Genomic DNA, 41,531 nt, shown 5'->3' on the forward strand with positions numbered 1-41,531 from the left:
ACACTCTATATCATACTTATCAGAAACAAACCAATACATGGGCAGCGACCTTGAACTCAAGCGTAAAGTCCGACGTTTTCTTTGCCAAAGCACGACATTATTCTTCGGCATTAGAGGCTTCTCTTGATGATGATCGTGTACCTTTGCGGGTCTATGATTCTCTAATTGAAACGGTTCACGAATTTTTACCCCAAATGCATCGCTATATTCAGCTGCGCAAAAAGGCTCTAAAGCTTGACGAATTACATATGTACGATATATATGTCCCTATTGTTCCTGAAACAACAATGACGATCACGTACGAGGAAGCAAAAAATATGGTCATTGAAGGACTACGACCTTTGGGACAAGACTATATTAACCTTTTGCAAGAAGGGTTCACAAAGAGCTGGATAGATGTCTATGAAAACGAAGGAAAGACAAGTGGCGCTTACTCATGGGGAACCTATCGTTCTCATCCGTATGTCTTGTTAAACCATCAAGATACGTTGGATGCCATGTTTACATTGGCTCATGAGATGGGGCATTCTTTGCACACTTATTTTTCTAATCGCTCACAACCGCATCTTTATGCAGGATACAAAATTTTTGTGGCTGAAGTAGCGTCAACCTTAAATGAAGCTTTGGTCATGGAGCACCTGCTTGAAACGACAAAAGACGCTAAACTATTAGCGTATCTGATTAATCATTACCTTGAACAATTCCGAGGAACAATTTTTAGACAAACTATGTTTGCTGAATTTGAGAAGAAAATCCATTTGGTAGTAGAGGAAGGTGGCGCTTTGACGGCGGAGGCGCTTTCCCAGATTTATCGTGACCTTAATGCAAAATATTATGGCTCTGAAGTGGTCCTTGATCCGGAAATAGAGTTAGAATGGGCACGTATTCCACATTTTTATAATGCATTTTATGTATATAAATATGCGACAGGTTTCTCGGCAGCAACGGCTTTTGCACGCTCGATTCTTGATGAAGGGGAACCAGCAGTTAATCGTTACTTAGAATTTCTAAGTGGTGGAAGCTCAGATTATCCGATTGAATTGTTGAGAAAAGCAGGGGTTGATATGGAAACTCCTGTTCCTGTCAGAAATGCCCTTCAGGTCTTTGCAGAGCTTGTAGACCGCCTAGAAAAACTTCTCGTGTAAATCAGGGTTTAACAAGTGCTTGGAAACGAGGATCTTCACGAACTGAAAGAAAATCATGTTCGTCACGTGCTACTTCCTTAACCTCAGGATCGAGACTAATCGCCGGTTGAAGATACTCTAGGACTTTCTCCATCTTTCCCTGACGTCCGTATACGCTGGCGATGCCATAATAGCTCCAGGTATCTCGATTGTCGAGCTCTAAAGCCTTTTGATATGATGAAATTGCTTGGTCCCACCGCCCTGCTAGTTCATAGGCTAACCCTTGGTTGAAATTAGCATAGACAAAGGCTGGATTAAGATCAAGGGCTTGCTGAATGAGGGCTAGCCCTTGATCATACTTTCCCTGAAAGGCGAATGTCGCCCCTTTAGCATTTAGAGCTTCATAACAGAGGGTGTCTATAGCTAATGCTTGATTAAACAGCTCGATTGCTTCTGGGAATTGACGTTGATAATAAAGCTTGAGCCCTTGGTTATAGCATGCAAGTGCCTGAGAATCGGAGATATGGATGGGTTTGGAGGAAGGTTGAGAAAGGGAAACTTGTGGAAGAGGGTGAGAGGAAGCAAGGTCTAGGTTTGCGTCTGGTGGGCTAATCTGAGCTCTTGTGACAGTGAAGTAGGTGAGGTACTTTGGAGAATTATATAGAACAATTATTATTACGATCATCAAAAAGCTACATGTAATCAGAATGATCTTAATAGGTTTAATTGAAAAGCATCTCCTTTTTTAAATTATCTAAGATATGCAAACGGAATATTGTCAAGTTATTGATCAACCTCGTTTAAAGGAAGAGATTTCTTGGGTTATTATAGCACTTTAACGTTCAATTATGAGTCGTTTAAACCTAGAAACAATAAATTTATTAATAAATATGAATACATTATCCAAAGCTTGTAAAACTTGACAAAGCAAGAATTTGAGAAGTAAGATTAATTTAGGATTAGGAACTTACTTAGGACGTAGGTTAATGACTTTCCGATGGAGGTTAAATATGGAAAAAGTATCAACCCAAGATCCCTTACATTCGATTATTTTGGTTGCTAAGGGTTTTTACGCTCGGAAAGACCGTGCCCATGATTTAGAACACGCATTGAGAGTTAGGGAGTGGGGAAATAAATTAGCACAAGAAGAAGGAGCGGATGTTTCGATCATTGAGCTAGCGGCACTCCTCCATGATATTGGGCGTTCCGGAGCAGTTGAGAAAACCCATGCGGAAAGTAGTGCCGGACTTGCGGTGAATATTCTGCAGAAGAACGGTTATTCACAAGAAGTTATTGGGAGAGTTAAAGAAGCGATTATCTCCCATTCTCGCGAGGCAGGGCACGAGCCAACTACGATAGAAGCAAAAATATTATATGATGCGGACAAATTGGATTTTGTGGGAGCTATCGGGTTGGGGCGTTTGTTTACAATGGGCGGGGTACAAGGTTGGCCATTAGTCGGAGAAAACTCTTGTGAAACATTTTATCAAGAAAGGATCCAAGGCTATAAAGAACATCTGTTCACGAAAACAGCGATAAAGTATTTTGAGCCATTGCTACAATACATGGAAAGCTTTTGGCGGGAATTGCAGACTGAACGACTCAATATATCACTTTCTGGATATGCTAAATCTGTGTAAAGGATTATTCAGAAAGGATGAATCTAAAAATGCATTGGCTTTGGCGTTTATTTATACTCTCTGTTTTTCTAGTGCTCATTCGGATGTTGTTTGTACCACAACCCAAGGTTTTTATTTCGTTGCCAGAAGAACAAAACTGGGGACAAATAATACAGGGCGAAATGAGACAATGGCAAAAATTATCTCAAGATCTTCCCGCTAGCATCGAAGTAGAAGTCCGTCGTCTGTGGAAAGATTTTAAACCAAATGGGCAAGGAAAAGAAGTATAATGGATCAAAAGAGATGTATTTCTTTAAAATTATCTTGAAATAAGCCAAAAGTATGGTATATTAAGATTTAAAGGTGCAAAAAGGAGTGAAGATTGAATGGTAGGAATAACTGAAATAGCCGCCGAAAAAGTTAAAGAAGTACTTAAGAATCAAAATAAAGAAAATGCTTTTTTACGTCTTTACCTTGCAGGCGTTGGCTGAGGTGGGCCGAATTTCGGCATGACTCTGGATGAGTCAAAAACAGAAGAAGATATTCTGGATGTGCAATATGGTGTCTCTATGATAACGGATAAAAAGCTGACTTCTTATCTTGAGGGAGCGACCGTCGATTTTGTAGAATCCAAACATGGTGGCGGATTTGAAATACGTACGCAGAATTCCGGTGGCGGCTGCGGCGATTCATGTGGTGGAAGCTGTTCCTAAGCTACTTAAAAAGAGAGCTCAAATCGAGCTCTCTTTTTTAATAGTACGCCCAGCATGGCGATTAATCAAAATGTATAAATTATTCATGGTCAGCGCATAAGAACTTAAGTATAAAGAACTTGAGTATACTGCATATATATGTTAGTCTAGGCCCAAACTAAAAATAGCTAGTTTAAAAAAGGGAGGAACAACCATGACTTCACCAAGTGAAGAATCTAACCGTGCAATTATTACTGTTTTAGGACGAGATCAAATAGGTATTATCGCTTGGGTCTCAGGGCGACTTGCGGAATACCATGTCAACATATTAGATATCAGCCAAACTATCGTGAAGGATTTTTTCACGATGATCATGGTAGTGGATCTGGAACCAGCCACTTTAGAACTTATCGAACTAGCACGTACTTTAGATCAAGAGGGAAACGATAAAGGACTGCAGGTAAAAGTCCAACATGAGGATATTTTTACGTTCATGCATCGTATTTAGATAAATCTAGTAATCTTAGATCTGGGATAGTGGAGGGAAATCATGACAATCACATTTGCGCGCGAGGAAATCCAGCAAACCCTTAAAATGATCCATGAGGAGAATCTCGATATTCGAACCATTACGATGGGAATTAGTCTTCTTGATTGTTGTTCCGAAGAAATTAGTCGGATGGAAATGAAGGTATATGACAAAATTACAAAATATGCTGGAAAACTAGTGTCAGTAGGGGAGCAAATTTCAGCGCGTTACGGAATTCCTATTATTAATAAGCGAGTATCTGTCACTCCGATAGCGATTGCTGCCGCCCACTTAAATACCGAAGAGATGGTAAGGATCGCCAAGGTATTAGACCGAGCCGCCCGAGAGTCAGGTATTAATTTTATAGGAGGTTTTTCTGCGTTAGTTCAGAAAGGCTTTACAACGGGAGATCTAGCGTTGATTGATGCCATTCCGCAAGCACTAAGTGAGACAGAATTTGTATGCTCCTCCGTCAATATTGGAACTACAAAAGCGGGGATTAATATGGACGCGGTGCTAAAAATGGGTGAGGTAATTTTAAAATGTGCTCAACTTACGGCGGACAAAGATGGTATAGCAGCCGCTAAATTAGTGGTATTTTGCAATGCTCCTGAAGATAATCCCTTCATGGCAGGGGCTTTTCATGGAGTCGGAGAACCAGAGAGTGTCATTAATGTTGGGGTAAGTGGCCCTGGGGTTGTGGCCAAGGTAGTCAAACAATTCCCAGAAGCAGATTTTAGTGAATTATCTAATTTAATAAAACAAACTGCGTTTAAAATTACCCGTATGGGCGAGTTAATAGGACGCGCTGCTTCGAAGAGTTTAAATGTGCCGTTTGGAATTGTCGATCTTTCCCTAGCACCGACTCCAGCTATTGGAGACAGTGTGGCAGAAATTCTTGAAAACATGGGCCTTGAACGCTGTGGAACTCATGGAACCACGGCAGCCTTGGCTTTGCTTAATGATGCTGTTAAAAAAGGTGGAGCCATGGCTTCATCCCATGTTGGGGGGCTAAGTGGAGCGTTCATTCCTGTCTCAGAGGATGCAGGAATGGTCGAAGCTGTTGAAGTAGGAGCCTTGACGCTTGATAAATTAGAGGCGATGACTTGTGTTTGTTCAGTGGGGCTAGATATGATTGCCTTGCCAGGAGATGTAACTGCAGAAACGCTTGCTGCCATCATAGCAGATGAGGCGGCAATCGGGATGATCAATAAAAAAACAACAGCCGTTCGTCTGATTCCTGCAATCGGAAAAAAGGCAGGAGAGCGAGTGGAGTTTGGAGGATTGCTTGGTGGGGCACCAGTTATGGCTATTCATCCTTTTGCTTCAAACATGTTTGTAAAGCGTGGAGGTCGTATTCCTGCACCGATCATAAGCCTTACCAATTAAGACTATGCAATAAACAGACAGAGCTTCTCAATCGAGAGCCCTGCCTGTGTTTGTAAGGAAAATATTGGCTGGAATGACTAATCGTAGTTTGGATAGACTTTTGAAAAGAAAACAACGGTAAAAATTTCCTTTGGAATCGTGCAGGAAACTTTATGTTTGTCTCGAATATTATAGTTTATAGTAAAAGCTGAGTCCAAGTGTATGACCTTGGAGCGGGGGATTATTATGGGGTGAATCACGTGACTCTTTCACGTGTAGGGCTTACACCTACTGCCCGAATCCGTCAACTAACCTCGTAAGCTAAGAAAGGTGGATATATTCTTGGTGTTTTCCTCATCTACGTTAAGGTGGTTGGGAAGCGCTACTTTGGCTGGTTTGCTATTAGCAAGTACAGTTCCTGTATTGGCTAACCCTCAAATCAAAACGACAGACATTAAGCCTTCTAAGCCTCTGCTAGTGGCTTCTGCTGCATTTACTTTAGTGCCGACAGGGACCTTTACTCAAGCTGTTCGTAAGCAGATGCAATGGAGCCCTCTAAAAGATGTCGGCGAGGGAGTAGTTACCGCTGTTCCAGCTCCTAGTGTTTCGGTCACAGTCGCCCAAAAATCTGTTCAGCCTGCAACAGCAGTACAAGCCCCGAAAACCTCAATTGAAAACAGTAAACCCGTCAAGGTTGCAGCAACTCCAAAACAACAGGTTTCACGATCTGAGAGTTCCTCATTAGTGAATAATGCCCTAAGCTTACAAGGAGTTCCCTACGTTTTTGGAGGTTCAAGCACTAACGGATTTGATTGTTCTGGGTATACTCAATATGTTTTTAAGGGTTCAGGCAGTTCATTGCCCAGAAGTTCCTATGATCAATTTAAGTCTGGGTCAACCGTGACACGTGAGAATCTTCAACCGGGCGATTTGGTGTTTTTCACCACTTACGCTAAGGGACCGTCTCATGTTGGTATTTATATCGGTGGTGGAAGTTTCATTCATGCGTCAAATAGTGGGGTGCGTACGACTAGCCTAAGTGATAGTTACTATGATGGTCGATACGTTGGGGCACGTCGTGTGGAATAGTAGAGGCAATTCATGAATTGTCCCTACATAAAAAAACAACAGGAAATTAAATCCTGTTGTTTTTTTGTTCACTGAATTAAAGTTGTGGTAACCAAGGAATGGGCTGATATTTCGCACACTCTCCACCTGGTTTAATATGAGAAAACGAAGGATTTTGAATAAACGAGTCTGTGGCTGAGCATTGGTGAGTTCTTTTATAGTAACATTTTCGACATATTTCAACTCGATAATTTAGAATCATATTAGGATTCTTCCTTTCTAAAATAGTTATAGATCTGTATTGCAGCATTGAGTGGTAGCCCTGCTCCTTTAAGCTCTTCGATACTTGCATGCTGAATACCGTCAAGCGAAGGAAAGTGGCGCAACAAACCTTGTTTGCGTTTTGGGCCGATGCTAGGAATGTTATCTAGGATTGAAAGTGTCATATTCTTAGCGCGTTGTTGACGATGAAATGTAATGGCAAAGCGATGGACCTCATCTTGAATGCGAGTGAGTAAATGGAAGGTTGGGTGGTTTTTAGGTAGAGGAATCGCAGTTCCAGTACAATCTAGGAGTCCGTGAGTTTGATGTCGTTCGTTTTTAACCATTCCTGCGACGGGGATGGTTAGGTTTAATCCCTTCAGAACGTTTATTGCTGCATTTATTTGTCCCTTCCCCCCATCGACTAAGACTAAATCTGGAAATGGTCCATTTTCCGCTACTAATCTCGTATATCGGCGCAGAATGACTTGTCCCATAGCAGCTGTATCATCCGAAGTTTCCATGGGGTGAATTTTAAATTTTCGGTACCCTCTGCGTAGAGGTTTTCCCTCATTAAATTGAACCATACCGGCAACGGTCTGTGTGCCAGAGGTGTTTGAAATATCAAACGCTTCAATTCGGTTTGGTTTTGGAATGCTTAAGATTTCTCCAAGTGAAGTCAAAGCTAATTGAGTTTCAGATTGTTGCTTCACTTCAAGTGTGATTTGATCGTGAAGAGTGGTCTGAGCATTTTCCATGGCCATCAGTATTAGGTCATGTTTCTTTCCTTTTTGGGGGATGGTAATCGGAAAAAGTTTACTTAAGACCATAGATGTAATAGAGGGTAGTAAGATCTCTTGAGGCCAGATAGCGCGCTCAATATAAAATTGGGCGACAAAAGAGACAAAAGCCTCTTCTGGATCTTCATAATAGGGGAAGGTATAACTGTCTCGAGCTAATAGTTTTCCTTGTCGTAAATAGAATATTTGAACGCACATCTGATCCGTAGTATGGGCGTATCCTAAAACGTCGCGATCAATAAAGTCATTGAGCGTGATGTTTTGTTTTTCCCCGAGTTGTTTCAAGTCTGTCATAAGATCTCGATATTCTTGGGCACGTTCAAAATGAAGTGCTTCAGCAGCCGTTTGCATTTTAGTTTGTAAAAGTTCAAGTATCCCGCTTTGTTCTCCCTTGAGAAAGGAAGAAACCTCTTTACGCATTCCTAAATATATATGAGCAGGAACTTCTTCAACACAAGGGGCAAGGCATTGTTCTAAATGATAGTATAAACAAGGCCGAGTGGGGATTTGGCGACATTTTCGAAAAGGAAAAAGACGATTGAGTAAGCGTGCTGCCTCTTTAGCAGCGGAAGAATTAGGATAAGGCCCGAAATACTTTCCGGTGCCCTTTTTAATTTTTCTGGTGACGAGGATCCTAGGGTGACTTTCTTCAGTAATCACTAAATAGGGATAGGTTTTATCATCCCGCAACAAGATATTGTATTTAGGATTGTGCTTTTTGATTAAATTACATTCCAAAACAAGTGCTTCAACCTCTGACTCTGTCATGATATATTCAAAGTCCACGATTTGGCTCACTAATCGTCCAGTCTTTCCTTCATGTATGCCTGTAAAATAAGATTTTACCCGGTTTTTAAGTATTTTAGCCTTACCGACATAAATTATCTGTCCCTGATTATCTTTCATTAGATAGACGCCTGGTCTTTCCGGCAGCAAGGTCAGTTTTTGTCGAAGCAGATCCATATTCCCCACCTCAATTATCATTCTAAAGTGTGGAATAGAGAGATGCAAGTTTTAGATACATATCTTTGCTAAAACAAACGTATACATGGTATAGGGAGCTTTGTCTTGAAGAACAGCAGACAAGTAATAGAGAGGGTGAGGGCATGGCAAATACGTGGGGACGACCACCTCGCAATGAGCTTTGGCAAGATTTACAGGCTTTAGCCCTTTGGATTCTAATAATTGGGGTTGTCGGATATGTTCTGTTTCCAAATTTCTTTAAAAATATCTATTCACATCTTTCTGATCCTGTCACTCAGACAACGTCCCTTATTGATCAGTATACACTCAATAATTCGGGCAATTTGAACACAGGTTTGCCTGATAATCAGTCTGTTTTCGGGCAAGACTTTTCAAGTGTTTCCAATGCATTGTACTATAACGGAAATAACGAAGTCTCATCAGGATATTGGGTTATCTTTGTCGCCGATGGTGAGTTTAAGCAGCTCGCGGTTAGTAGCGATGCATATGCATTTTTGCAACGATTAATTGAGAGCGACCAAAAAACTACGGGCAAAAGTACTATTATTTTATCGGCTAATGGTCAAATACGTAAATTTATAGTCAGCGACGAAATTTATTCGATCATCACAAATATGGCCCTGATTGTTGGAAGGGTTAATAGTTGACAAGTAACTATTTGATTAACGAAAGAGAAGTTTGGCCCCTGCTGCAAAAAAACCGATCCCAATAAACTGCCATGGGCTCCAAGGCAATCGACTTACGCCAAGCCAACCAAAATGATCAATGATCACAGCCATACTGACTTGACCAATAATAATTGCGGTGGTGGCATTACATACGCCAATTTTTGGGATGCTCACTGCAACAAGACCAACAATGATAACACTCAGAACACCACCGAGATAAAAATACCATGGAATAGAACTCCAAGGGTGTTTTAAAAGGGGACTGCGCCCCGCTAATACAGCGATTAAGGCGACAATTGTACCGATGATGTGGACAACTAACGTCGCAGAAAGTAAGGATGATTTCTGACTTAATGATGAATTAATAGAGCCTTGGATTGCCATAGCGATCCCCGAAATTGTAGCAACTAAAAAAGGTAAGGAAAGAAACTTTGCCATTTTAAGCCTCCTGATTATATTTTTTACATTTGGGAAATGATATCCAGTTCCGCTAAGAAGTATCAGTATTCATTAGTCAGCTTAAGGGGAAAATGTGATTGTAGAAAAAAATGAAAGAGGTGGCGTCATGGACATCGATTACAATTTAGTGCAACGCGCCCAGATGCTACTTACACTTGATCATCCACTCACTCAGGTACGAGAAATTCTCTTAAGGGAAGGATATCAACAAGAACAAGTAGTTGAGCTAATGGATGCAACGGAAGAGGTATTAAACTACATTGTTCCCCCTCAATATGATGAAAATAAAATAGGGATTGATATTTTACACCCAGGAGAGAAATCCAAGGGTAGAAAACCAACGGTTGACATATTAATTGATAAACGATCTGGGAAATTAGAATTAATAACTCCCCATCAACCTGAGACTTGGAGAGTTGCCAATGAAGTGAGAAAAGCGATCAAGCGACAACGTCAATCCATGAAATATTATCACTAACAATAGGAGGGACTGTAGGCAATTTTTGCCAGCAGTCCTTTCTGGTACTATGGCTTTATCATTTCTCGAATTTTTAATAATTATGTTATAATAGAATACGTAACAATTTCGGAAAGAAGGGTCCAAATGGAATTAGAATCCATATTCAAAGGAATAGTTGATGTCCATGAAAAAATAGTTAATAATGAACGCTTAAACCGTATAGACGGTCTCAAACTTATACAAACCACAAATTTGCTTGGCCTAGGTTATCTAGCCAATGAACGGCGACGTGCAATGACTGGTGATCAAGTGTTCTTTAATAATAATGCGCACATTAACTATAGCAATGTATGTAAAGTTCGATGTGGTCTTTGCGCCTTCGGAAAAGACCCTGGGGAAAAGGGATCTTATACAATGTCAATCGAAGAAGTGGTCGATAAAGCGGGACATTTTGCGGATCTTGGAGTAACCGAATTACATATTGTAGGTGGAATTCATCCGGATCTCCCTTTTTCATATTATCTAGATATGGTCCATAAAGTTAAAGATCGCGCTCCCAATGTAAGCATTAAGGCTTTTACGGCGGCAGAATATGATTATTTTGCACAGATTGAGAATGTGCCTGTTTTGGAAATTTTAAAAACCTTTAAACAGGCTGGTCTAAGCTTTATACCTGGAGGGGGAGCGGAAAACTTCAGCCCGAGAGTGCGGGAAATTATTTGCCCAGGAAAACTGAGCGGTGAACGATGGTTAGAAATCCATCGTCTGGCGCATCAATTAAACATTCCGACCAATGCTAACTTACTTTATGGTATTATTGAGACCGATGAAGAGTTAATTGATCATCTTTTGGCTTTACGTGCTCTGCAAGATGAAACTCAGGGTTTCTACGCCCTAATTCCTACGGCATTTCACCCTAAGAATACAAAATTTGAAAATCTCCCTCAAGCAAGTGCCATTCGCACCTTAAAAGTAATAGCCGTTTCGCGCTTGATATTAGATAACTTTCGATTTATTAAGGCCTACTGGGTATCGTCTAGTCCTCAAGTGGCACAAATGGCGCTTTCGTTCGGAGCAAACGATCTGGATGGGGTAGTACGAGAAGAAAAAATCTACCATACTGCGGGTGCTTCTAGCCCGCAAATGCAAACAGAATTACAGCTTATCGGCATGATTCATGAATTAGGGTTAGAGGCTGTCGAAAGGGATACCTATTATAACGTCATTAAAAGATTAAGGCTCCGCTAGTTAGGTAAGTAGAATAAACAATAAGTAAGTTTGTTTTCCAAGAGGTGAATTGAAATGGAAATCGCGGTACTGTCAGATACTCATTTACGAGCTGGCAAAACTCTTCCCCGTTTTGTCTGGGAACATTTGACTGATATCGATATGATCATTCATGCAGGTGATTTAACCAACATGGGTTTAATAGAAGAGTTAGCTTGTATTGCCCCAGTTCGTGCTGTATGTGGGAATTGTGATGACTGGGACGTTGCTTTGCCGGATCGAGATATCGTTGAATGTGAGTCTTTAAGAATCGGGATTATCCATGGGAATGTAGGGAGAGGAAAAAGCACACCGGAACGTGCCTTTAATGCCTTTGAGGATTCCCCGGTCGATCTCATTGTCTTCGGACACTCTCATGTCCCTTTTATGGAATGGAGAAATGGTATTCTTTTGTTCAATCCAGGTTCTCCAACCGATAAACGACGTGAGCGTCATTATTCATTGGGGCTATTAAACATACAGCAAGGGCAGGTTAACGCTAAACACCTTTATTTTAACTAATTTCAAATCTCCCTGTTTGATCATGGCTAGCAAGCTTGGTGCCAGGTAAATTTCTTTAAAAAGTCCGGAGGAAATCATGAAACATCGTAGGAATAAGGTCAAACGGGAACATGGCATTATCCAAAATGCGTTGCCCTGGCTTGAAAATTTGAGTCGTCTTTCGGAAGTAAGTGACATCATTCCGGGTGTTATAGACGTTAACCATTCTTCAGAGCGAGGAATTGTCTATAAATATAAGACACAAACAGGCTGTAAGCTTTTGCTTAAAAGTAATGGTTCGATACAAGAAGCCTTTATAGTTACCAAAAACCCAGAGCGTGTCCAGGAATGGGTAGAACAGGAATTTCCCCCGGACTCCCCAGTGATGCCTTCTAAAATATCTCCCAATAACCTATTTGAAACACCTAAAAAGAAGGGGAATAAGGTCTCCTCTAAATTAGAAGATCTCTCAAGTCATAATGCTTTAGCACCCCGTAGGAAACAATCCTCAAAAAAATATTCTCGTAAAAACGTTAAGTCGATTTTTAAAGAGATAGAGGAACCGAATCTAGCTGACCACTTAGACGTTACAATGGTAAAGGCTTTACAAGAACTTAAACAATCTCTTGAAACTGCAAAATTTCAAACCAAAAAATCTTGGGACGGTAAATTTCCACGCAAATAACAGCTTAAGACAAACGTCCTAAGCTGTTTTTACAAGCCGGATTATTCAATAACGGTTCTCTTAGTAAGGAGTTGTTGTTGTATGGAGTTAGGTAGCATATTAGCGCCAGGTACGATGAATAAGATCGGACTTAACCAATGGCAACCTGGGGTGAGACTCCTAGTAGAAGTAGTTCAGAAAATAGGGGATAAGGAAGGTATTATTCGAGTTAAAGGGCAGGATATTTTTGCGATCCTAGAAACATCGGCCAAATCAGGCGACAAGTTTTGGGTCAAGGTTGGGGATATCAAAGAGGGCAACTTACTGTTGATCCGTGAACCTTTGCTATTGAAACAAGGGGATGCTCCCATCGCTCCGCAACAGCTTCCACAGTTTGCAGAGAGAGGGTTACCCAATAATATGGATATAGTTACCCTCTTAAAAACATTTCTGACCGCAAATACTAGTTTATTAGGCTCAATTATGGGAACCCTTCCAGGGCCAACCAACGAAGAAATAATGCTAAGTATAAAAAAATCCTTGCCCAAGTGGGCGGACCTATCCGAAGAGAACGGTTCGGAAGAGCTGGTGGAATGTCTGCGCAAAATTGGTCTCAACTATGAACAACGAATCCAGATCATGCTTAAGTCCGATTCTCAAACCAAGGAAGTGGAGAAAAACAGTCTTAAAGAAACGTTAAAATATACCCTCCTTCAAGCACTTAGTACGTCAGAGGGACAGAATTTTGACGATCCAGAGGGTGTTTTAGCTCAATTGCTCCAAAAAATTACGGGTCAACAATTGTGGTTTAAAACGGGAGCTATGGACAATGCTTATATGTTGCTTCATCTTCCTTTGCTCAATCGAGAAACGATTGTCCCTGTAAAAGTAGCCATTGAAAGCGCACGAAAAGGACCTAAAATGGACGAAAAACATTGTCGAATCGCAATACAAATTGAAACTCAAGTTCTCGGGGATCTAGGTATTGACGCCTTTTTTAATCAAGATACGCTTTCTTTCCGAGTACTCACACGTGACTTAGAGTTTTTCCCCCAGTTGCTGGAGGAAGTAATGCCAGAAACAAGAGCTAGATTTGCCAAGCTTGGGTTTATTATTGACAAGGTTGAAATAGGAGAGTTAGATAAGAATCTTGAATTTCAGAGCTTTTTACAAGGCTCGCGGCGAAGTGGAGTGGATATTCAAAGATGACTGAGAAGAGGGAAAAGGGCGATAAGAAAGAAAAGGCGGCAGCCCTAGTGTATGACCAAACTGGAGCACCTAGGATTGTAGCAAAAGGAGTTGGCGAAGTTGCTCGAAAAATGATTCAAGCTGCAGAAGCAGAGGGTATTCCTATCCAAAAGAATGAAATACTTGTTGAAGCTCTGATGCAAGTAGAACTAACAAAAGAAATACCACCCCAGCTCTATCGCGCGGTAGCAGAGCTATTAGCCTTCATTTATCGGTTAGAAAAAGCAAAATCTCAAACAAGTTCAGTGACTCATACATAATTCGTGGAATGCTTCGCAAACTATTCTAAGTTGGAAAATTTGGAAGGGCAGGAGATCTCTATGAAGACATCATTTGAGGTGCTGAACAAGATTCTCCAAGGGGAGCACATAGCGATTGAACAATATCAGGCATGTATTGACGCGCTTCAGGACAGTTCTCTACGTAATCATCTCACGGCGATTCTTACGGATCACAAAAATCATGCAACTCGGCTATCCTATTACATTCAAACGAATGGAGGTAATGTCGAAGAAAGTACTGGAATTGCCGGATTGATGGCTGATTGGAAAACACGTTTAATGAATTTAAAGGAAAAATCTCCTGAAGAAATGATTGAGCGTCTTTATTCAGGGGAGGATAAGGGCTTAGCCCGAGCAGTTCAATATTCTGAACACTATTTAAATAGTGCGGAAAAAGAGGTTTTGGGACCAATTTTTGCAGAAGAACATGATCATCTTAAACAATTACAAGGTTTAAGAGACGGAACTTACCTTCATCATTAATTTTACCGAAAATGAAAACATAATAAAAAGCGGCATTGCCGCTTTTATTATGATCATTACATATCATTTGGGAGGACTTTTTCTAATTGAGATCATTCTATTACGCATCTTTTTCCTGATGTTTTCTTGAGAGGTGCCTTTTAGCTAACATTTGAGCAACCTTTCCATTGTCTCCCAAAATTATTCCCTGTAATCTCCACTCGCGAAAGGTCTGCCAAAATTGTTGTTCAGATATTCTTCGAGTATAACCTTCAGACTCTTCATCATAGGGCCAAAAAACATCAACCCATAAGGTTCCTCTGTTGCTTAATACCTGTACAAAATGAACCAGCTCTGGGTTTGTAGATTCGGAATCACGCATTAATATGTGTGAACGGCCATTAGGGAAATCTGTACGTATATAATTAATCTTCATCAATAATCCCCCTCTGTGTAATTCTAGAGATTCATGACGTGTCAAATTTAGTATAGCACGAAATCATGAATAAAACGATGGGCTTTTTGGTCACGTCACTCGACTTACGGAGTTGAATGTCAATATTATAACCCTTATCTAGAGTATGCTGTACGTTGATTGAAAGTTCGCTTAGTGAAGGTATGTAGTGAATGAGTCGAGGATAAACTAGTGATGAAAAACAAGGATTAATGGGAGGTAAAATCATGCTTACAGTCATTCATACGTTCAACGGTCCGGATGCTGATCGGATTTTAGGAGAAGTTCGAGCTGGGATCCAGTCAGTCGAGGGGATAAATGGTTTTAAATTTGCTTCAGTTAATAAGCAAGAAAATTCGTCAGATATTATGCTCTTTTCGAAGTGGGAAAATCATTCGGCTTATGAAAATTGGGCAGATACTGTAGGGGAGAATAATGCCTTTAAGCAAGCTACCCCTCAGATGTTTGAGGTTCTCGAAGAAAAATATTAGTTTAATAGAAGTAGGGATCATAGAATCGGATAAAGGAGTTGCCCATTGAAGGCAGCTCCTTTAATATTTATGTTAGAATTTGTTACACTTTATCTATTAAATCATAATAACCTACTTCAAGTTGCCTTAGACTGGAGGTTGTCGAATCAACCGAACCAAAGGAAAAAGAAAAATCATCGATTTGACGTACGGGCATTATGCCCATGAGGGCATTAGTCATGAAAATTTCATCAGCAAGTAATAGTTCTGATAATGGATACAAGCCTTCCTCAGTTCTAATCTGAAGAGAACGTGCTACCTTAAGAATGAGCTGACGACGTGTACCAGGTAAACATCCACTGGACAGGGATGGGGTAAAAAGTGTACCATTCTTGATAAAAAAAAGGTTGCTCATCGTGCCTTCAGAAATATATCCTTGGCTGTTGAGCCATAAGCCCTCTTCAGCACCATGGCGGGCAGCCGTTTCTTTTGCCAAAATATTCTCCAGATAATTGGTGGATTTAATGGCGGTTAAGGGGGAGCGTTCGTTACGTGGGGTAGGCAGAAGGTGAAGGCGTATTCCCATAGTATATTGTGCTGGGGTATAGGGAATTATCCGTGCGTGGAACAAGAGTTGAGAAGGTAGGTGGGCTTGAGGTGCTCCGCCACTAAGGGTGACACGTAGGGCATAAGGAACTTGGTTGGGAGCTTGAACAATAAATTTCTGTACTTGTGCTAACCAGTTGGTTTCTATTGGGAGCGTTAGGCCGAGAAAATCAGCCCCCTTTTTCATCCTCTGCCAGTGAAGGTCCGGAAAAAGTGGCCCATGCTCAGTTATGAGTAGAGTTTCAAAAAGCCCATACCCAAATAACGCTAGTCGGTCTTGAGAAAATATCGTTTCACTGAGATTCATCTAAGCGTCCTTTCAAAACCCTAAACAAGGCTTTTGCTTTATGAAGGGTCTCATCGTATTCATTTTCAGGAACCGAGTCTGCAACAATCCCTCCACCAACATTCACATATGCTATCCCGTCTTTCATGACAATAGTGCGAATCACAATATTTAAGTCCCAGGCTCCGTCAAACCCCATATAACCGATGCTGCCAGTATAGGGCCCACGCCTGTAAAGCTCCAACTCTTCGATAATTTCAAGAGCTCGGATCTTGGGGGCACCTGTGATCGACCCGCCTGGAAAAATGGCCCTTATTAGTTCACTCGGTTTTAGATCTTTTATTAGCTGTCCCGTGATCGTTGAGGCAAGATGCCAGACTGTGGGGTATTTTTCAAGTTGGATTAAGTCTGGAACTTTTACAGTTCCAAATTGGCAAATTCGCCCGAGGTCGTTACGTTCTAAATCAATAATCATCGTTAATTCGGCACGATCCTTAGGGCTATTTAACAATTCATCTGCTTGAATCTCATCATCTATTAAGGAATCTCCGCGGGGCCGAGTTCCCTTAATTGGTCTGGTTTCGATCTGGCCCGATGGTTGAATGCGAACAAACCGCTCAGGAGAACTACACAGAATTTGAAAATCAGGGTAGGGTAAAAAAGCAGCAAAGGGAGAGGGATTTTGACGATGGAGTTGGGTATAAAGATTCCAAACATCCCCTTGCCAAGGCATCGAAAAGCGTTGGGTGAGATTGGCTTGGTAAATGTCCCCGGCATAAATGTAGTCAATAACACGTTCTAGATCCTTTAAATATTGGGGTTTGGAAACGCTAGGCTCGATGGTCGAATAAGAATCCGTCATCAGATTAGAATCTGTTTCAAGTATCGTTTGTGGAGTTTGAATCACTTGCTGGAGAATTAATTCGAGTTGTTTGAGGCGAGAATGTGCTAACTTTGAAGAACACTCTCCCTCTTCGTTAATACCACATGAGGTGAGCCAATATTTTTGTTCAACGTGACTATAAACAACGATTCCATCATACCAAGCGAAACGCCAAAGAGGTATGTTTAAGTCATTCTCGGTGCAATCAGGAAGGGATTCAAGCTCGTTTTTAAGATCATAACTAAAAAAACCGACAGCCCCTCCCGAAAAAGGGAACGGGGATTGATAAACGCGGTACTTATTATGACAATCGTTAAGAAAATCTAAAGTATGGTTTTTTTCTAAGGGAATTGTTTCTCGATGTGATAGATTCGGCCAATAAAGTTCAAGATGGTCAGGGAAGGCAGTCGCTTCTAAGAAGGGGGAAGACCCCATATATGAATAACTGCCGAGCTCTTTATAGTCTTCTCCACTATCTAAAAAAAATTGGAGATCTTTCCTCTTTGAAGGCTTGTAATAGATGAATGGGTGGTAAGGATGTAGAAAGTGGTTTAACGATCCAAGGAGAGGGAATGTTCTTAAGCAGCCATGTTTTGGCATTTTTGAGGGCGTTTTGGAGCAATTGATGTCCGTATTGAGTCAAAATGGCTTCAGGGTGAAACTGAATTCCTTCAATAGGCAAGGTATGATGACGAATCCCCATAATTTCGCCATCTTCCGTCTCAGCAGTGATTTGCAATTCATCTGGTAGGGTAAAACGGTCGATAATGAGTGAGTGATAACGGGTTACTTCCAAAGGATTTACGAGATCACTGAAAACACCCTGTTGATCGTGGCGAATCGTCTCTGTTTTACCGTGAATAGGTCGTTTTGCACGTACTACATTTCCTCCAAAGAATTGCCCGATGGCTTGATGTCCAAGACAGACTCCTAAGATAGGTACTTTACCCTTAAAGTATTCGATGATTGCTAAGGATAGAGGAGCATCATCAGGAGTACAGGGTCCCGGAGATATAACAATTAGGTCAGGCTGCAAAGCTTCAATATCCTTTAAGGTACATTCGTTTTGACGTTTGACGATTATGTCCTCACCAAGCTCACCAAAGTATTGGTAGAGGTTATAAGTAAAAGAATCATAATTATCCAGTAAAAATATCATGAATTGTAACCCCTTTACTCCCCAGAAGAAATTTCCTTTATAGTGTCTCTGCCTTTGGGCGTCATTATAAGTATTCCTTACTAGATTTTAAATATAAAAACAAACAGTCCCTCTAGAGTGCAAAAAGAAAAGTTGCTAATCAGCAACTAATTTTACTTGTCTGTATTGTGCAACATATCAACTAATTCTTTAAAAGCTGGCTGGAGATTAGGATTATCAATCCCTTGCAAAACGGTTATCTGATTAATGGTCACTTGCCCAACTCGTGCACCTTCAACTACAATTTGAATGGACTCGACATCAAATGAAACAGGGTGATCATCGACTACAAATTTCATGCGTTTTGGTTTGGCAAAGGTGGCTTGAATACTCGTTGATTTAGATTGAGTATCAGCCGTTAGTTCTTCGTCACTCGGAGTATGCAGATTACTCAAGACAAAGGAACATTCTAAAAGGAATTTCTGCATAATGGCCAAATTTGTATTCCAAGGCAAATCAATAAGCTCTGATTGGGTCATACCCGAAGGGGAAATCGATAAAATAACGTACGAACCATCTTGAGTTAAAAAAGGTTTGGGTGAGCACCCATAAAGGAATAAGCTCGAAAATAACATGACAAGAGAGAATCCAAATGTTAAAAACTTTTTTTGAACAATAGGATTATCCTTCTTCCTAAATCGATAGTTTCACAGAACAGACAAAGTGTTTAATTCGCTACATAATTCGAAAATCCTGCTTTTCATTGATTCCTTTTGTAAATATGGTGTACAATGACTGAAGAGAGGGGTCAACATTTTGGACAAAGAGATCGTGGTTTTTGATATTAGGACTACGGATTTGGAAGGTTATCAGAATGAAATTAGCGAATTTGCGGCACTTCGGATCCGAAATGGACTGATTCATGAATCATGTCATTATCTACTTAGGCCAAATCAAGGGATATCTCGCAAAGTTATGTCATCTTCAGGGATACATGAAGATGAGTTGACGGGCCTGTCTTCGCTGATTGAATGCCAGCTGATGATTATTGATTTTTTTGATGATGCAGTCGTTGTGGGTCATGATGTATCGAGAAACCTCTCTATCTTGGAAAAGGAGCTACAGGTCCAATTACCGCATCCCAGGTGGGATACGCTGGAGCTAGCTCGGGTCTTTTTTCCCACTATGCATCACTATCAATTATCTTACTTAGCAGAAAAACTTGCATTTCCTTTGAACGAGGTTGCGGATGGCTACCCAACTGAAAAAAATGGGTGGATAGCATGGAAGGTGCTAGAAACTTGTTGGAAGAAGGGCTTGGAATTTGATCTAAGCTTTTATGATCAAACGAAGAGTATTCTTGAGGGGTGGTCAGGGAGAGGGTTTTTTGAGGAATTGCACAGAGAGATTACTCGTCGTTTTCCTAATCGCCCAATTAGAACGGATCTTGTTTTGGCCCCGTCTTCGGAAGGATTATTTGTGAGCGAGCATACACAAACGGCAAATTTTCCGGAATCAATCGACTGGGTCGTGAAAAGCTTTTCGCCAGGAGGAATCCTAGAACAGTATTTACCGGGTTATGAAAGCCGAACTGGACAGATCAATATGGCAAAACTAATCGCGAAAGGGCTCACCTCCTCACAGCATGTAGTCGTGGAGGCTGGAACAGGGACAGGGAAGTCGTTTGCTTATTTAATTCCGTGTTTATGGTCGGCCAAAAAATCCGGTCAAAAAGTTGTGGTAGCCACCCATACAATTCCCCTTCAGGAACAACTTCTTAAAAAAGATATTCCAGTTTTGGAAGCAGTGTTGCCGTTCCAGTTTCGGGCTTCGGTTTTGAAAGGGAAAGGGAACTATTGCTGTCTTAAAAAGTGGCAGGGCTGCTTAACGAACCCGCGTGAACTGGCAAGGGATCAAAGACTTGCTGTGTTATCCGTCCTTGTTTGGTTGAGAGAAACCCTAGCAGGTGATATCCAAGAACTTTCAAAAGTTCCCGGTCTGATGGAGCTATGGCCGAGTTTAAATGCGGATGTAGAATCCTGTATTCCGGGAAGGTGTTCAAAATCCGGGCTTTGTTTTTGGCTGAGAGCTCGAAAGAAAGCAGAAGAAGCAGATGTTCTAATAGTAAACCACTCTTTGTTATTCTCTGATCTCAAAACAGATTACAATGTCTTGCCCGAGTATTATAAGTTAGTAATTGATGAAGCACATCAGATTTATCAAACGGCACTTCAACATCTTGGCTCTGAAGTAAGTCTGGAACAGGTTACTCGAGTAATAGAGGCTCTTTATAGACAGACTGGTGCTAGCTTTTATACAACTATCAAACAACGAATAGGGTCCATGGCTCAAATTGTTCCTGCGGTGTCTTGGGAGATATTCTCCACGCGGCTGGAAGGGATTCCTGAATTATGTTCATCAATATTAGTACAAACGAACGAATTATTTGAATTACTATCGATGATTATAGGAACTGAGCGAACGTTTCGATTAATAGCAAGTCATACCACTAAACCCTGGTGGCAAGCATTAGCAATCCAAATAGAGAATTTATCAGGGAGGCTCAAAGCCTTGGTTACCGCTCTGGAAAGCCTAGTAAGCATCTTGAGCGGGGAAGAAGCAGATGAGATTGAAGCGTTACGATACACCCTTGCCAGCCATCAAAGGGAGCTTAAAGAACTTTTAGTCATCTTGACACTTGTCATTAACATCAGTGACCCTAAGCAAGTGACATGGTTAGAAACAAACTCGCGACTCTACTTGAAGACCTCACCCATCGAAGTGAGTGATATTTTAGAAGATAAGTTTTTTTCGCGACTTGATGCTGTGATTCTAACCTCAGCAACCTTGAGTATTTCCAATTCCTTTGAGCATTTTTTGAAAGATATTGGACTACCTAAGACAACAATTACAGCCCAGGTTGATTCTCCCTTTGACTATGAACGACAGATGCGATTTTTTGTTGTTAAGAAGGACATCAATCGACAGAATTCGGAGGAGCAGAAAGCCTTAGGACTGTCTGAATTTATCGTTGACGTTGCTGAACGCATGGAAGGTCGGACTTTGGTGCTTTTCACTGCTCATAAATTACTTCGTCAAACCTATAGTTCAATGCATTCAGACTTGACACGAAAGGGCATTAGGACACTGGCCCAAGGAATTCACGGAGAACGTAGCACTCTTCTTGAGGCTTTTAAACAAAATCCTAAAAGTGTGTTGTTAGGAGCAAATAGTTTCTGGGAGGGTATTGATATTCCAGGTGACGCTTTATCTTGCGTTATTGTGGTTAAGCTCCCTTTTTGGCCTCCCTCGTTGCCTTTAATTGAGGCTCGTTCAGAATTTCTAGAATCTCAAGGCCGCGATCCGTTTCGAGAATTGTTATTGCCTGAAGCCGTCATTCGATTTAAACAAGGGTTTGGCCGTCTTATTCGTTCGAAAGTTGATCGTGGAGTTGTCATTTTGCTCGATGATCGAGTCATTGAAAAATATTATGGTCGATATTTTTTAAGTTCATTACCTGTTCGTACTCATATAAGAGGAGATAATTCGCTCGTTCTTAATAAAATTGAAGAGTGGAATAAGGGTGGATTAAGCGAAGAGCTTTTCTAATCGTCATAAAAATGATAAACTAAAGAAAATCGAGAGGGGAGGTCAATTTTTCGGTGAAACAATATCCCATTTCCCGTGATGGTTGGTTATATCTCGGAATATTAGCTGTTCTATCAGTTTTAGCTTATTGGGTTTGGTCGTGGCTCGCTACGATACCTATTATCTTATTTTTGTTCACCTTATTCTTTTTTCGGAACCCTGAAAGAGAGGTTCCCACGGATGAGTTAACCTTAGTTTCTCCTGCTGATGGGGTTATCATGGATGTGGAAAGAGTCTTTGAAGATCAGTTTCTTAACGGAGAAAGCATACGTGTCCGTATCTTTTTAAGTGTCTTTAATGTACATGTTAATCGTTGCCCTATGGCTGGCACAGTTGTTTTTCGTAGCTATCGACCCGGACAGATGATTCCTGCCTTTAAAAGCCATGCTTCAGAGTTGAACGAGAAAAATTATGTAGGAATCCAGAATAAACACCTGCAAATTCTCGTGACTCAAGTAACGGGATTTATTGCTCGTCGAATCGTATGTTGGGTCCAAAAAGGAGATTCAGTGGGTAAAGGGGAAAGGTTTGGTCTTATTAAATTTGGTTCTTGTACCGAGATTTTTGTTCCGACAAATGTGGCAATTATGGTGAGTGCAGGGGAAAAGGTGCGTGGAGGAATAAGTGTAATAGGGAGAGTGAGTATCGAATGAGGGGAAATCCGATTACTGCTCGCATGATCCCGAGCATCTTCACCTTAGCAAATTTGCTATTTGGATTTCTTGCTTTGATCTGGGTTATTGAAGGAGATTTCACCTTAGCTTCAGCGATGATTCTCCTTTCTGTTTTAATGGATAGTTTAGATGGAAAGGTTGCACGGCGACTTTCTGTTAGCTCGGATTTTGGCAAAGAACTCGATTCTCTCAGTGATTTAGTTTCATTTGGGGTTGCACCGGCAATTCTTACATATCAGGCAATTTTGCTCCATCAACAACCTGAATTTGTGAGAATTATAGGTCTAACAATCGCTGCAGTGTTTGCGCTATGTGGAGCGGTTCGCTTGGCTCGATTTAATATGTTGAATATTACTACTTATTTTGTGGGGGTACCTATTACGTTCGCGGGCGGGTTTATGGCTTTATTAATCTTACTTCGAACGACGTTGCCTTGGTACATTTATCTGATGAGCATGGCTATTTTGGCCTTTTTAATGGTGTCGACGTTTAAGGTGCCTAAATTGAGTAAATAGAGGGGACTTGTGTGACACAGCGCTCGGTGCTTACGACGCAGAGCAAACTAACCGTTTAAGCTCCTACTATGGGGAGCGGGGTCCATCCTTCGGCGATTACTCTCCACTGGAGACTATCGTGCCAAAAGCGCCATCCTTGGCGCATTGGCGGCAGTGTACATCCTTGTACACTGCCCCGTATCTGGGGTCGGTCGCTTAAACGGAAGTTTGCTATTCTGCTTACGTAAAGACGTCGCGCTCGTGTCACACTGCGTCCCGGCTTTGGAGCAATTTAAGTACAAGTTGCAAGTTGGGGACGGTTCTTGACTTGCATTGATTGTGGGAGTTCGTGTCTACTCTTGAGGGTGTTGGGAGACGGCACATTTCATGTGCACCGTCTTGTCTATGGGGTCGCTACGAATCACGAACTATGAAAAAAGAGCTGGGAAGGTAATTTACCTTCTTAGCTCTTTTTTCACCCCTTGTAGTGATGAAGCATATAGTATGGCACGGGAACTGAATGTAAGGGGGGCATACGATGGATAGCCAACAAGTTAGTTGGAATAGTGTGGGATTACGTATGGTTCAAGGATTAACGACAACGATTGATGCGGTTCGCCAGTTAGATGTTCAGGAAGCATCGTTAGTCATGAGGTTATTAGGTAAAAGCTGTACGCGTATGATTAAAGAGGGGGTAGGTCATCAATTCGGTATTGCCTTGATCGAAACAAGTGCGCAATTAGCTATGAAGGAAAAGCTAGTTTTAGAAGATGTACTTAAAATGATTACAGGTATTATCGGACGACTCTATTTTACTGCGAGTACAGATGAAGAACGTAAACTTGTAGCTCAACTTGAAGAAGTAGTAAAAAATTACCAAGTAGTTTCATAGGCATTGGCCATTATTCTGAATAAATTACTATAGAGAAGAATTAAAAGGGTTAAAGGAGGAAGTTTATCTATGAGAATCTATTATGTACGGTTACCAGAATTTGTACTTAATGTTTTGAGAAAAGTTTTTGGTTAAAGTGGTCTGAAATTGGCGTTTCCCTCCTAAAATGTATAGTAGAGACAAGCAAGGAGGGAAATTATGCGTCGAAGTAGGTATGTATGGTTACTTGGGATATCACTCTTCTGTTTGGTTACGATCATCGTCCTGAAAACCCCACAAGCAGTGATATCCACTTTAGCGGATCCACAGTATGGAAGTTCTCCACAAACGACTATTCAACAGTTTTGGAAGTTGATGGATTTGCGCCAAACTAATCTTGCCCATGATTTGATGATTTCAGCGCAGGGGTCAACTGGCAATGGTGAGTTTAAAGTTTGGGAATCTAGGTTAAATAAGGATCCGATGTTATCGCTACAAAAAGTGGAGTTTATGAATTCAGAGTTAGATGGTTCACAAGCGATCATTATTCGTGTTTTTTGGACGTCGTCGATTCAAAAAGTTCAACAGGTCATGTTTTCGATGAGTTTGAAGCAAACAGAAAAGGGATGGCGGATTCAAGAAATTAAACGGATCAACGACCTCTCGTTTTTGGAAGGGGGTCATGATGGAAAGTCAGCCCCGAGCTAAGTGGGAAAAACAATTAACTGGAATTCAAGAGACTGGTGTGCCCATCCGATTCTACGTGGGTATTATCTTCTTAGTTATTGGCTTTTTGGTCCATCGATTGACTTCCTGAACTTAATTATGTGAGATAAAAAGTGAGAACGCGGTTATCCCAAAAAGGATACTGTGTTCTTTTATTTATTAGTTGAACAGTTGACGTATATTCTTAGTAATTCTCTCAACAATTGCGGTATATGTTTGAATAGTTTCTAGACTAATTGCTAAAACTTAGGGCTGATACTACTTTTCTAGTGCATGGCGTGCTGAAATACACACGGAGATGTGTGTTAAATCACACAAAATCGGAAGTTACAATGTTACACTAATAAACATAAAGAAGGAGGTCAGATAAATGGCAGATGTAAAAAAAGAGGCCGTTGAATTGGAGTGTGCTCATTGTGGGACCACTAGCGAATTAACTCCTGTGCTTACTTATATCCACCAAGGAGAAGAAAAACATGTATGCACGCGTTGTTTACCAATGCTCATACACGGTTAGGAGATGAATTGATGCGTTTTACACTTGAGATGAAATTGAAAGATATTATGGCTGCAAATCCAAAAACCGCTGAAGCAATGCAGGAACTGGGACTGCACTGTCTCGGGTGTCCTTTTTCCGTTAATGAAACGTTAGCTAATGCGGCGCAAATGCATAGCCTTGATCCCAATCTTCTGTTAGAAAAGGTGAATTCAGTAGAGCAAGGGGAAATGTCTGCAGAAGCGGCTGCCAAAGCTCAACCCCCAGGATCAATTTTACAGATGGATAAAAAGACCTATTCTATTGCTCCGCATATACCTGCTGGAGTCGTTACCCCGGAAATTTTACGGAAAATTGCGGATGTCTCAGAAAAATATCATGCCCAAGCGCTCAAAGTAACTTCGGCTCAACGAATCGCCATTGTAGGGTTGAAGCCAGAGGATGTCCCAAAAGTATGGGAAGATCTTGGTATGGATCCCGGGCATGCGGTGGGTTTATGTGTGCGGAGTGTAAAAGTGTGTCCAGGGGATACTTTCTGTAAAAGAGGGCTTCAAGAAACGTTAGCGTTAGGCATGGAAATTGACAAGCTTTATCATGGTATGGAATTGCCTTCCAAATTTAAAATTGGGGTTGCAGGTTGTCCCAATAAATGTACGGACGCTGCTTCTGTCGACTTAGGCCTGATGGGTACTAGCAAAGGATATCATCTTTATGTTGGAGGTAATGGTGGTGTTAAACCGAGGCAAGGGAATATCCTTTTAGAGAATCTTCAGAAAGAGCAAATTATCCCTGTTATGGACGCGGTAATTTCTTTCTATAAAGAAAATGCCAAACCTCAGGAGCGGATTGGGCGCCTAATTGATCGAATCGGAATAGAAGATCTGCAGAAGTCTGCAGAAAAAGCTAGACATTAAGACATTAAAAAGCGGATCATTGCATCCGCTTTTTAATGTCTTATATTGGGTAAATCCTAATTGTTACTCAACGTGTATGGCATCGGTGGGGCAACCGTCGGCAGCATCTTTAGCAGCAGCTTCATTTTCACTAGGAACTGGGTTTGTGTATGCGACAGCCAACCCATCATCCTCCATCTTAAAAACCTCTGGACAGAATTCAGGGCATGCTCCACACCCAATGCACACATCTTTGTCGACTGCAGCAATCATTATGTATCCTCCTTTTACGAATCTCTAAACTATTCTGCCCTAGTTAGAGGTTAATATTCACAAAAAGGTTAATATTAACTTCATATTTTAAGGATATTACATTAAAATCGCGGATTTCACTTTCAGTCCACAAGCGGTTTATATTCTGCATTAACTCGATTTTGTTCACGTTGATTCGCTATTGACGTATTATAATGTTTAAAAGACTGAAAAATGATGTAGATTTTGCGTAAAATAATTAATTCCAAAAATATCCATAAATCTATAACTGGTAAGACTTTGCATATATTTTTCTCGCTTTTGGCAATTGCCTTTTTATTTGCGATTTCGACATCCACCATATCGTATAATAAGTTCACCGGAGATATGCGAAAATTAATATAAGCATAAAAGTGAACCGGAATAGAGTTAAGGTGGTATTACGCAGAATGGGCAAGAAGATTAAAATTATTGTCGCGGATGATAATCGGAATTTATGTCAAATGTTACAAAACTTTCTCCAAGGTCAGGAAGATTTAGTCGTAGTTGGAGTTGCGAATAATGGACTAGAAGCATGGGAGCTAATTCAAACTCAGGAACCAGATCTGATCATACTCGATTTAGTTATGCCGAATTTAGATGGGTTAGGCGTATTAGAACGAATCAATGCCCGCACGACGATGTCCCGACCGAAAATAATTATGTTAACAGCATTTGGTCAAGAATCACTGACTCATCAAGCGATGATCCTAGGTGTTGACTACTTTATCCTTAAACCCTTTGATCTGGAAATTCTTAGTAAACGAATTCGTTCGTTATCCCAAGATCAACCATCATCTGCTCAAACTCAGTTTTCCACGTCTACACCCATCGTGACAACGGTTGGAAACGGGCTGAATTTGTGTGTCGAAGTGACCACAATGATGCATCAAATCGGAATACCTGCCCATGTTAAAGGGTATCAATATATTAGAGATGCTATCTTAATGGTCGTAGAGGATGTCTCCTTGTTAGGAGCAGTCACCAAGGAACTCTATCCAAGTATTGCCAAAAAGTTTGATACTGCACCAAGTAGGGTTGAACGAGGAATTCGTCATGCCATAGAGTTAGCCTGGGAACGAGGACATACCGATACGCTTAAACGAATATTTGGGTATTCTATGAACATAGAACGGCAAAAACCCACGAACTCCGAATTCATAGCTCTTCTTGCCGATAAATTAAGAGTTATGAGTAAAGTTAGCTAGAATTAGACATGGTAATTATGGAACTATCGAATGCACCAAGATTATGCTTCATGGCAATGATTTTGGTGCTTTTTGCTTAAAATAGAAATTTTTTTTACTTAATTGAATGTATTGGTTGACTAATCATGTAAAATAAGGGAAACATAGTGTTATAAGGGAGGAATAATTTTAATTTTTGTTGATTTAGGTAATGTTACATTTTTATGATGGTATATTTTGATTAATTCTTTAAATATAGCAGGAAAATGGACTAAGTATACAGAATACTATAATGTTTGGATAACATGGGCGAGTCGCACTTTGCTAAATACCCATTGTTTCCATTTTGATATTTAGTAGAAAAAGATAGTTAAAAGGAGAGTGTTTAAGATTAAGAAGAAACGTGTCTTGACCGTAGCCGTTGCTATGCTGCTAGTTGTTAGTGTTATACTGACTGGCTGCTCAAGCAATCAACCAGCTGCCCCAGCAAAAGTGATGAAAACTAGTTTTAACGCTGGCGCAGAACCCAAAACCCTAGATCCTGCCGTTTCGACAGGTGTTCCGGAGACCCACATAGAAACAGCCCTATTTGAAGGATTGACACGCATCGGCGAAGGTGAAAAGGTAATGCCCGGTATCGCTGAAAGCTGGACACAAAGCGCTGATGGTATGGTAATAACGTTTAAACTTCGCGATGCCAAATGGAGTAACGGTGATGCAATCACCGCTGACGACTTCAAATATTCATGGCTACGTGCACTTGCTCCTGAAACGGCGTCTGAGTATTCCTATCAACTTTACTACATCAAGGGTGCTGAAGATTATAACGCTAAAAAGGGAACCGCAGATGCTGTTGGTATCAAAGTTGTTGATCCTAAGACTTTGGAAGTAACTCTTGCTGCTCCTACTCCTTACTTTATAGCCTTAACTGCCTTCCATACCCTGTACCCTGTTAATAAAAAGGTTGTTGAAGCAAACAAGGACTGGTCCCTAAAGGCTGAGACATTCGTATCTAGCGGTCCTTTCAAAATGCAAGAGTGGAAACACAATGATCAAGTCGTTGTGGTTAAAAATGAAAATTATTGGGACGCTAAGAGCGTTAAGCTCTCTGAAGTCACCTTCAAATTGATTGAAGATAATAAAGCAGCTCTGACAGCCTTTGAAAGCGGTCAATTAGACGCACTTGAACATATTCCCATTGAGGACATCGAGCGCCTTAAAGCTGCTAAGATCCTGAAAATTGCTCCATATATTGGTACCTCTTATTATCGTTTTAATGTTACCAAGAAGCCTTTTAACGATGTCAAGGTTCGTAAGGCATTGACTTTGGCAATTAATCGTCAAATGTTGATTGACAAAGTTGTTAAAGGTGGACAATTGCCTGCCTATGCATTCACCCCTCCTGGTATGGTGGATGTTGAAGCTGGCAAAGACTTCCGTAAAGTTGGCGGAGACTATATCAAAGAAGATGTTGCAGCAGCTAAGGCACTCTTAGCAGAAGCCGGCTACCCTGATGGCAAGAACTGGCCTGCAGATGTTACGATTCTTTACAACACTAAATCCGACAACAAACTGCTTGCTGAAGCGATCCAAAATATGTGGAAAACCAACCTGGGTATCGATATTCAGCTGCACAATGAAGAATGGGCAGTCTATCTGGAAAACCAAAAGAAACTTAACTACAATATTTCCCGTGCTGCTTGGATTGGTGATTATGCTGATGCTATGACATTCATGGATATGTTTGTTACTGGTGGCGGCAACAACCAAACCGGTTGGTCCAATGCTGAATATGACAAACAAATTAAAGATGTTGCCAACAAATCCGGCGATCAAAAGGTTCGTATTCCTGCAATGCATGCTGCTGAAAAGGTTTTGATGGATGAAATGCCTATCATGCCTATCTACTTCTATACGCTTCCATGGGTTATCAAAGATAATGTAAAAGGCGTATTCTATTCATCCCTTGGGCCTATAGACTACAAGTTTGCAACTGTTGAATAGTACCATGATATCCCAATACTGCAACGATGGAGGTGGGCTGAAATGCAGCCCACCTCCATTTCATATGTGTATTAAGGGAACATTATTCCAAAAATAACAATATAATATGGTTTAATTAATCGTAGTATACAGTATATAATATAATTTAGTTGGATTATATCAATTAGGAGTCGGAGAGGACTTAAATAAATCCTTTTCTAAGGGGGATGAATATGGCAAAATATCTACTTCAGCGAATTGCATCGGCGTTACTTGTAATTTTTTTAGTTATTTCGCTTACCTTTGTGTTGATGCACTCAATTCCCGGTGGTCCCTTTTCTCGCGAAAAACAAGTTCCACCAGCAGTCTTGAAGAACCTAGAAGAACGTTATCACATGAATGACCCGCTCTCAAAACAGTATATTGACTATATGAAAAATGTTGCACAATTTAATTTAGGCCCAACCTTTCGTTATGAAGGTAGAACGGTTAACGATCTTATTAAGGATGGACTGCCCAAAACGGCTACCATAGGGTTTTTGGCTACAATTTTTGCACTCGGTGGGGGCTTGCTGCTTGGCAGCATTGCAGCTCTCAAGCATAATAAAACTCCTGACGGTGTGGCAACCTTTATTGCTACGATCGGTGTTTCTGTTCCCAGTTTCGTTATGGCAACTTTTTTGCAATATTATTTAGGATACAAGCTTGGCTTGTTTCCACCTGTTGGCTGGAATAATGGAGCTTTGAAAAATTTAGTCTTGCCCTCAATCGCGTTAGGGGCTTATCCTATTGCCCAAATTACGCGCTTGATGCGGACAAGCATGTTAGATGTCCTAAGTCAGGATTACATTCGTACTGCCAGGTCAAAGGGGTTACCAGGGTACGTGATCATTGGTAGACATGCTATGCGCAATGCGTTGTTACCGGTTATTACCTATTTAGGGCCTTTCTTTGCATATATTCTTACTGGAAACTTTGTCGTTGAATATGTTTTCAATATTCCCGGAATCGGGCAATTCTTTGTTACCTCGATTACTAACCGTGACTATTCTACCATTATGGGCATGACGGTCTTGTTCTGTAGTCTTTTAGTGGTATTTAACCTGTTGGTGGATATAGCTTATACATTTATAGATCCCAGGATCAAACTCACTGGTCAGAAAGGGGCGTAGTAATATGAAATTAGCACAAAACCTATTTGAACCCGCAATATCACAGATTTCAGCCGAGCATATTAACCGCCCCAGTACTACTCTATTGCAAGATGCCTGGCGACGTTTTAAGCAAAATAAGTTGGCCATGGCAGGTCTAATAACCCTTGCGAGCCTTATCCTCTTCGCCTTTTTTGGCCCGCGTTTCATTCAATATAACTACTATACCAATGACTTAATGAATCAATATCTCCAACCCTCCTGGATTCATCCCTTTGGCACAGATGCTTTGGGTCGTGATACAATGGCTAGGCTAATGTACGGAGGAAGGGTTTCGCTAGCCATTGGCTTTGTATCTGTCTTGATTAACCTAAGTATTGGTGTTTTCTACGGTGGAATTTCCGGTTATTTTGGCGGTAGAATTGACAATCTGATGATGCGGATTATTGATATAATCTATAGCATACCGGAATTGTTGTATGTAATTCTGCTCATGGTAGTCATGGGGAGCTCGGGTAGCTTGCTCAACATCATGATTGTACTAGGAATTGTTAACTGGATGGGAATGGCCAGGATTGTACGTGGACAGATCTTAGTATTAAGGGAGCAAGAATATGTTTTGGCTGCTCGAACCTTGGGTGCTAGTAGCTCACGGCTCATGTTAAAACACTTAATTCCTAATGCTCTGGGCCCCATCATTATCACGTCTGCTTTGGCTATTCCGATGGCAATTTTTATGGAAGCCTTTTTGAGCTTTATCGGGGTTGGAATTCAGCCTCCTTTTGCCAGTTGGGGATCCCTAGCTGCAGAGGGCAGGTTAAACATTCCGTCCTATCCATATGCCTTATTTTTCCCCGCTGCAGCAATAGCGATCACCATGTTAGCGTTTAACTTTGTCGGAGACGGCCTGAGGGACGCCTTTGACCCAAAAATGAGGAAGTAGAGGAGGAGAAGATATGGGACATTTACTTGAAGTTAAAGACTTATCAACTTCCTTCTTTACCTATGCTGGTGAAGTTAAGGCGGTTGATGGTGTGAGCTTTCACCTTGACCAAGGAGAGGCTATCGGGATCGTAGGAGAATCCGGTTGTGGTAAGAGTGTCACAGTCCAATCTATCATGCGTTTGATTCCTAACCCGCCCGGTAAAATCATTGGAGGCAGTGTTAATTTTAACGGGGCGGATCTTTTGAAAAAAAGTGATAAACAAATGGACTCCATCCGCGGTAAGGATATTAGTATGATTTTCCAGGATCCTATGACCTCCCTCAATCCTGTGCTCACGGTAGGTTTGCAACTAACCGAAGTACTTAAGCGGCATGAAGGGTTAACTGGCAAGGCTGCTGCTGATCGTGGAGTTGAGCTTTTAGACCTTGTAGGTATATCTAATCCGGAAAGTCGCTTAAAACAGTATCCACATCAATTCTCCGGAGGGATGCGCCAACGGGTTATGATTGCGATCGCTTTGGCCTGTAATCCGAAATTACTCATTGCTGATGAACCCACGACCGCCTTAGATGTAACGATTCAAGCCCAGATTTTAGAGTTAATGCAAGATCTAAAACGTAGAATTAACACCTCCATCATCATGATCACCCATGATTTAGGGGTAGTTGCTGGGCTTTGCACCCGAGTTATCGTCATGTATGGGGGGAAAATTATCGAAAGCGGTAATACCGATGATTTATACTATCGTCCCAAACATCCTTATACTTGGGGTCTTTTGAAATCAGTGCCTCGCTTAGATGCGGATAAGGTTGAAAAACTTATTCCCATTCCTGGTTCACCCATTGATTTGCTTGATCCTCCAAAAGGATGTGGCTTTGCCCCGCGTTGCTCTTATTGTATGCAAATTTGCATTGAGCAAAAGCCGGAATTCACCCAATTGGGTGATGGTCACCAGGTGGCTTGTTGGCTTCAACATCCTCAAGCTCCCAAAGTAGCAGAACTGGAAGGGAGAGTTTAACATGGCAGCACGAGAAGAATACATCTTAGAAGTCAATAACCTAGTTAAACATTTCCCTTTAGGAGGCGGCTTGTTTTCGAAGAAACAACAAGCAGTGCAGGCTGTAAACGGAATCAGCTTAAAGGTGAAACGAGGGGAAACTCTGGGTATTGTTGGAGAAAGTGGCTGCGGTAAGTCAACAGCCGGAAGAACGATTATTCGACTTTATGAACCCACTGCAGGGCAGATTATTTTCGAAGGCAAGGATGTTACGAAGGCCCAAGGAAATGACCTCATGGAACTTCGGCGCAATATGCAAATGATCTTTCAAGATCCCTATGCTTCTTTAAATCCCCGGATGACGGTGGGTGATATTGTTGCTGAGGCTATAGATATCCATCGATTGCTCACAGGGCAAAAACGAACCCAACGAATTTTTGAGTTGCTTAAAATCGTTGGCTTAAACCCTGAACATGCCAATCGGTTCCCGCATGAGTTTTCGGGAGGACAACGGCAGAGAATTGGAATTGCTAGAGCATTAGCGGTTAACCCTAGTTTGATCATTTGCGATGAACCTATCTCCGCTCTAGATGTCTCAATTCAGGCTCAGGTTGTTAACATGTTAGAGGAATTGCAACAAAAGCTGGGTTTAACTTATTTGTTTATTGCCCATGACTTATCGATGGTTAAATATATCTCCCATCGAATTGCCGTCATGTACTTGGGTCGAATCGTTGAACTAACAAGCAGTAAGGATCTTTACGCAAATCCCATGCATCCGTACACTCAAGGGCTGCTGAGTGCTATTCCAATTCCTGATCCTCACGTAGAAGCTCAACGACGACGCATTATTCCTAAGGGGAATGTGCCAAGCCCGATTGACCCTCCATCAGGGTGTTATTTCCGTACTCGATGTCCCCATGCCATGGACGTCTGTGCCAAAGAAGCACCTGAACTAACGGAAATGGGCAATGAACACCTTGTTGCCTGCCATTTATTGAAGAAGTAATCTTTAGCCTGTAAAGACGTCTGCTAAACTTCCAACGATTGGGGAGTGTAGTTGACGTCTTTTAGGTCGTAGTTTGGATCCTTGCCTTGAAAGAAATGTCTTAAAATCTTTAGGATTAGTTAAAAGGAATACGCTTAATAATATAGAATTAGTATTAATAGAGTTTTGTTTATAGAAACTTAGAGTGCATAGGAGAGACTATGGGAACAATCTTCTGTTTAATAGGGAAAAGTAGTTCAGGTAAGGACACCCTTTTTAATGAACTGATCAAGGATAAAGACCTCAACTTAATACCCATTATTCCGTATACAACAAGACCTAAAAGAAGTAACGAACTTAATGGAGTACACTATCGATTCATTCATGAAGATAACCTTAGAGACTATGAACAAGCAGGCTTAATCATTGAAAAAAGAGTTTATAACACTGTGAATGGAGTTTGGGTTTACTGTACAATCGATGATGGTCAAATTGATTTAGAACATAATAATTATATCCTTATTGGTACCTTAGAAGGGTACAAACTCCTTAGGCGATATTTTGGTAATCCTAATGTGGTTCCTATTTATATTGAAGTTGAAGATCAGATTCGCTTAGAAAGGGCAATGCATCGAGAGAAACAACAAGCAACCCCAAATTATCAGGAATTATGTAGAAGGTTTTTAGCCGACAGTGCAGATTTTAGTGTTGATAACCTCATCCTTTATGGGGTTCCTAAGATTTATTATAATGAGGACCTATCTGAATGCTTAACTAAAATCAAATTTGATATAGAGACCTTGTTGAACTCGTTCAAAGGGCCGGGTGAAAACTAAGTCCCCAAATTCTATGTAGTGACAACAATCAACAAGCGTCCATTTCACATTAAAAGTGAAGTGGACGCTTGTTTTTTATTGTTATGAAGCAAAAGTGCGAATCTGAAAAAACTAAACAAGTTATAGCATAACCTCTTATAATGACAAAGTCACAACCCATTTGTGGCTTTGATTTCTTAGCTAATGGTGCGCCCGGCGGGATTTGAACCTGCGACCTCCGGCTTCGGAAACCGTCACTCTATCCACTGAGCTACGAGCGCTTACTGAGAATACTTTACTACTCTACTTAAAAATGCGTGTTTTGTCAAGCAGTATCATAACTTTAGTTTAAGGTTGGTCAACGGTAATAGGTTACAGATTTGTCTCTTTTCACACTCTGCAGTATAATTCAACTAGGATAGATTAACATCGTACGCGTATTGAATGGGGGATTTGAGTGAACTGGAAACGTTTTCAAGACTATTTTAAATGGCAGCTGCTAAAACACTTTTTGGGAATCTTAGTGGGTGCTTCGATCGTAAGTATGAGTATTAATTCACTGATTATCCCCAATCATATCGCAGACGGTGGGCTTACAGGAATTGCTATAATCCTTCATTATCTTTTTAATTGGCCAGTCAGTTGGGCAGTTTTTCTGCTGAATCTGCCTCTATTTATCTTGGGTTTGCGTATGGTAGGACGGAATTTCTTAATTTTTAGTATCGTGGGTGTGGGAGTGCTTTCTGCCACACTTTCTCTAACATCAAACATACCTGTATTAACGCACGATACCTTGCTGGCAGCCATTTCCGGCGGGGTACTGTCCGGCATCGGCATGGGAATTATCTTCCGTTCTAGAGGCTCGCTGGGTGGTACAGATATTTTGGCTGTCTTGTTTGCCAGAACGACCCCCTTTAGTGTTGGTCAAATATTATTGGGAATCGATGCGGTTATCTTCCTAGGCGTCGCTATTTTGTTTCGACCGGAAATGGCCATGTATGCCATGATTTACATGTTTATTGCAACACGTGTCGTAGATCTTGTCCAAGAGGGCTTAAGCCATTCAAAGTCAGTTATGGTGATTACGACTCATCCGCAGCAAATTGCCGAAGAAGTTATGGCAAAGCTAGAACGTGGTGTCACCCTTTTTCATGCGACTGGGGCTTTTTCTGGGGAGGCAAAGCAAGTTGTTTACTGTGTTATCAATCGCACAGAATTGTCTCAAATTAAAGAAATCGTGCATAAGCAAGATCCTTTGGCTTTTGTAGCAGTTTCTGAGGTTCCTGAAGTGGTCGGAGAAGGCTTTTCATCATGGAAAGGACATTAACATTGAAATGAGGGATAGGATTGAAACGGCGCAAACGAAGTTCAAGGCGACGACGACAGATCACGTTTTCAATTTTAGTAGGGATCCTTATTATGTTTGCGGCGGGACCTTTTGTCGTTCGAATGGAGCTCTTAAGAGAGGCAAAACGTGATTATGATATTCGCAAAGTACAAGAAGAATTAGGATGGTTGGAAACATACGGTGGCCCATTAAATGCGTTAGAATTAACCAATGATACAAAACTATGGTTGGGGCTTAACTTAGGAAGCAAAGAGGTTGAGTCTGCATTAACAGCCTATCAAGACGAAAAACATCTTGTTTGGTTAGCTAATTTCTATTCCCAAGCAGGAGACTTTGCTAAGGCACAAAGTATATTGGAAGCCATGAATCCTTCCCCCCGTACTCGGCTTGGTAAAGGCTTACTATCGCTTGCTAAAGGAGAAGCAAAAGAGACTCAAGCTTTGTTAGCTGGGACAGAGTCCGATTGGAAGTCCTTGACTCCTCAAGAACAATGCCTGAGGCATTTAAGTTTAGCTCAAGCAGCTATATCCTTGGAAGATAGCCTTTCAGTCAATGCTGAGCTTGATAGTGCTCAGAAGCTGGATCCCAAGAACCCAGCCTATTTGTCTGTGGGATTCAATCTGGCTATAGCACAAGGAGAATGGGCAAAAGCCATACAACTTAGTCACTTAATCGATGATCAAACTTGGAGGCCCCCGAATTCATTGTACCTTATAAAAAGAGCAGTCCTTGCGATTCATGAAAATGATCCACAGGGCTTGTCAGATAGGCTTACTTTATTAGAAAAACTTCCACTCGAAGAAGGCAGTATCCAATATGTAAAGGGAATTAACGCTCTAAAAAAAGGTCAGTTACAAGAGGGTAAGACCTTGCTTGAACTCGCGTTAAAAGATGGGCTGGAGGGTGAGGTCAAGGCTGATGCTCAAAAAGCACTTGAACAAGTATCGGATCGTCAAAAAGTCGATCCAGCTTTACAGACCTTTTGACAAAAATGGGTGAACTTGCCCAATTTAATGAGCTGGGGTGATGGGCTCTTCTTTCAAATTACTTTCGGGTGGCCAGGTACTGTTGGCCTGGGCAAGCAATTCTCCCACTGGCATTAAAGTTTGACCTTTATTTTTTAGGTGTTGAATAATCGGTGGTAATGCTTGAATGGTATCAGGCGCCGAGTCTGATGCATGAAATAATACAATATCTCCAGACTTAGCCCCACCCCCTGAGCGGTTACCATTAAGTACATTATTGATAACAGCAGTTGCACCGGGCCGCTTCCAGTCAAGAGAATCGACACTCCACTGAATAACACGGTATCCTAACTGATCGGCTGTGGCAATAACCTTATTATTATAGGCGCCGTTAGGTGCACGGAGTAAGCGAATCTTTTGATGGGTTATGCTTTCGAGAACTTGCTGAGACGTTGTAATCTCATTTTCAATATCTCCAGTTCCTAAAGTATCAAGATCGATATGTCGATTTCCATGTGAACCAATTTCATGGCCTTCCGCCACCATTCTCTTTACCAGAGTTTGATGCTTATCTGCCCATGGACTCGAGAGAAAAAATGTGGCATGTATACTTTCTCGTTTTAGGATATCCAATATGGGTTCTGCCGTCTTTTCTCCCCAACTAATATCAAAGGTAAGCCCAATTGCTGGGGTGGCGACATTGACAGAATAGATAGGTTTCAGCTTTCCCGAGAAAACTGAGGTGACATTTTCTCGGTAAGCGACCATGACGAACAATAGGATCCCCCAGAGAGCAATATTACGCCATGATGGGCGTTTGAAAATTATGATCCGCATTGTGCACTCCTCCTTCGACTAAAAGATATTCATTAGTTATCAGGATCATGAGAAGTAAAAACAAAAAAACGCCCTTACGGCGTTTTATATTCACGGATTTCTTAATTCAATAAAAATTTTTAGAATTTGCGTTGGAAAAATCGTTTGCCAAAAATAGTTTCGATTAAATCAAGTTTAAATAATATTTTAAGGAAAAAGTGTAAGACCATAAAAGAAACAGCCACTAAAACAAGCATGCGAATGAGGAAAAAAGCAATAGCAAAAACAAAGGTGAAAACCTTACTTAGGACTAAGGCTGATACATAAAGACTAAGAATCAGGATAAGGGATTTAAGAGCAAACATCCAATAATTAGAAGATTGAGTTGGACGATAAATATTCAAGGTCAAACACTCCCTTCTTGAAAATAGATTATCATATTTCGACTTTTATGTCTAGGTTACAAGCTGGTTCGTCCTTAATTTCGTAATTAAAACCATGCATTATTCTTTTTAACGATAGTTTAGAATATGCCCCAATAAATCGACTCGTGCATATGATGGAACAGACACGGAGGGGATAATATGCACGATAGGGAATTATTTGTCTGGCGGAACCTTATGGAGGATGGTACACAGTGTCTAGGGGAAGAACAGTATCTTAAAGCAGAAACTTATTATATCCAAGGTCTTTTGAAGGCTTATCAATTAACCGTTCCCGAAATTGTGGCCTTTACATTACGATTATTAGCAACAGTAAGAGTGCGTCTAGGAAATCTAGACTATGCGGAAGAGGGATTTAAGGAAGCATTACGTATTTGTCAAGAGATCCAGAATACTAAAGGAATGGCTGAAGCCTGGGCTGGGCTTGCCAGTGTGTCCGTTAAAAAAGGAAGATTTGAGGAAGCAGCTAAGGATTATCAACAAGCGATCTCAATTTACCCGAGTTCCTCCCCACAGTTAAGATTGGGTATGCTTTATGCGGATCTTGGCCAAGTATATACTGCCCTAGAAGATTGGGGCAGAGCTAAGGAAACGTTTTTACAGGCCCAAGAATTATGTCGTTTATACGGCTTTCACAAAGGGGAGGCCGATTTGGATGTTTTGCTGGGGGAGTTGTACTTTCGGCAGGGGCAAATAAATAGTGCTTTAAAGACCTTTAATCATGCTTGTCAGCTCTTTGCCAGGATAGCTGATTTAGTTGCTTTGTCGACAACACTTCAATATTTAGCCTTACTATATTTTGCGCAGAATGAAATGCTATTGGCTTTTGAATGCCAACAAAGGGCAGTGGCGCTTTGTTTAAAATTTGAAACAAGTGAGGTATTTAGTGAAAGTTGTTACTTTTTAAGTAAAATTGATCAGTTCTTAGAAAATAACCTTGAGGCTAAATATTATCTTGAATTATCAATTCGGTTTTATCTTCACCAAGATCTCGACCTAGGGTTACGCTATCAAAATTTGGCAGGTCTACTTTTCCTTTCTTTGGATTTCACGAAGGCTAAATTATATTATCTACAGGCCTTAACTCTCTTTGAAAAGTTTGATGATCAGCTTAGGATGGGTGAAGTCCAAGAATCTTTAGACATTCTTAAGGAGATTCAGGAACGTAAGGAAGGTTCGTTAAAGTTTCAAGACAAGTCTGATGAAAGCTTTGAATTTAGTCGTGAGTTTACAATCGAAGCGTTAGTACACTTGGCTGAGTTTTATGAAAAACGTCATAATTTTCGTGATGCCCTTAATTGTTATTGGAAAGCTCTCGAAAAGGGACGAGACGCCGAAGTAGTCACAGATTGGATTGAGATAAGAGTTCAAAGGGTTTCAAAACGTCTTCGGCGTAAAAAGTAATCCAAAATATTTCCTAAATATTATCAATCAAGCTTTATTAAATCCTCTAGTTCAGTTAGAATGAAGATATCGAATGTCTCTCTTAATAAAGGGAGGGGGGATTATGATGCGGGAAGAAGATTCAATACTCCTCGAATGTTTGGAAGATGTGTACCACACCTTTGAAAAAGCCTTAAAAAAGGCTCAACTGGTTCGGTCAATCCATGTTCAAAATTTTGAGCGACTACTTGTCGAATTGCGAAGCGAGCGCAGGGTTTTTGAGGATATTTCTATCCCAGCCCGACTTATTGTGGAACAATTATTAGAATCTCAATTTAAAGTTGGACAGGTTGCCTTGGAAGCTGAGCGATTCAAACAAGGTTTTACCAGTGTATCCCTTGTCAAGGTTGAGGAATTTGGAATCATCTGTGTAAAGTTAGGGGAGCTGGAGATCTCTTGGCGAGATGGAAACTATTCTTATTACCTTTATCCGGATAAGGTTGAATTAAGAGCGACTGATGAAAAGTCTTCTATCAAGTTATTTTTTTCGATTTCCTTTAATCGACAAACGCTGGAAAGGTTTCCCGAAATTTTGATCTCTCCGAATGTTGTATATATACATCCCCAGCTTGAAAAATGGATACGGAAGGTGTAATGATGTCAAATCTTTCTCAAGGTTTAGTACAAATTTATACTGGTAATGGTAAAGGAAAATCTACGGCTGCTTTTGGATTAGCAATCCGGGCAGTAGGTCATGGTTTTCGGGTTTTTATTATCCAGTTCATGAAAGGTCGGGATGATTATGGAGAATTAACAGGCTTAAAGCGTTTGAGCCCAGAATGTCATCTCGAACATTATGGAGGGCAAGGATGGGTTCACAAAGGTGAACGATTAGAAGAGCACCTTAAAGAGGCTCAAAAAGCCTTCTCCAGAGCAGAAGAGATAGTTCTTTCCGGAGAATGGGATATTGTTATATTAGATGAACTCATTAACGCAGTTTGGTTCGAGTTAATTTCAGAAGAAAGTGTTTTAGAATTGATCAATAACAAACCCCCAAAGGTTGAACTGATTTTGACAGGACGAAATGCTTCTCAGCTGTTAATCGATCGAGCGGATCTGGTGACGGAAATGGTTCAAAGAAAACATCCCTTTGAGCATGGAGTTATGTCCCGTAAAGGAATTGAGTTTTGAGATCGTTGTCTAGTAGAATAGTTACAGATGATCAACTTAGACTATTGTATAATAAATTTTTAATGGATATACTATCTATATACGCCTTAGGACTACGTCGTCCATGCTGAACCACTAGGGGTGACGCATGGACGGTTTTAATTTTCGAGATTGAAGGGAGCAAAAACTTATTATGAAGATGACCAAAGAGGACGTTTTAAGGGAAGCCCACGAAAAAGAAGTTAAGTTCATTCGACTACAATTCACGGACATCTTTGGAATTCTCAAAAATGTTGCCATTACAATTGAACAATTGGAAAAAGCCTTAGAAGGAGAGCTAATGTTTGATGGTTCTTCGATTGAAGGATTTGCCCGTATTGAAGAATCGGATATGTATTTGCGTCCAGATCCCGATACGTTTGTCGTTTTTCCATGGCGCCCTAAGCAAGGGGGAGTTGCCCGGTTAATTTGTGATGTCTATAATCCTGATGGAACTCCGTTTGTTGGTTGCCCACGTGGTGCCTTGAAGCGAGTCTTAGCAGAAGCTTCTGAAATGGGGTATACCTTAAATGTCGGACCAGAGCTGGAATTTTTTCTCTTTAATACGGATGCTGAAGGACGTCCGACGACAATTACCCACGATAGAGCGGGCTATTTTGACTTAACTCCCGTTGACCTCGGTGAGAATGCCCGACGAGATATGGTATTAACCTTAGAACAGATGGGCTATGAAATTGAAGCTTCACACCACGAAGTAGCTCCAGGACAACATGAGATTGATTTTAAGTATGCAGATGCTCTGGATATCGCAGATAAAATAGTAACCTTCCGGTTTGTCATACGCACTATTGCTCAACATCACGGGTTACATGCCTCGTTTATGCCTAAACCAATTTTTTGGTATCAATGGATCCGGCATGCACAGTAATCAATCCCTTTTTAAAGACGGTAAAAA

46 protein-coding genes, 1 tRNA gene, 1 pseudogene and 1 riboswitch are annotated in these 41,531 nt (G+C 41.0%); of the genes and pseudogenes, 36 read left to right on the plus strand and 12 right to left on the minus strand.

The genetic code is table 11. The annotated features are described in order from the left end of the window. Positions 1 to 1,145, plus strand: a 1,145-nt coding sequence (gene pepF, locus UF75_RS07925; protein WP_045574068.1) for an oligoendopeptidase F, incomplete at its 5' end; no start/stop codon positions are given. Position 1,146: 1 nt separating this feature from the next. On the opposite strand, the gene UF75_RS07930 is transcribed toward pepF, so the two are convergent. Then, positions 1,147 to 1,809, minus strand: coding sequence for a tetratricopeptide repeat protein (locus tag UF75_RS07930; protein WP_082075064.1), 663 nt, complete (start codon positions 1,807 to 1,809; stop codon positions 1,147 to 1,149). Between the two features lie 325 nt (positions 1,810 to 2,134). On the opposite strand from UF75_RS07930, the gene UF75_RS07935 reads away from it, so the two are divergent. From UF75_RS07935 to UF75_RS07960, 6 genes are all read left to right on the plus strand, one after another. Further along, the gene (locus UF75_RS07935; RefSeq protein WP_045574069.1) at positions 2,135 to 2,764 is read left to right on the plus strand and encodes an HD domain-containing protein; all 630 of its coding nucleotides are present in this window, start codon (positions 2,135 to 2,137) and stop codon (positions 2,762 to 2,764) included. A 29-nt stretch (positions 2,765 to 2,793) separates the two neighbouring features. Further along, positions 2,794 to 3,033 (plus strand): hypothetical protein, encoded by a 240-nt coding sequence (locus UF75_RS07940; protein ID WP_045574070.1) that lies wholly within the window; start codon positions 2,794 to 2,796, stop codon positions 3,031 to 3,033. A gap of 96 nt (positions 3,034 to 3,129) precedes the next feature. Next, on the plus strand, positions 3,130 to 3,456 hold the full coding sequence (locus UF75_RS07945) for an iron-sulfur cluster assembly accessory protein (RefSeq protein ID WP_082075065.1): 327 nt from the start codon (positions 3,130 to 3,132) through the stop codon (positions 3,454 to 3,456). Between the two features lie 193 nt (positions 3,457 to 3,649). Next, a complete protein-coding gene (locus UF75_RS07950) occupies positions 3,650 to 3,943 on the plus strand; it encodes an ACT domain-containing protein (RefSeq protein ID WP_045574071.1) in 294 nt (97 codons plus the stop codon). A 42-nt stretch (positions 3,944 to 3,985) separates the two neighbouring features. Continuing rightward, positions 3,986 to 5,353, plus strand: a complete 1,368-nt coding sequence (locus UF75_RS07955; RefSeq protein WP_045574072.1) for a PFL family protein — start codon at positions 3,986 to 3,988, stop codon at positions 5,351 to 5,353. A gap of 175 nt (positions 5,354 to 5,528) precedes the next feature. Next, positions 5,529 to 5,670, plus strand: a riboswitch (cyclic di-AMP (ydaO/yuaA leader). A 49-nt stretch (positions 5,671 to 5,719) separates the two neighbouring features. Beyond that, positions 5,720 to 6,421 (plus strand): C40 family peptidase, encoded by a 702-nt coding sequence (locus UF75_RS07960; RefSeq protein WP_242860163.1) that lies wholly within the window; start codon positions 5,720 to 5,722, stop codon positions 6,419 to 6,421. Positions 6,422 to 6,663: 242 nt separating this feature from the next. On the opposite strand, the gene uvrC is transcribed toward UF75_RS07960, so the two are convergent. Continuing rightward, positions 6,664 to 8,424 carry an excinuclease ABC subunit UvrC gene (gene uvrC / locus UF75_RS07965; protein ID WP_045574073.1) on the minus strand — a complete coding sequence of 587 codons (1,761 nt, stop codon included), beginning with the start codon at positions 8,422 to 8,424 and terminating at the stop codon, positions 6,664 to 6,666. Between the two features lie 143 nt (positions 8,425 to 8,567). Here uvrC and UF75_RS07970 point away from each other — a divergent pair, with 143 nt between their 5' ends. Continuing rightward, a complete protein-coding gene (locus tag UF75_RS07970; protein ID WP_045574074.1) occupies positions 8,568 to 9,092 on the plus strand; it encodes a hypothetical protein in 525 nt (174 codons plus the stop codon). A gap of 15 nt (positions 9,093 to 9,107) precedes the next feature. Here UF75_RS07970 and UF75_RS07975 read toward each other — a convergent pair whose 3' ends face one another. Next, positions 9,108 to 9,551: a DMT family transporter gene (locus tag UF75_RS07975; RefSeq protein WP_045574075.1), complete on the minus strand. Its 444-nt coding sequence runs from the start codon at positions 9,549 to 9,551 to the stop codon at positions 9,108 to 9,110. 127 nt (positions 9,552 to 9,678) lie between these two features. Here UF75_RS07975 and UF75_RS07980 point away from each other — a divergent pair, with 127 nt between their 5' ends. The 7 genes from UF75_RS07980 to UF75_RS08010 all read left to right on the plus strand — a co-directional run bounded on the left by UF75_RS07980 (position 9,679) and on the right by UF75_RS08010 (position 14,475). Then, positions 9,679 to 10,050 carry a hypothetical protein gene (locus UF75_RS07980; RefSeq protein ID WP_045574107.1) on the plus strand — a complete coding sequence of 124 codons (372 nt, stop codon included), beginning with the start codon at positions 9,679 to 9,681 and terminating at the stop codon, positions 10,048 to 10,050. Between the two features lie 126 nt (positions 10,051 to 10,176). Continuing rightward, positions 10,177 to 11,280, plus strand: a complete 1,104-nt coding sequence (locus UF75_RS07985; RefSeq protein ID WP_045574076.1) for a CofH family radical SAM protein — start codon at positions 10,177 to 10,179, stop codon at positions 11,278 to 11,280. 54 nt (positions 11,281 to 11,334) lie between these two features. Then, positions 11,335 to 11,820 carry a metallophosphoesterase family protein gene (locus UF75_RS07990; protein ID WP_045574077.1) on the plus strand — a complete coding sequence of 162 codons (486 nt, stop codon included), beginning with the start codon at positions 11,335 to 11,337 and terminating at the stop codon, positions 11,818 to 11,820. A gap of 76 nt (positions 11,821 to 11,896) precedes the next feature. After that, positions 11,897 to 12,484 (plus strand): DUF2103 domain-containing protein, encoded by a 588-nt coding sequence (locus tag UF75_RS26185; RefSeq protein ID WP_052693075.1) that lies wholly within the window; start codon positions 11,897 to 11,899, stop codon positions 12,482 to 12,484. A gap of 81 nt (positions 12,485 to 12,565) precedes the next feature. Further along, complete coding sequence (locus UF75_RS08000) at positions 12,566 to 13,672, plus strand: hypothetical protein (RefSeq protein WP_045574078.1); 1,107 nt, start codon at positions 12,566 to 12,568, stop codon at positions 13,670 to 13,672. Beyond that, a complete protein-coding gene (locus UF75_RS08005) occupies positions 13,669 to 13,971 on the plus strand; it encodes an EscU/YscU/HrcU family type III secretion system export apparatus switch protein (protein WP_045574079.1) in 303 nt (100 codons plus the stop codon). Before UF75_RS08000 ends, UF75_RS08005 begins: the two co-directional genes overlap by 4 nt. Positions 13,972 to 14,031: 60 nt before the next feature. Next, on the plus strand, positions 14,032 to 14,475 hold the full coding sequence (locus UF75_RS08010; RefSeq protein WP_045574080.1) for a DUF2383 domain-containing protein: 444 nt from the start codon (positions 14,032 to 14,034) through the stop codon (positions 14,473 to 14,475). Between the two features lie 100 nt (positions 14,476 to 14,575). On the opposite strand, the gene UF75_RS08015 is transcribed toward UF75_RS08010, so the two are convergent. Beyond that, positions 14,576 to 14,890: a hypothetical protein gene (locus tag UF75_RS08015; RefSeq protein WP_045574081.1), complete on the minus strand. Its 315-nt coding sequence runs from the start codon at positions 14,888 to 14,890 to the stop codon at positions 14,576 to 14,578. Between the two features lie 245 nt (positions 14,891 to 15,135). Here UF75_RS08015 and UF75_RS08020 point away from each other — a divergent pair, with 245 nt between their 5' ends. Continuing rightward, positions 15,136 to 15,399 (plus strand): antibiotic biosynthesis monooxygenase, encoded by a 264-nt coding sequence (locus tag UF75_RS08020; protein WP_045574082.1) that lies wholly within the window; start codon positions 15,136 to 15,138, stop codon positions 15,397 to 15,399. A gap of 82 nt (positions 15,400 to 15,481) precedes the next feature. Here the strand turns inward: UF75_RS08020 and UF75_RS08025 are convergent, their stop codons facing one another. The 4 genes from UF75_RS08025 to UF75_RS08035 all read right to left on the minus strand — a co-directional run bounded on the left by UF75_RS08025 (position 15,482) and on the right by UF75_RS08035 (position 18,830). Next, complete coding sequence (locus tag UF75_RS08025) at positions 15,482 to 16,291, minus strand: aminotransferase class IV (RefSeq protein WP_045574083.1); 810 nt, start codon at positions 16,289 to 16,291, stop codon at positions 15,482 to 15,484. Further along, entirely contained in the window at positions 16,278 to 17,588 is a 1,311-nt protein-coding gene (gene pabB, locus UF75_RS30980) for an aminodeoxychorismate synthase component I (protein WP_348983036.1), read from the minus strand. Before pabB ends, UF75_RS08025 begins: the two co-directional genes overlap by 14 nt. Positions 17,589 to 17,625: 37 nt before the next feature. Further along, the gene (locus UF75_RS30985) at positions 17,626 to 18,312 is read right to left on the minus strand and encodes an aminodeoxychorismate/anthranilate synthase component II (protein ID WP_348983037.1); all 687 of its coding nucleotides are present in this window, start codon (positions 18,310 to 18,312) and stop codon (positions 17,626 to 17,628) included. Between the two features lie 152 nt (positions 18,313 to 18,464). Beyond that, positions 18,465 to 18,830 carry a hypothetical protein gene (locus UF75_RS08035; protein WP_242860164.1) on the minus strand — a complete coding sequence of 122 codons (366 nt, stop codon included), beginning with the start codon at positions 18,828 to 18,830 and terminating at the stop codon, positions 18,465 to 18,467. 277 nt (positions 18,831 to 19,107) lie between these two features. On the opposite strand from UF75_RS08035, the gene UF75_RS08040 reads away from it, so the two are divergent. The 7 genes from UF75_RS08040 to UF75_RS08065 all read left to right on the plus strand — a co-directional run bounded on the left by UF75_RS08040 (position 19,108) and on the right by UF75_RS08065 (position 26,114). Next, on the plus strand, positions 19,108 to 21,900 hold the full coding sequence (locus UF75_RS08040) for a helicase C-terminal domain-containing protein (protein WP_197079351.1): 2,793 nt from the start codon (positions 19,108 to 19,110) through the stop codon (positions 21,898 to 21,900). Positions 21,901 to 21,953: 53 nt separating this feature from the next. Next, positions 21,954 to 22,592 (plus strand): phosphatidylserine decarboxylase family protein, encoded by a 639-nt coding sequence (locus UF75_RS08045; RefSeq protein WP_045574086.1) that lies wholly within the window; start codon positions 21,954 to 21,956, stop codon positions 22,590 to 22,592. After that, positions 22,589 to 23,128 (plus strand): CDP-diacylglycerol--serine O-phosphatidyltransferase, encoded by a 540-nt coding sequence (gene pssA / locus UF75_RS08050; RefSeq protein ID WP_045574087.1) that lies wholly within the window; start codon positions 22,589 to 22,591, stop codon positions 23,126 to 23,128. The genes UF75_RS08045 and pssA overlap by 4 nt, the downstream gene beginning before the upstream one ends. Positions 23,129 to 23,645: 517 nt before the next feature. Beyond that, positions 23,646 to 23,999 (plus strand): hypothetical protein, encoded by a 354-nt coding sequence (locus UF75_RS08055; RefSeq protein WP_045574088.1) that lies wholly within the window; start codon positions 23,646 to 23,648, stop codon positions 23,997 to 23,999. A 198-nt stretch (positions 24,000 to 24,197) separates the two neighbouring features. Then, on the plus strand, positions 24,198 to 24,686 hold the full coding sequence (locus UF75_RS08060; RefSeq protein ID WP_045574089.1) for a hypothetical protein: 489 nt from the start codon (positions 24,198 to 24,200) through the stop codon (positions 24,684 to 24,686). Between the two features lie 388 nt (positions 24,687 to 25,074). Next, positions 25,075 to 25,221: a hypothetical protein gene (locus UF75_RS29005; protein WP_197079352.1), complete on the plus strand. Its 147-nt coding sequence runs from the start codon at positions 25,075 to 25,077 to the stop codon at positions 25,219 to 25,221. A gap of 11 nt (positions 25,222 to 25,232) precedes the next feature. After that, positions 25,233 to 26,114, plus strand: a complete 882-nt coding sequence (locus UF75_RS08065) for a DUF1858 domain-containing protein (protein ID WP_045574090.1) — start codon at positions 25,233 to 25,235, stop codon at positions 26,112 to 26,114. Positions 26,115 to 26,177: 63 nt separating this feature from the next. Here UF75_RS08065 and UF75_RS08070 read toward each other — a convergent pair whose 3' ends face one another. After that, positions 26,178 to 26,366, minus strand: a complete 189-nt coding sequence (locus UF75_RS08070; protein ID WP_045574091.1) for a ferredoxin — start codon at positions 26,364 to 26,366, stop codon at positions 26,178 to 26,180. A gap of 428 nt (positions 26,367 to 26,794) precedes the next feature. Between UF75_RS08070 and spo0A the strand changes: the two genes are divergently transcribed. The 7 genes from spo0A to UF75_RS08110 all read left to right on the plus strand — a co-directional run bounded on the left by spo0A (position 26,795) and on the right by UF75_RS08110 (position 34,472). Further along, positions 26,795 to 27,592 (plus strand): sporulation transcription factor Spo0A, encoded by a 798-nt coding sequence (gene spo0A, locus UF75_RS08080; RefSeq protein ID WP_045574093.1) that lies wholly within the window; start codon positions 26,795 to 26,797, stop codon positions 27,590 to 27,592. Between the two features lie 360 nt (positions 27,593 to 27,952). Next, a complete protein-coding gene (locus tag UF75_RS08085; RefSeq protein WP_242860165.1) occupies positions 27,953 to 29,575 on the plus strand; it encodes a peptide ABC transporter substrate-binding protein in 1,623 nt (540 codons plus the stop codon). A gap of 212 nt (positions 29,576 to 29,787) precedes the next feature. After that, positions 29,788 to 30,726 carry an ABC transporter permease gene (locus UF75_RS08090; RefSeq protein ID WP_045574094.1) on the plus strand — a complete coding sequence of 313 codons (939 nt, stop codon included), beginning with the start codon at positions 29,788 to 29,790 and terminating at the stop codon, positions 30,724 to 30,726. A gap of 4 nt (positions 30,727 to 30,730) precedes the next feature. Next, positions 30,731 to 31,648: an ABC transporter permease gene (locus UF75_RS08095; RefSeq protein WP_045574095.1), complete on the plus strand. Its 918-nt coding sequence runs from the start codon at positions 30,731 to 30,733 to the stop codon at positions 31,646 to 31,648. A gap of 13 nt (positions 31,649 to 31,661) precedes the next feature. Next, positions 31,662 to 32,669 carry an ABC transporter ATP-binding protein gene (locus tag UF75_RS08100; RefSeq protein WP_045574096.1) on the plus strand — a complete coding sequence of 336 codons (1,008 nt, stop codon included), beginning with the start codon at positions 31,662 to 31,664 and terminating at the stop codon, positions 32,667 to 32,669. A 1-nt stretch (position 32,670) separates the two neighbouring features. Beyond that, a complete protein-coding gene (locus UF75_RS08105; RefSeq protein WP_045574097.1) occupies positions 32,671 to 33,657 on the plus strand; it encodes a dipeptide ABC transporter ATP-binding protein in 987 nt (328 codons plus the stop codon). A gap of 200 nt (positions 33,658 to 33,857) precedes the next feature. Further along, positions 33,858 to 34,472, plus strand: coding sequence for a guanylate kinase (locus UF75_RS08110; RefSeq protein WP_045574098.1), 615 nt, complete (start codon positions 33,858 to 33,860; stop codon positions 34,470 to 34,472). Between the two features lie 184 nt (positions 34,473 to 34,656). On the opposite strand, the gene UF75_RS08115 is transcribed toward UF75_RS08110, so the two are convergent. Beyond that, a tRNA-Arg gene (locus UF75_RS08115) sits at positions 34,657 to 34,732 on the minus strand. Positions 34,733 to 34,908: 176 nt separating this feature from the next. On the opposite strand from UF75_RS08115, the gene UF75_RS08120 reads away from it, so the two are divergent. Next, positions 34,909 to 35,778, plus strand: a complete 870-nt coding sequence (locus UF75_RS08120) for a YitT family protein (RefSeq protein ID WP_045574099.1) — start codon at positions 34,909 to 34,911, stop codon at positions 35,776 to 35,778. Between the two features lie 20 nt (positions 35,779 to 35,798). Then, the gene (locus UF75_RS08125; protein WP_045574100.1) at positions 35,799 to 36,785 is read left to right on the plus strand and encodes a hypothetical protein; all 987 of its coding nucleotides are present in this window, start codon (positions 35,799 to 35,801) and stop codon (positions 36,783 to 36,785) included. Positions 36,786 to 36,809: 24 nt separating this feature from the next. Here the strand turns inward: UF75_RS08125 and UF75_RS08130 are convergent, their stop codons facing one another. After that, positions 36,810 to 37,601, minus strand: coding sequence for a polysaccharide deacetylase family protein (locus UF75_RS08130; RefSeq protein WP_045574101.1), 792 nt, complete (start codon positions 37,599 to 37,601; stop codon positions 36,810 to 36,812). 119 nt (positions 37,602 to 37,720) lie between these two features. Continuing rightward, complete coding sequence (locus UF75_RS08135; RefSeq protein ID WP_045574110.1) at positions 37,721 to 37,984, minus strand: hypothetical protein; 264 nt, start codon at positions 37,982 to 37,984, stop codon at positions 37,721 to 37,723. Between the two features lie 180 nt (positions 37,985 to 38,164). On the opposite strand from UF75_RS08135, the gene UF75_RS08140 reads away from it, so the two are divergent. The 4 genes and pseudogenes from UF75_RS08140 to UF75_RS08155 form a co-directional block, all read left to right on the plus strand. Continuing rightward, the gene (locus UF75_RS08140; protein WP_045574102.1) at positions 38,165 to 39,427 is read left to right on the plus strand and encodes a tetratricopeptide repeat protein; all 1,263 of its coding nucleotides are present in this window, start codon (positions 38,165 to 38,167) and stop codon (positions 39,425 to 39,427) included. 106 nt (positions 39,428 to 39,533) lie between these two features. Continuing rightward, positions 39,534 to 40,061 carry a hypothetical protein gene (locus tag UF75_RS08145; RefSeq protein WP_045574103.1) on the plus strand — a complete coding sequence of 176 codons (528 nt, stop codon included), beginning with the start codon at positions 39,534 to 39,536 and terminating at the stop codon, positions 40,059 to 40,061. A gap of 2 nt (positions 40,062 to 40,063) precedes the next feature. Then, entirely contained in the window at positions 40,064 to 40,597 is a 534-nt protein-coding gene (cobO, locus tag UF75_RS08150) for a cob(I)yrinic acid a,c-diamide adenosyltransferase (protein ID WP_045574104.1), read from the plus strand. A 172-nt stretch (positions 40,598 to 40,769) separates the two neighbouring features. Continuing rightward, a pseudogene (locus tag UF75_RS08155) lies at positions 40,770 to 41,531 on the plus strand (glutamine synthetase family protein); the annotation flags it as partial.

The sequence above is a fragment of the Desulfosporosinus sp. I2 genome, assembly GCF_000960765.1.
Classification (GTDB): Bacteria; Bacillota; Desulfitobacteriia; order Desulfitobacteriales; family Desulfitobacteriaceae; genus Desulfosporosinus.

Excerpts from the sequence above, each read along its gene's own strand:
- UF75_RS08100 (WP_045574096.1), top strand. The coding sequence starts at position 31,662 with ATGGGACATTTACTTGAAGTTAAAGACTTATCAACTTCCTTCTTTACC.
- UF75_RS26185 (WP_052693075.1), top strand. The coding sequence starts at position 11,897 with ATGAAACATCGTAGGAATAAGGTCAAACGGGAACATGGCATTATCCAA.
- UF75_RS08090 (WP_045574094.1), top strand. The coding sequence starts at position 29,788 with ATGGCAAAATATCTACTTCAGCGAATTGCATCGGCGTTACTTGTAATT.
- UF75_RS08060 (WP_045574089.1), top strand. The coding sequence starts at position 24,198 with ATGCGTCGAAGTAGGTATGTATGGTTACTTGGGATATCACTCTTCTGT.
- UF75_RS08010 (WP_045574080.1), top strand. The coding sequence starts at position 14,032 with ATGAAGACATCATTTGAGGTGCTGAACAAGATTCTCCAAGGGGAGCAC.
- UF75_RS07970 (WP_045574074.1), top strand. The coding sequence starts at position 8,568 with ATGGCAAATACGTGGGGACGACCACCTCGCAATGAGCTTTGGCAAGAT.
- UF75_RS08070 (WP_045574091.1), bottom strand. The coding sequence starts at position 26,366 with ATGATTGCTGCAGTCGACAAAGATGTGTGCATTGGGTGTGGAGCATGC.
- pabB (WP_348983036.1), bottom strand. The coding sequence starts at position 17,588 with ATGGGGTCTTCCCCCTTCTTAGAAGCGACTGCCTTCCCTGACCATCTT.
- UF75_RS07975 (WP_045574075.1), bottom strand. The coding sequence starts at position 9,551 with ATGGCAAAGTTTCTTTCCTTACCTTTTTTAGTTGCTACAATTTCGGGG.
- UF75_RS08025 (WP_045574083.1), bottom strand. The coding sequence starts at position 16,291 with ATGAATCTCAGTGAAACGATATTTTCTCAAGACCGACTAGCGTTATTT.
- UF75_RS07985 (WP_045574076.1), top strand. The coding sequence starts at position 10,177 with ATGGAATTAGAATCCATATTCAAAGGAATAGTTGATGTCCATGAAAAA.
- UF75_RS08015 (WP_045574081.1), bottom strand. The coding sequence starts at position 14,890 with ATGAAGATTAATTATATACGTACAGATTTCCCTAATGGCCGTTCACAC.
- UF75_RS07990 (WP_045574077.1), top strand. The coding sequence starts at position 11,335 with ATGGAAATCGCGGTACTGTCAGATACTCATTTACGAGCTGGCAAAACT.
- cobO (WP_045574104.1), top strand. The coding sequence starts at position 40,064 with ATGTCAAATCTTTCTCAAGGTTTAGTACAAATTTATACTGGTAATGGT.
- uvrC (WP_045574073.1), bottom strand. The coding sequence starts at position 8,424 with ATGGATCTGCTTCGACAAAAACTGACCTTGCTGCCGGAAAGACCAGGC.
- UF75_RS08020 (WP_045574082.1), top strand. The coding sequence starts at position 15,136 with ATGCTTACAGTCATTCATACGTTCAACGGTCCGGATGCTGATCGGATT.
- UF75_RS08035 (WP_242860164.1), bottom strand. The coding sequence starts at position 18,830 with ATGACCCAATCAGAGCTTATTGATTTGCCTTGGAATACAAATTTGGCC.
- UF75_RS07930 (WP_082075064.1), bottom strand. The coding sequence starts at position 1,809 with ATGATCGTAATAATAATTGTTCTATATAATTCTCCAAAGTACCTCACC.
- UF75_RS08005 (WP_045574079.1), top strand. The coding sequence starts at position 13,669 with ATGACTGAGAAGAGGGAAAAGGGCGATAAGAAAGAAAAGGCGGCAGCC.
- UF75_RS07980 (WP_045574107.1), top strand. The coding sequence starts at position 9,679 with ATGGACATCGATTACAATTTAGTGCAACGCGCCCAGATGCTACTTACA.
- UF75_RS08065 (WP_045574090.1), top strand. The coding sequence starts at position 25,233 with ATGCGTTTTACACTTGAGATGAAATTGAAAGATATTATGGCTGCAAAT.
- UF75_RS29005 (WP_197079352.1), top strand. The coding sequence starts at position 25,075 with ATGGCAGATGTAAAAAAAGAGGCCGTTGAATTGGAGTGTGCTCATTGT.
- UF75_RS08105 (WP_045574097.1), top strand. The coding sequence starts at position 32,671 with ATGGCAGCACGAGAAGAATACATCTTAGAAGTCAATAACCTAGTTAAA.
- spo0A (WP_045574093.1), top strand. The coding sequence starts at position 26,795 with ATGGGCAAGAAGATTAAAATTATTGTCGCGGATGATAATCGGAATTTA.
- pssA (WP_045574087.1), top strand. The coding sequence starts at position 22,589 with ATGAGGGGAAATCCGATTACTGCTCGCATGATCCCGAGCATCTTCACC.
- UF75_RS08110 (WP_045574098.1), top strand. The coding sequence starts at position 33,858 with ATGGGAACAATCTTCTGTTTAATAGGGAAAAGTAGTTCAGGTAAGGAC.
- UF75_RS07935 (WP_045574069.1), top strand. The coding sequence starts at position 2,135 with ATGGAAAAAGTATCAACCCAAGATCCCTTACATTCGATTATTTTGGTT.
- UF75_RS30985 (WP_348983037.1), bottom strand. The coding sequence starts at position 18,312 with ATGATATTTTTACTGGATAATTATGATTCTTTTACTTATAACCTCTAC.
- UF75_RS07940 (WP_045574070.1), top strand. The coding sequence starts at position 2,794 with ATGCATTGGCTTTGGCGTTTATTTATACTCTCTGTTTTTCTAGTGCTC.
- UF75_RS08000 (WP_045574078.1), top strand. The coding sequence starts at position 12,566 with ATGGAGTTAGGTAGCATATTAGCGCCAGGTACGATGAATAAGATCGGA.
- UF75_RS07950 (WP_045574071.1), top strand. The coding sequence starts at position 3,650 with ATGACTTCACCAAGTGAAGAATCTAACCGTGCAATTATTACTGTTTTA.
- UF75_RS07955 (WP_045574072.1), top strand. The coding sequence starts at position 3,986 with ATGACAATCACATTTGCGCGCGAGGAAATCCAGCAAACCCTTAAAATG.
- UF75_RS08055 (WP_045574088.1), top strand. The coding sequence starts at position 23,646 with ATGGATAGCCAACAAGTTAGTTGGAATAGTGTGGGATTACGTATGGTT.
- UF75_RS08140 (WP_045574102.1), top strand. The coding sequence starts at position 38,165 with ATGCACGATAGGGAATTATTTGTCTGGCGGAACCTTATGGAGGATGGT.
- UF75_RS08130 (WP_045574101.1), bottom strand. The coding sequence starts at position 37,601 with ATGCGGATCATAATTTTCAAACGCCCATCATGGCGTAATATTGCTCTC.
- UF75_RS08095 (WP_045574095.1), top strand. The coding sequence starts at position 30,731 with ATGAAATTAGCACAAAACCTATTTGAACCCGCAATATCACAGATTTCA.
- UF75_RS08145 (WP_045574103.1), top strand. The coding sequence starts at position 39,534 with ATGCGGGAAGAAGATTCAATACTCCTCGAATGTTTGGAAGATGTGTAC.